Annotated in this window: 55 protein-coding genes (2 of these 55 only partly in view); 17 read left to right on the plus strand and 38 right to left on the minus strand. The window is 62.1% G+C overall.

All coding sequences use genetic code 11. From position 1 onward, the window contains the following. From RIdsm_RS25630 to cysQ, 5 genes are all read right to left on the minus strand, one after another. Positions 1–739, minus strand: partial view of a glycosyltransferase family 2 protein gene (locus RIdsm_RS25630; protein WP_057812195.1) — the 5' portion only. It extends 284 nt beyond the left edge of the window; the window shows 739 of its 1,023 coding nt (coding positions 1–739); its start codon is at positions 737–739; its stop codon lies beyond the left edge, outside the window. Positions 740–777: 38 nt separating this feature from the next. After that, positions 778–1,761: a UDP-glucose 4-epimerase GalE gene (gene galE / locus RIdsm_RS25635; protein ID WP_057812194.1), complete on the minus strand. Its 984-nt coding sequence runs from the start codon at positions 1,759–1,761 to the stop codon at positions 778–780. 16 nt (positions 1,762–1,777) lie between these two features. Then, on the minus strand, positions 1,778–2,671 hold the full coding sequence (gene galU / locus RIdsm_RS25640; protein WP_057812192.1) for a UTP--glucose-1-phosphate uridylyltransferase GalU: 894 nt from the start codon (positions 2,669–2,671) through the stop codon (positions 1,778–1,780). A gap of 164 nt (positions 2,672–2,835) precedes the next feature. Further along, a complete protein-coding gene (locus RIdsm_RS25645) occupies positions 2,836–3,636 on the minus strand; it encodes a 3-deoxy-manno-octulosonate cytidylyltransferase (RefSeq protein ID WP_057812190.1) in 801 nt (266 codons plus the stop codon). Continuing rightward, positions 3,636–4,448, minus strand: a complete 813-nt coding sequence (gene cysQ / locus RIdsm_RS25650; RefSeq protein ID WP_057812188.1) for a 3'(2'),5'-bisphosphate nucleotidase CysQ — start codon at positions 4,446–4,448, stop codon at positions 3,636–3,638. Before cysQ ends, RIdsm_RS25645 begins: the two co-directional genes overlap by 1 nt. A gap of 136 nt (positions 4,449–4,584) precedes the next feature. Between cysQ and RIdsm_RS25655 the strand changes: the two genes are divergently transcribed. Then, positions 4,585–5,406, plus strand: a complete 822-nt coding sequence (locus tag RIdsm_RS25655) for an ABC transporter permease (RefSeq protein WP_057812186.1) — start codon at positions 4,585–4,587, stop codon at positions 5,404–5,406. Then, entirely contained in the window at positions 5,406–6,008 is a 603-nt protein-coding gene (locus tag RIdsm_RS25660) for an SH3 domain-containing protein (RefSeq protein ID WP_057812183.1), read from the plus strand. Before RIdsm_RS25655 ends, RIdsm_RS25660 begins: the two co-directional genes overlap by 1 nt. Before the next feature lie 42 nt (positions 6,009–6,050). On the opposite strand, the gene RIdsm_RS30420 is transcribed toward RIdsm_RS25660, so the two are convergent. Both RIdsm_RS30420 and RIdsm_RS25670 read right to left on the minus strand, forming a co-directional pair. Further along, a complete protein-coding gene (locus RIdsm_RS30420) occupies positions 6,051–7,550 on the minus strand; it encodes a mannan-binding lectin (RefSeq protein ID WP_201455545.1) in 1,500 nt (499 codons plus the stop codon). Positions 7,551–7,681: 131 nt separating this feature from the next. Next, on the minus strand, positions 7,682–8,287 hold the full coding sequence (locus RIdsm_RS25670) for an alpha-ketoglutarate-dependent dioxygenase AlkB family protein (RefSeq protein WP_057812179.1): 606 nt from the start codon (positions 8,285–8,287) through the stop codon (positions 7,682–7,684). 216 nt (positions 8,288–8,503) lie between these two features. Between RIdsm_RS25670 and dnaK the strand changes: the two genes are divergently transcribed. Both dnaK and dnaJ read left to right on the plus strand, forming a co-directional pair. Then, positions 8,504–10,420: a molecular chaperone DnaK gene (dnaK, locus tag RIdsm_RS25675; RefSeq protein WP_057812177.1), complete on the plus strand. Its 1,917-nt coding sequence runs from the start codon at positions 8,504–8,506 to the stop codon at positions 10,418–10,420. A 65-nt stretch (positions 10,421–10,485) separates the two neighbouring features. Then, positions 10,486–11,637: a molecular chaperone DnaJ gene (dnaJ, locus tag RIdsm_RS25680; RefSeq protein WP_057812176.1), complete on the plus strand. Its 1,152-nt coding sequence runs from the start codon at positions 10,486–10,488 to the stop codon at positions 11,635–11,637. 51 nt (positions 11,638–11,688) lie between these two features. Here dnaJ and RIdsm_RS25685 read toward each other — a convergent pair whose 3' ends face one another. Then, complete coding sequence (locus RIdsm_RS25685) at positions 11,689–12,540, minus strand: DUF305 domain-containing protein (protein WP_057812174.1); 852 nt, start codon at positions 12,538–12,540, stop codon at positions 11,689–11,691. 185 nt (positions 12,541–12,725) lie between these two features. Between RIdsm_RS25685 and RIdsm_RS25690 the strand changes: the two genes are divergently transcribed. Together RIdsm_RS25690 and radC are read left to right on the plus strand one after the other, a co-directional pair. Next, positions 12,726–13,151, plus strand: coding sequence for a PACE efflux transporter (locus RIdsm_RS25690; protein WP_057812172.1), 426 nt, complete (start codon positions 12,726–12,728; stop codon positions 13,149–13,151). 35 nt (positions 13,152–13,186) lie between these two features. Further along, positions 13,187–13,951 (plus strand): RadC family protein, encoded by a 765-nt coding sequence (gene radC, locus RIdsm_RS25695; protein ID WP_057812170.1) that lies wholly within the window; start codon positions 13,187–13,189, stop codon positions 13,949–13,951. A gap of 6 nt (positions 13,952–13,957) precedes the next feature. On the opposite strand, the gene RIdsm_RS25700 is transcribed toward radC, so the two are convergent. The 3 genes from RIdsm_RS25700 to secA all read right to left on the minus strand — a co-directional run bounded on the left by RIdsm_RS25700 (position 13,958) and on the right by secA (position 19,394). Beyond that, the gene (locus tag RIdsm_RS25700) at positions 13,958–15,520 is read right to left on the minus strand and encodes a phosphate ABC transporter substrate-binding/OmpA family protein (protein ID WP_057812168.1); all 1,563 of its coding nucleotides are present in this window, start codon (positions 15,518–15,520) and stop codon (positions 13,958–13,960) included. 24 nt (positions 15,521–15,544) lie between these two features. Next, the gene (locus tag RIdsm_RS25705; RefSeq protein WP_057812166.1) at positions 15,545–16,585 is read right to left on the minus strand and encodes a hypothetical protein; all 1,041 of its coding nucleotides are present in this window, start codon (positions 16,583–16,585) and stop codon (positions 15,545–15,547) included. 106 nt (positions 16,586–16,691) lie between these two features. Then, positions 16,692–19,394 carry a preprotein translocase subunit SecA gene (gene secA, locus RIdsm_RS25710; protein ID WP_057812164.1) on the minus strand — a complete coding sequence of 901 codons (2,703 nt, stop codon included), beginning with the start codon at positions 19,392–19,394 and terminating at the stop codon, positions 16,692–16,694. A gap of 184 nt (positions 19,395–19,578) precedes the next feature. Between secA and RIdsm_RS25715 the strand changes: the two genes are divergently transcribed. Genes RIdsm_RS25715 through mutT form a run of 3 tightly spaced genes read left to right on the plus strand, consistent with a single transcriptional unit; the run spans position 19,579 to position 22,063 of the window. Further along, positions 19,579–20,436, plus strand: a complete 858-nt coding sequence (locus RIdsm_RS25715; RefSeq protein ID WP_057812162.1) for a peptidylprolyl isomerase — start codon at positions 19,579–19,581, stop codon at positions 20,434–20,436. 2 nt (positions 20,437–20,438) lie between these two features. Further along, a complete protein-coding gene (gene argJ, locus RIdsm_RS25720; protein WP_057812161.1) occupies positions 20,439–21,668 on the plus strand; it encodes a bifunctional glutamate N-acetyltransferase/amino-acid acetyltransferase ArgJ in 1,230 nt (409 codons plus the stop codon). Continuing rightward, on the plus strand, positions 21,665–22,063 hold the full coding sequence (gene mutT, locus RIdsm_RS25725; protein WP_057812159.1) for an 8-oxo-dGTP diphosphatase MutT: 399 nt from the start codon (positions 21,665–21,667) through the stop codon (positions 22,061–22,063). The genes argJ and mutT overlap by 4 nt, the downstream gene beginning before the upstream one ends. 9 nt (positions 22,064–22,072) lie before the next feature. Here mutT and RIdsm_RS25730 read toward each other — a convergent pair whose 3' ends face one another. The 8 genes from RIdsm_RS25730 to pip all read right to left on the minus strand — a co-directional run bounded on the left by RIdsm_RS25730 (position 22,073) and on the right by pip (position 32,221). Continuing rightward, a complete protein-coding gene (locus RIdsm_RS25730; protein WP_057812157.1) occupies positions 22,073–22,825 on the minus strand; it encodes a class I SAM-dependent methyltransferase in 753 nt (250 codons plus the stop codon). Between the two features lie 636 nt (positions 22,826–23,461). Next, on the minus strand, positions 23,462–25,969 hold the full coding sequence (gene infB, locus RIdsm_RS25735; RefSeq protein WP_057812155.1) for a translation initiation factor IF-2: 2,508 nt from the start codon (positions 25,967–25,969) through the stop codon (positions 23,462–23,464). After that, positions 25,966–26,598: an RNA-binding protein gene (locus RIdsm_RS25740; protein WP_057812153.1), complete on the minus strand. Its 633-nt coding sequence runs from the start codon at positions 26,596–26,598 to the stop codon at positions 25,966–25,968. The genes infB and RIdsm_RS25740 overlap by 4 nt, the downstream gene beginning before the upstream one ends. A 26-nt stretch (positions 26,599–26,624) precedes the next feature. Further along, positions 26,625–28,256 (minus strand): transcription termination factor NusA, encoded by a 1,632-nt coding sequence (gene nusA / locus RIdsm_RS25745; RefSeq protein ID WP_057812152.1) that lies wholly within the window; start codon positions 28,254–28,256, stop codon positions 26,625–26,627. A gap of 2 nt (positions 28,257–28,258) precedes the next feature. Then, positions 28,259–28,831 carry a ribosome maturation factor RimP gene (rimP, locus tag RIdsm_RS25750; protein WP_057812150.1) on the minus strand — a complete coding sequence of 191 codons (573 nt, stop codon included), beginning with the start codon at positions 28,829–28,831 and terminating at the stop codon, positions 28,259–28,261. Positions 28,832–28,976: 145 nt separating this feature from the next. Continuing rightward, positions 28,977–30,395 (minus strand): pyridoxal phosphate-dependent decarboxylase family protein, encoded by a 1,419-nt coding sequence (locus RIdsm_RS25755; protein WP_057812148.1) that lies wholly within the window; start codon positions 30,393–30,395, stop codon positions 28,977–28,979. A 121-nt stretch (positions 30,396–30,516) separates the two neighbouring features. After that, complete coding sequence (locus RIdsm_RS25760; RefSeq protein ID WP_057812146.1) at positions 30,517–31,143, minus strand: CDGSH iron-sulfur domain-containing protein; 627 nt, start codon at positions 31,141–31,143, stop codon at positions 30,517–30,519. Positions 31,144–31,249: 106 nt separating this feature from the next. Beyond that, entirely contained in the window at positions 31,250–32,221 is a 972-nt protein-coding gene (gene pip, locus RIdsm_RS25765; protein WP_057812143.1) for a prolyl aminopeptidase, read from the minus strand. Positions 32,222–32,270: 49 nt separating this feature from the next. On the opposite strand from pip, the gene ubiG reads away from it, so the two are divergent. Then, entirely contained in the window at positions 32,271–33,017 is a 747-nt protein-coding gene (ubiG, locus tag RIdsm_RS25770) for a bifunctional 2-polyprenyl-6-hydroxyphenol methylase/3-demethylubiquinol 3-O-methyltransferase UbiG (protein ID WP_057812141.1), read from the plus strand. On the opposite strand, the gene RIdsm_RS25775 is transcribed toward ubiG, so the two are convergent. The 4 genes from RIdsm_RS25775 to RIdsm_RS25790 are packed head-to-tail and all read right to left on the minus strand — an operon-like array spanning position 33,018 to position 35,313. Then, positions 33,018–33,464, minus strand: coding sequence for a MarR family winged helix-turn-helix transcriptional regulator (locus tag RIdsm_RS25775; RefSeq protein WP_057812139.1), 447 nt, complete (start codon positions 33,462–33,464; stop codon positions 33,018–33,020). Next, complete coding sequence (locus tag RIdsm_RS25780; RefSeq protein ID WP_057812137.1) at positions 33,461–34,294, minus strand: carbon-nitrogen hydrolase family protein; 834 nt, start codon at positions 34,292–34,294, stop codon at positions 33,461–33,463. Before RIdsm_RS25780 ends, RIdsm_RS25775 begins: the two co-directional genes overlap by 4 nt. After that, positions 34,291–34,548, minus strand: coding sequence for a glutaredoxin 3 (gene grxC / locus RIdsm_RS25785; RefSeq protein WP_057812135.1), 258 nt, complete (start codon positions 34,546–34,548; stop codon positions 34,291–34,293). Before grxC ends, RIdsm_RS25780 begins: the two co-directional genes overlap by 4 nt. Before the next feature lie 33 nt (positions 34,549–34,581). Beyond that, positions 34,582–35,313, minus strand: a complete 732-nt coding sequence (locus RIdsm_RS25790; RefSeq protein WP_057812133.1) for a double zinc ribbon domain-containing protein — start codon at positions 35,311–35,313, stop codon at positions 34,582–34,584. Between the two features lie 15 nt (positions 35,314–35,328). Here RIdsm_RS25790 and RIdsm_RS25795 point away from each other — a divergent pair, with 15 nt between their 5' ends. Together RIdsm_RS25795 and hemH are read left to right on the plus strand one after the other, a co-directional pair. Then, positions 35,329–36,144 carry a methyltransferase domain-containing protein gene (locus RIdsm_RS25795; protein ID WP_057812131.1) on the plus strand — a complete coding sequence of 272 codons (816 nt, stop codon included), beginning with the start codon at positions 35,329–35,331 and terminating at the stop codon, positions 36,142–36,144. Positions 36,145–36,198: 54 nt separating this feature from the next. Beyond that, a complete protein-coding gene (gene hemH, locus RIdsm_RS25800; protein WP_057812129.1) occupies positions 36,199–37,266 on the plus strand; it encodes a ferrochelatase in 1,068 nt (355 codons plus the stop codon). A gap of 16 nt (positions 37,267–37,282) precedes the next feature. Here the strand turns inward: hemH and RIdsm_RS25805 are convergent, their stop codons facing one another. After that, positions 37,283–37,858 carry a YdeI/OmpD-associated family protein gene (locus RIdsm_RS25805; protein WP_057812127.1) on the minus strand — a complete coding sequence of 192 codons (576 nt, stop codon included), beginning with the start codon at positions 37,856–37,858 and terminating at the stop codon, positions 37,283–37,285. Positions 37,859–37,985: 127 nt separating this feature from the next. Then, a complete protein-coding gene (locus RIdsm_RS25810) occupies positions 37,986–38,588 on the minus strand; it encodes a L,D-transpeptidase (protein ID WP_057812125.1) in 603 nt (200 codons plus the stop codon). A 169-nt stretch (positions 38,589–38,757) separates the two neighbouring features. On the opposite strand from RIdsm_RS25810, the gene dalA reads away from it, so the two are divergent. Continuing rightward, on the plus strand, positions 38,758–39,300 hold the full coding sequence (gene dalA, locus RIdsm_RS25815; RefSeq protein WP_057812123.1) for a divisome-associated lipoprotein DalA: 543 nt from the start codon (positions 38,758–38,760) through the stop codon (positions 39,298–39,300). Positions 39,301–39,312: 12 nt separating this feature from the next. Here dalA and RIdsm_RS25820 read toward each other — a convergent pair whose 3' ends face one another. The 6 genes from RIdsm_RS25820 to hslO form a co-directional block, all read right to left on the minus strand. Next, on the minus strand, positions 39,313–39,810 hold the full coding sequence (locus RIdsm_RS25820) for a L,D-transpeptidase family protein (RefSeq protein WP_057812121.1): 498 nt from the start codon (positions 39,808–39,810) through the stop codon (positions 39,313–39,315). Between the two features lie 78 nt (positions 39,811–39,888). Beyond that, positions 39,889–41,112 (minus strand): class I SAM-dependent RNA methyltransferase, encoded by a 1,224-nt coding sequence (locus RIdsm_RS25825; protein WP_057812119.1) that lies wholly within the window; start codon positions 41,110–41,112, stop codon positions 39,889–39,891. Between the two features lie 3 nt (positions 41,113–41,115). After that, a complete protein-coding gene (locus RIdsm_RS25830) occupies positions 41,116–42,981 on the minus strand; it encodes an ABC transporter ATP-binding protein (protein ID WP_057813248.1) in 1,866 nt (621 codons plus the stop codon). Between the two features lie 171 nt (positions 42,982–43,152). Then, positions 43,153–44,307, minus strand: a complete 1,155-nt coding sequence (locus RIdsm_RS25835) for a CCA tRNA nucleotidyltransferase (protein WP_057812117.1) — start codon at positions 44,305–44,307, stop codon at positions 43,153–43,155. After that, positions 44,304–44,906 carry a CoA pyrophosphatase gene (locus RIdsm_RS25840; RefSeq protein WP_074939925.1) on the minus strand — a complete coding sequence of 201 codons (603 nt, stop codon included), beginning with the start codon at positions 44,904–44,906 and terminating at the stop codon, positions 44,304–44,306. The genes RIdsm_RS25835 and RIdsm_RS25840 overlap by 4 nt, the downstream gene beginning before the upstream one ends. Continuing rightward, the gene (hslO, locus tag RIdsm_RS25845; RefSeq protein ID WP_057812113.1) at positions 44,896–45,891 is read right to left on the minus strand and encodes an Hsp33 family molecular chaperone HslO; all 996 of its coding nucleotides are present in this window, start codon (positions 45,889–45,891) and stop codon (positions 44,896–44,898) included. Before hslO ends, RIdsm_RS25840 begins: the two co-directional genes overlap by 11 nt. Positions 45,892–45,967: 76 nt before the next feature. Between hslO and RIdsm_RS25850 the strand changes: the two genes are divergently transcribed. Further along, complete coding sequence (locus RIdsm_RS25850; protein ID WP_057812111.1) at positions 45,968–46,411, plus strand: NUDIX domain-containing protein; 444 nt, start codon at positions 45,968–45,970, stop codon at positions 46,409–46,411. Here the strand turns inward: RIdsm_RS25850 and RIdsm_RS25855 are convergent. Continuing rightward, entirely contained in the window at positions 46,386–47,660 is a 1,275-nt protein-coding gene (locus tag RIdsm_RS25855; protein ID WP_236553160.1) for a PP2C family protein-serine/threonine phosphatase, read from the minus strand. The two genes, RIdsm_RS25850 and RIdsm_RS25855, sit on opposite strands and share 26 nt — an antisense overlap. A 164-nt stretch (positions 47,661–47,824) precedes the next feature. Between RIdsm_RS25855 and RIdsm_RS25860 the strand changes: the two genes are divergently transcribed. Beyond that, positions 47,825–48,157, plus strand: coding sequence for an Hpt domain-containing protein (locus RIdsm_RS25860; protein ID WP_057812107.1), 333 nt, complete (start codon positions 47,825–47,827; stop codon positions 48,155–48,157). Here RIdsm_RS25860 and ilvA read toward each other — a convergent pair. Beyond that, on the minus strand, positions 48,154–49,392 hold the full coding sequence (ilvA, locus tag RIdsm_RS25865) for a threonine ammonia-lyase IlvA (RefSeq protein WP_057812105.1): 1,239 nt from the start codon (positions 49,390–49,392) through the stop codon (positions 48,154–48,156). The two genes, RIdsm_RS25860 and ilvA, sit on opposite strands and share 4 nt — an antisense overlap. 142 nt (positions 49,393–49,534) lie before the next feature. Between ilvA and RIdsm_RS25870 the strand changes: the two genes are divergently transcribed. Further along, complete coding sequence (locus tag RIdsm_RS25870) at positions 49,535–50,761, plus strand: argininosuccinate synthase (RefSeq protein ID WP_057813246.1); 1,227 nt, start codon at positions 49,535–49,537, stop codon at positions 50,759–50,761. 54 nt (positions 50,762–50,815) lie between these two features. On the opposite strand, the gene RIdsm_RS25875 is transcribed toward RIdsm_RS25870, so the two are convergent. From RIdsm_RS25875 to RIdsm_RS25885, 3 genes are all read right to left on the minus strand, one after another. Next, positions 50,816–51,232, minus strand: coding sequence for a DUF7282 domain-containing protein (locus RIdsm_RS25875; protein WP_057812103.1), 417 nt, complete (start codon positions 51,230–51,232; stop codon positions 50,816–50,818). Between the two features lie 89 nt (positions 51,233–51,321). Further along, positions 51,322–52,038, minus strand: a complete 717-nt coding sequence (locus RIdsm_RS25880; protein WP_057812101.1) for a sulfotransferase-like domain-containing protein — start codon at positions 52,036–52,038, stop codon at positions 51,322–51,324. Continuing rightward, a complete protein-coding gene (locus tag RIdsm_RS25885; protein ID WP_057812100.1) occupies positions 52,038–52,946 on the minus strand; it encodes a D-amino acid aminotransferase in 909 nt (302 codons plus the stop codon). The genes RIdsm_RS25880 and RIdsm_RS25885 overlap by 1 nt, the downstream gene beginning before the upstream one ends. A gap of 178 nt (positions 52,947–53,124) precedes the next feature. Between RIdsm_RS25885 and msrA the strand changes: the two genes are divergently transcribed. Further along, positions 53,125–53,790: a peptide-methionine (S)-S-oxide reductase MsrA gene (msrA, locus tag RIdsm_RS25890; protein WP_057813244.1), complete on the plus strand. Its 666-nt coding sequence runs from the start codon at positions 53,125–53,127 to the stop codon at positions 53,788–53,790. Here msrA and RIdsm_RS25895 read toward each other — a convergent pair. Continuing rightward, complete coding sequence (locus tag RIdsm_RS25895; RefSeq protein WP_057812097.1) at positions 53,787–54,656, minus strand: ribokinase; 870 nt, start codon at positions 54,654–54,656, stop codon at positions 53,787–53,789. The two genes, msrA and RIdsm_RS25895, sit on opposite strands and share 4 nt — an antisense overlap. A 6-nt stretch (positions 54,657–54,662) precedes the next feature. Then, positions 54,663–55,558: the 3' portion of an NADP-dependent malic enzyme gene (locus RIdsm_RS25900; RefSeq protein WP_057813242.1), read on the minus strand. It continues 1,360 nt past the right edge of the window; the window shows 896 of its 2,256 coding nt (coding positions 1,361–2,256); its start codon lies off the right edge, out of view — the gene reads right to left on this strand; the stop codon is at positions 54,663–54,665.

Consider the following 55,558-nt stretch of genomic DNA (forward strand, 5'->3'; position numbering starts at 1 on the left):
AATTGATATACACGTACCGCCGGCTCCACTTCACCAGCGGAACCTTTCCCATGGTCGGCGCCTTGCGCGGCTCCTCGGCAAAGAAGCACCGCGCCCGCACGCCGCCCTGGATCCACAGGTTCTGCTGCTTCGGCTGCTTCTGGATCATGTAATTCCCCGCATCGAACCAGCACAGCGTCTCGAACGGGTCCTCGCCGGGGCGGTACTCCTGCGCCTTCACCGGCCCCTTGGGGTACATGTCCAGCATCAGCGTCCCGAACGAGCTTCGCCCCGTCCGCTCCAGCCATTCGACCAGCGCGGGCAGGGGCCGCGTGTCATGATGCGGATAGATCAAGATCTCGTCGGCATCCAGCGTCAGGCACCAATGCCCGTGCGCGTGCTTGATCATCAGCCATGTCAGCCAGTCGAGCCCGAACCGCGACAGCCGATAGCTATGCTTCGTCGACCACAGCGACACGTCGGGCTGTTCAGCAAGGTACTCCCGCGTGCCGTCATCGCTTTCGTTGTCGACGAACAGGAAGTGCTCGACCCCCAGTTTGCGGTGATGCTCAAGGAAGAACGGCAGGCGCACCGCCTCGTTCCGCACGGTCGAGGCGGTGAGAATGGCGCCCGGCTTTATCTGAGACGTACGGTCGATGACCGGGGAAAGCTGCCGGCGTTTCCGAAGCGCACGGAACAACAGCCGCCGCCGCTTCCAGCGCAGCCTGTATTTCGTCGACGCCTCCGAAAGCCAGCCCATCTTGCCCGTATCCTGCCGCCCTGGCCGCAGAATCGGCGTTATTTGTCGTAATGTCCAGTTTGGTGCCACCGCCACGCATCGGCGATCATCTCGCCCAGCGTCGAGCGGGCCGGTTCCCACCCAAGTTCGGCCTTGGCCCGTGTCGACCCCGACACCAGTTTGGTGCAATCGCCGGGCCGCCGTTCCCCCTCGGTCACCGGCACCTCGCGGCCTGTCACGTCACGGGCGTGGTCGATCACCTCGCGCACGGTGAACCCGCTGCCGGTGCCAAGGTTGAACACCCGGCTGCCGCGCTTGTCCTCAAGCCATTTCAGGCCAAGCACATGCGCACCCACAAGGTCCATGACATGCACGTAATCGCGAATGCAGGTGCCGTCGGGCGTGTCGTAATCCGTGCCGAAAATCGTCAGCGCGTCGCGCTTGCCGTCCACCGCATCCAGCACCAGCGGAATAAGGTGCGTCTCGGGCTGGTGAAACTCGCCAACCTCCGCCTCCGGGTCGGCGCCGGCCACGTTGAAATACCGGAAGATCACGCTGCGCATCCCGTATGCAGCCTCGAAATTCTCCAGCATGTCCTCGATCGCCCGCTTCGAGGCCCCATACGCATTGATCGGATGCTGCGCGCAGTCTTCGTCCAGCACCACGTTGTCCTGGTCGCCATAGGTCGCGCAGGTCGAGGAAAACACGATATCAAGGCACCCGGCATCGACCGCCGCCTGCAGCAGCGTCGCCGACCCCGACACGTTGTTGTCCCAGTAGATCCCCGGGTTGCGCATGCTCTCGCCCACCTGGCTCAGGGCGGCGAAATGCATGACTGCGCTGGGCTGGTGTTTGGCGAAAACTTCTGCCAGCCGGTCGGCATCCCGCAGGTCGCCCTGCTCGAAAGGCCCGAACTTCACCGCCTCTTTCCAGCCGGTGCACAGGTTGTCGTAGGTCACCGGCGTGTACCCGGCCGCCCTCAGGCTCTTGCAGGCGTGAGAGCCGATATACCCGGCGCCCCCGGTAACAAGGATGTTGGTCAAACCACGCCTCCGGCGGTTACTGCGCGGCCTTCTCGGCGTGCACCACTTCGTTCAGGTAGCCCCACAGGTCGTCGCGCAGGTCCGGACGCGACAGCGCGAAAGCCACCGTTGCCTGAAGGTACCCGGCCTTCGACCCGCAGTCGAAGCGCTGGCCCTCGAAACGGAAACCATAGACTTCCTCGCCGTCTTCCCGCGCATCGGCGATCGCGTCGGTCAGCTGAATCTCGCCCCCCGTGCCGGTGCGCTTCTTGTTGAGCTTGCTCAGAACCTTCGGCGTCAGGATATACCGCCCGATCACCGCAAGGTTCGACGGAGCTTCGCCCGGTGCCGGTTTCTCGACAAGACCCTTGGTCGAAACGATGCGCCCCATGTCTTCCTTGATGTCGAGCACACCATAGGCACCCGCCTTTTCCTCGGGCACCTCCATCGCCGCAACGATGTTGCTTTGCTTTTCCTCGAAGGCCTCGACCATCTGCGCAAGGCATGGCTTGTCGGCGGCGATGATGTCGTCGGGCAGGACCACGGCAAAGGGCTCATTCCCGATCAGCCGGCGGGCACACCACACGGCATGGCCCAGCCCCAGCGGCTTGGCCTGCCGCATATAGGCGATCTCGCCGCTGTCCATGTCGGTGCTCTTCAGGATTTCCAGAAGCTCCGTCTTGCCGGCCTTGCGAAGCTGCTGTTCAAGCTGTGGAGCGTTGTCGAAATAATCCTCAAGCGCGCTTTTCCCGCGAGAGGTCACGAAGATGAATTCCTTGATCCCGGCGGCGCGGGCCTCGTCGATGGCGTATTGCACCAAGGGACGATCGACCAGGGTCATGATCTCTTTCGGAACGGACTTGGTCGCCGGCAGAAACCGCGTTCCCAGCCCCGCTACCGGAAAGATCGCCTTCGATACCCTATTGCGCATGGAACTTTTCCTCACTGTGTTTTCGGGTCGTGTTTACACCAATTCGCAAAGGCACGCACGGGTCCGAAGGAAATTCATCTTTCTGAAACCACCCTTGGGCAAGAATTCTCCCACGGGTGTCCTCTATCGGTCGTAAATCGGTCAATACCCGCAGGTCGCGAGCCTCAGGCAAGGCCCATCGCTTGCATCATGTCCTCTATCCTGTCCACATCTTCGGGATTGTTCAACTCCCAGAACTGCCGGCCCCGCGCCTCGACCTCGACGCACAGCACCGTGTGCCCGTTCTCCATGAAGCGCAGCTGCTCCAGCCCTTCCAGCTGTTCCAGCGGCCCGGTCTCGAGCGCCGGATAGGCGCGCAGGGCCTCGGGGCGGTAGGCGTAGACACCGACATGGTGATAAACCGGCGTCGGCTGATCGTCGGCATAGATCGTGCCCGTGTAGGGCACGACCTCCTTCGAGAAGTAAAGCGCATGGCGGTCACGCGTGAAAACCGCCGTCGTCCCGCCCACGCGCCCCTGCGCCCGGTCTTCGAGAAAACTGCGATGCGCCTTCCCGTCGCACACCAGCACCGGCGTCGCCACGTCGGCCCCCGCGTCGGCGCGCATACCGGCAATCAGCTCTTCCACGAACCACGGCGGCGTCAGCGGCGCGTCGCCCTGCAGGTTGACGACGATATCATAACCCCCGCCCAGCGCATCCAGCGCCTCGGCACAGCGCTCCGTGCCATTCCGGCAGTCCTCCGAGGTCATCACCACCTCGGCGCCGAACCCCTCGGCGACTGCGCGGATGCGGTCGTCATCGGTGGCCACGACCACCCGGTCGGCCCCCTCGACGGCACAGGCCGCCTGCCAGCTCCGCTCGATCAGCGACCGCGCCTCGCCCGTGGCCCCGGTCAGCTCCACCAACGGCTTTCCGGGGTAACGGCTCGACGCATAGCGCGCCGGAATGACGATCAGCACACCCATCAGGCGGGCTTCAGCTCCACGCCGGGCGCATAGGCGATGAAGAACGGGTTGGCATAGCCATCCTTGCCATAAGTCAGCGGGCTGTGGTCGTCGAACCGCACCACCTTGCCGCCCGCGCCCTGCAGAACGGCATGGCCGGCGGCGGTGTCCCATTCCATCGTGCGGCCCACGCGCGGGTAAAGATCGGCCTCGCCCGTCGCCACCAGGCAGAACTTGAGCGACGACCCAGCGCTCTTGGAATCCTTCACCGCGTACTTGTTGATGTAATCGTCCGTCGCCTGGTCGCGGTGCGATTTGCTCGCGACAACTATTAGAGCTTCGTTATCAGATTTTCTTACGGTGATCGGACATTTCTGTCCTTCATCTTCAACTGTGTGCTTATCTCTACCGATAAAGATTTCTTCTTCTACAGCCTGCCCTTCAGGAAGATTATAGAAAAGTCTGCCTTTGGCCGGGGCATACACCACGCCGCGGGTCGGCACGCCATCCTCGACAAAGGCGATGTTCACGGTGAAATCGCCGCGCCGGTGAACGAATTCCTTGGTGCCGTCCAGCGGATCGACGATCAGGAACGTGTCGGCCTTTTCGCTGTGCGAGGCGGCCTGTTCCTCGGTCACCAGAACCACGTCCGGAAACGCATCCCGCAGCCCTGCCGAGATCAGCGCATCCGCCGCCTCGTCGGCCTCGGTGACCGGGCTGTCATCAGATTTCACCTTCACGTCGAAATCGTCGGAATTGTAGATTTCCATGATCTTTTCGCCCGCCTCAAGCGCTAGGCGGCGGGCGACGGGCACGAAGTCGGAATAATTCAATGGGCTGCTCCGAATAGAGTGGGTGGCCATATCACGGCCTTGTTGTCAGATCGGTCGCCGCCCCTTATGATACGATCATAACGGGTCGGCAAGAAATCCGTGCGATATTTCGAGCAGTTCAAAGGCGGCAGGACAAATGTTTCAGCAGACCAGACCGCGATCGTTCATTCAGTCCGCTTTCGTCATCTGCGAACTGATCTACCACGCCACCGTGCGCAAGGTGCGCAGCAGCCATAACAACGCCTTCCTCGCGCTTGCGATGAACATGCTTCAGGCGGTCGTGCTGGTGGCGGCGTTCTACGTGATGTTCACCATTCTGGGCCTGCGCGGCGCCAAGCTGCGCGGCGATTTCCTGCTTTACGTGATGTCGGGCATTTTCCTCTACATCACCCACGTGAAATCGGTCGGCGCGGTCGCCGGGTCGGAGAACTCGGCCTCCCCGATGATGCAGCACGCCCCGATGAACACCATCATCTCCATCGTGGCGGGCGCGCTCAGCACGCTTTACATCCAGGCGCTGTCGCTGCTGACGATCCTCTTCGTCTACCACGTGGCCTTCAAGCCCTTCGACGTGAACGAGCCGGTCCTGGCCTTCTCGATGTTCCTTCTGGCATGGTTCACCGGCTGCGCGGTGGGGCTGGTTCTGCTGGCCGTCAAGCCGTGGTTCCCGACCTTCGTGCAGGTCTTCACACAGGTCTATCAACGGGCCAACATGATCGCCTCGGGCAAGATGTTCGTCGCCAACGCCCTGCCGCCGACCATGCTGATGCTCTTCGACTGGAACCCGCTCTTCCACTGCATCGATCAGGCCCGGGGCTTCGTGTTCATCAACTATTTCCCGCGAAACTCCAGCGTGGAATACCCGATCATCGTCGCGCTGGTGCTGGTGATGATCGGCCTGATGGGCGAATTCTACACCCGTCAGCACGTATCAAGCAGCTGGGGCGCACGGCGGTGATGCGCGCCGCCCTGCTCTGCCTCCTGCTTCTGATCCCGGCCATCGCCCCGGCCCAGGGCCTGCCGGCCCTCTACGACGTGACGGACGTGGCCGACAACGACACGCTCAATCTCCGCTCCGGCCCGTCGACCAACTTCGCCATCGTCGACAAGCTGCCGCCTGATGCCACGGGCCTCGAAGTGGTCGATACCGACAGATCCGGGGAATGGGGCCTGATCAACGTGGGCGAGCAATCCGGCTGGGTCGCGCTGCGCTACATGGTCCGTCAGCCCGGTCAGCCCGAGACGGGCCTCGCCCCCAACCTCGCCTGCTCCGGGACAGAGCCGTTCTGGTCCTTCTCCCTCGCCGACAACACGGCCGAGATGAAACGGCCGGAAACCACCATTCCCTTCACCGACGTCCTGATCGTGCCATCCGAAAACCGGACCGACCGGCATGCGCTTTTCGCCGACGGGGGCGATACGGTCGTCACCGCCATGATCGGCCGCAACCAGTGCTCCGACGGCATGTCAGACCGCGCCTATGGCCTCGGCATCGACCTGCTCGTCACCGACAAGACGGCGCTCAAGGTCTATTCCGGCTGCTGCTCCATCGCCCGCTAGGCTTGGGACGACGGCCCGCCGTGACGGGCCGCCGCCATGGCATCAGTTGCCCACGCAGGTGTTGCAGCCACAGACCGAGGCCGTCCCCTGCACCAGCGTATTCCAGTTGCCGTTCCAGTTCCCCGTCCCACAAACCTGCGGGCAGACCGTCTCGGCCTGCGACTGGCCGGAAATCGGGCCGGCCTTCACATCGCACCGGTTCATCAGCCCGGGCGACGCACCGGCGCTTTTCGTCAACAGGTGAGAGGCCTTGGCAGTGTTCTGCGGCGTCGCGCTCCCGTGACAGCTGAAACACCCGGTATCGAAAAAACTCGAAGAGTTCGAATGCGGCTGCGAAAAGCTCTCCATCGAGGCGTTCGCCAGCCCGTGCGAACCTGCCATCACCGAGTCGAACGGGTCGGTCGAGCTCATGTTGAAGCGCGACATGTCGGTCCAGACAGCCCCGCCGAGGTAGTAGTTCTGCAGCACCTGCAAGTCACTCGACCCTTGCGTGGCGATCAGGCCGCCAGACCCGGCCAGCAAGGTGTTGAGATACTCGATATTGGCGATATTCGTCGCCGCCCCGCTCTGGTCCGTCGGGGTGCCAAGATACTCCACAAGGCAGATATCGTTCGCCGTGCCCTGGATGATCGTGTTGCCCTCTGAATCGTACTGCGCCGCGGGCTGGTCGTCATTCGACGGGTTCCAGCTGCATTCCGACGAACAGGCACTCAAAAGATCGGTGCCATCGGTATAGTTCTGCGCCACACAGGCGTTGCAGCTCTGCCCGACAAGGTTCCAGCCATCGGCAGGCTGCGGGCGGGTAAAGCCCTGGCCCTGGTTGACAGTGCAGTTGGGCGAGTTGTTCACATGCTCGAACGTGGCCCAGACGAACTCGGGGTGAATCGCGGTATTCACCACGATATGAAACCCGATCAGCCCGAGAAGCGTATCGCCTTCCCCTTCCAGGGAGACGGTCTGGGTATAGTAACTGCCCGCATCCGCCCCATCGGGAAGCACCTGCCACGCCGTCTTCAGCTCGACCACCTGGTTCTTGCCGGTGGGAAAGTTAGGGTTGTCGGCACCTGCATCGGGAAACTGCCCATCGGCCAGGATCCCGCATTCGTTCACCGAAAAGGTCCGGTTGTAGAAAACGATATTGCCGTTCTTGTCATAAAGCGCATTGCCGCTTGCCTGGTCGGGGATATCCGGCTGCTTCGGCAGGCTGGCGATAAACCCCCGCTCCGCATCCACCGTGGTTCCGGCCTGAACCGACGTGCAGGTATCGAGGTCGACCACCGGATGCACCGCGCGGTTCTCGAAATTGCGCATGTCACCGCTGGGCGCCGGGTTCATCAGGTAGGTGAACCACCGCCACGAATAGATATGGAAATCGCAGTTATTGGCACTCGCGCCGTTGGGCACCTCGGCCAGCGTCGTCGGGTCGGGCGAAAGCCAGTCCGACGGGGTGATCGCGCTCACATCGCAATTGTTCTGGGCGGCAGCTGGGTCAGAGAACAGCCCCGCCAGGCCGAAGGCCAGGCCGGCAAGCAAAAGTCTCATGGTGGTATTCCTCGCTAATGAAGGTTCGAATTGAAACGAACTCGCAAAGCCCCACCACAACTTTAACAAGAACTACCGTCGCAGAATTGACGTTACGTAACAAGAACTTTCGCTGTCGGTCGAGGTTTTCCCTAATCCACGACCCGCAGCGTCAGGTTGATCCGCCCGCCCTTCGGCAACAGCGTCGACGTGCCAAATCGGATCTTGTCGAGCCCATGATAGAGCAGCCTCGCCTCGCCCCCCATCACCACCACGTCACCCGACCGCAGCCACACCGATTGCGTCTTGCCGCCCCGCGTGGCGTTACCGATCCGGAACATCCCCTCGTCGCCCAGCGACACCGACAGCACCGGCCAGCCGAAATCGGCCTCGTCGCGGTCCTGGTGCATCCCCATCCGGGCCTCTTCGCCATAATAGTTCACAAGGCAGCAATCCGGCATCCGCTCCGTGCTCACCAGTGTGCGCCAGATCGCCAGAACGCTCTCCGGTATCGCGGGCCAGTCCTGCCCGTCGGGGTGCTGCCGCTCATACCGATACCCTTTCCGATCCGAATACCACCCGTATTTCCCAGCCGACGTCATCTTCACCCGCATCGGTTTGCCATAGGGTGTCATCGGCGAGAACAGCGGCGCAATTTCGGCCACGCCGCGGATATCGTCCACCACCTGCCCCTGCGCCTCGCGGTCGAGGAATCCCTCGTACACGTCTACGCCCCTGATCGTCTGTGTCGGTTGCATCGCGCCCTCCGGTCCGAATCCGCGTCCTTCCTACCGCACTTGTTCCAATTTTGCAGGTTACGCCGCGCAGCGGCGCTTGCAGGGCGCAAACGGCCTGCCTATATACGCCGAGAAGCGCAGGACGGGCCTCGCCCGGTCTGCCAGAGTATCGGGGCCGGATGCCATAAAGGGTCCGGTCATCGTGGAAATCGCCTTAAGAAGAAGGGATCGAAAAACATGTCCAAAGTGATTGGTATTGACCTCGGCACCACCAACAGCTGCGTCGCCCTCATGGATGGCAGCCAGGCTCGCGTGATCGAGAACTCCGAAGGGGCACGGACAACCCCCTCCATCGTCGCGTTCACCGAAGACGAACGCCTCGTCGGCCAGCCGGCCAAGCGCCAGGCGGTCACCAACCCCGAAAACACCATCTTCGGCGTCAAGCGCCTCATCGGCCGCCGGGTCGACGACTCGGACCTCGCCAAGGACAAGAAGAACATGCCGTTCTCCGTCGTCGATGGTGGCAACGGCGACGCATGGGTCTCTGTCCGCAACGAGAAGTATTCGCCGTCGCAAATCTCCGCCTTCATCCTCGGGAAGATGAAGGAAACCGCCGAAAGCTATCTCGGCGAAGAGGTGACGCAGGCCGTCATCACCGTTCCCGCCTATTTCAACGACGCACAGCGCCAGGCCACGAAAGATGCCGGCAAGATCGCCGGCCTCGAAGTGCTGCGGATCATCAACGAACCGACCGCCGCCGCGCTGGCCTATGGCCTCGACAAGCAAGAGACGCACACCATCGCCGTCTATGACCTTGGCGGCGGTACGTTCGACGTCACCATCCTCGAAATCGACGACGGCCTCTTCGAAGTCAAATCCACCAACGGCGACACGTTCCTCGGCGGTGAAGACTTCGACATGCGCATCGTCAACTACCTCGCCGACGAGTTCAAAAAGGAACACGGCGTCGACCTCACGCAGGACAAGATGGCGCTGCAGCGTCTGAAGGAAGCAGCCGAGAAAGCCAAGATCGAGCTGTCCTCCTCCTCGCAGACCGAGATCAACCAGCCGTTCATCTCGATGAGCTCGAGCGGCCAGCCGCTGCACATGGTCATCAAGCTGACCCGCGCCAAGCTGGAAAGCCTCGTGGGCGACCTGATCCAGGCCTCGCTGAAACCGTGCAAGGCCGCGCTGAAAGACGCCGGTCTCTCGGCCAACGAGATTGACGAGATCGTTCTGGTCGGCGGTATGACCCGCATGCCCCGCGTGGTCGAGGAAGTGACCAAGTTCTTCGGGAAAGAGCCCCACAAGGGTGTGAACCCCGACGAGGTCGTCGCCATGGGTGCCGCCATTCAGGCCGGCGTGCTTCAGGGTGACGTGAAAGACGTGGTCCTGCTCGACGTGACCCCGCTGTCGCTGGGTATCGAAACGCTGGGCGGTGTCTTCACCCGCCTGATCGACCGCAACACCACGATCCCGACCAACAAGTCTCAGATCTTCTCGACCGCCGAAGACAACCAGTCGGCCGTGACGATCCGGGTCTTCCAGGGCGAGCGTGAAATGGCCGCAGACAACAAGCTGCTCGGCCAGTTCAACCTCGAAGACATCCCGCCGGCCCCGCGCGGCATGCCCCAGATCGAGGTGACCTTCGACATCGACGCCAACGGCATCGTCTCCGTCGGCGCCAAGGACAAGGGCACCAACAAGGAGCAGAAGATCACGATCCAGGCGTCGGGCGGTCTTTCCGAGGAAGACATCAACAACATGGTCAAGGACGCCGAGGAAAACGCCGAAGCCGACAAGGCCCGCAGAGAGATGGTCGAGGCCCGCAACCAGGCCGAAAGCCTCATCCACTCGACCGAGAAGTCGATGGAAGAGCACGGCGACAAGGTCGATCCGTCCACCATCGAGGCGATCGAACTGGCCGTCGCGGCCCTGAAAGACGAGCTCGAGAAAGACGATGCCACCGCCGAAAAGATCAAGGCCGGCATCCAGAACGTCACCGAGGCCGCGATGAAGCTCGGCGAGGCCATCTACAAGGCCAGCCAGGAAGAGTCGGATGACGAGCCCGCCGCGGCCGACCGCAGCGGTTCGGACGACGACGATATCGTCGATGCCGACTTCGAGGATCTCGACGACAACAAGCGCTCGTGAGCCGAGCGACGGTTGACCGGGGGCCTGCACAGGGCCCCCGTTTGACCTTTTGAAGGAGATCCGAGATGTCCAAACGCGACTATTACGAAGTACTTGGGCTCTCAAAGGGCGCGTCGGCAGAAGAGATCAAGAAAGCCTACCGCACCAAGGCCAAGGAACTTCACCCCGACCGAAACAAGGACAACCCCAACTCCGAGAAGGCATTCAAGGAGGCGGGCGAAGCCTATGACGTCCTGAAAGACCCCGAGAAGAAGGCGGCCTACGACCGCTTCGGCCACGCCGCGTTCGATGGCGGCATGGGCGGCGGCGGGCGTCCCGGCGGCATGGGCGGCGCCGGCCAGGGCGATTTCGCCTCGGCCTTTTCCGACGTGTTCGACGACCTGTTCGGCGACTTCATGGGCGGCCAGCGCGGCGGCGGGCGACAGCGCGCCTCGCGCGGCTCCGACCTGCGCTACAACCTGCGCGTCACGCTCGAGGAAGCCTATACCGGCCTGCAAAAGACCATCAACGTGCCCAGCTCGGTCACCTGCGATGCCTGCGATGGCTCCGGGGCCGAAGGCGGCGCCGAACCCACAAGCTGTCCGACCTGCTCGGGCATGGGCAAGGTCCGCGCGCAACAGGGCTTCTTCACGGTCGAACGCACCTGCCCGACCTGTTCGGGCCTGGGCCAGATCATCAAAAACCCCTGCAAGTCCTGCCACGGCCACGGCCGGGTGGAACGCGACCGTTCGCTCAGCGTGAACATCCCCGCAGGCGTCGAAACCGGCACCCGCATCCGCCTTGCCGGCGAAGGCGAGGCCGGCATGCGCGGCGGCCCGGCGGGCGACCTCTATATCTTCATCGAGGTCTCCCCGCACGAGCTGTTCCAGCGCGAGGACAAGAACCTCTTCTGCCGCGTGCCGGTCTCGGTCAGCACCGCCGCCCTTGGCGGCGATATCGAGGTACCCACCATCGACGGCGGGCGCAGCCGGGTGAAGATCCCCGAAGGCTCGCAGACCGGCCGGCAGATGCGCCTGCGCAACAAGGGCATGCCCTCGCTTCGCGGCGGCGCCCATGGCGACATGTTCATCGAACTGGCGGTCGAAACGCCGGTGAACCTGACCTCGCGCCAGAAGGAAATCCTGCGCGAATTCGCCGGTCTCAGCGAAGACAACAACCCCGAGAGCAAGAGCTTCTTCTCCTCGGTGAAAAGCTTCTGGGACTCGATGAAAAGCTGATGATTGATCCCGGCGCGCCCTCTGACGGCGCGCCGGGATACGCCTCACGGCTTACCTCTCTCCATAACATTCGAAGAACCCGCGATAGCCAACCGTCAGGCCCGCATCGAGGGTCATGACAAGGTCGGCCGCCTGCTCCGTGGCGCCATCCACCGGCGTGACCTGCATATCCACACCATCTGCCGTGAACCCCGCGTCGGCATCGCCTTCAAGCGCCACAAGCCGGCCGTTCAGCTTCATCACCGCCGCGCCGGCGTCATCCGAAGCCAGAATAGCCGGGCTGTCGAGCGTGCGCAGGAACCGGCATTGGGCGTCGCCGTCCAGTACACCGCTGATCTCCTCGCCGGTCATCGCCTCGGCATCCAGCGTCTCGACCCGAACTTCCGAAAGCGCCTCACCGACACTCGCCACCGGCGCGGGCTCACCTCCCGACCTCGCCGGAATGGGAGCGGCATCCGCATCGTCCTCGGGATGGGCGATAAGGTATTTCATCTCGGCAATTTCCTTGTTCTGCGCCGCGATGATGCTATCGGCAAGCTTGCGCACCCGCGGGTCCGAGATATTGGCCCGACTCGACGTCATGATGGCAATCGAATGGTGTGGTATCATCGCCCGCATGAAACTCTGATCGTTCACCGTCACCTGGCTGCGCACCAGGTACAGCATCGCGGCAAACACGATCACGCTGCCAGAGAAGATGGCGATGTTCACCTTCCGGTTTGAATACATCGCCAGCATGAAGGACAGCATGATCACCGCCATCACGGCTCCCATGAGCACCGCCATATAGGCGCGCGTCTCACTGTAAAGCGCGTGCGGCCAAAGGTATGTGTTCAAATACATCAGGCCGAACATCACCACCGTCGAAGTGCCGATCATCGCGAAAAAGCGCCAGTAGGACATGGAAAACCTCCTTTCGGGTCGATCCCTCCTGCCCAACCAACGGGGTTCCAGCGCTGGAGGGTTCCGAGATTTCCGAAAACTTGATTTCCCGAACCGCGATGAATATCTCCCCATCAGGCAAGGACGACCTCGCCCGATCCAATCGATCACTGCACGGGACGACCCGGTAAAATCGGAGACGCCCCATGCGCACCACCCTCGACCGTATCCGCCAGGCCCTTGCCTTCGAGATCCTCGGCATCCTCATCGTCACCCCGCTTTTCGCGTGGCTCTTCGCCCACCCGATGGGCGATATCGGCGCGCTCGCCATCATCAGCGGCACGCTTGCGACGCTCTGGAACTACATCTTCAACCTCGGCTTCGATCACGCCCTCCTGCGCTGGCGCGGCACGGCGCGGAAATCCCTGCCCCTGCGCATCGCCCATGCCACCCTGTTCGAGCTGTCCTTCATGGCGCTGCTCCTGCCGGTCGTGGCGTGGTGGCTCGATATCTCCCTGCTCGCCGCCCTAGTGATGGATCTCTCCTTCGCGGCCTTCTACCTCGTCTATACCTTCGTCTTCACATGCGGCTATGACAGGCTCTACCCGCCCGAGGCGCCACAGCAGGCTTAACCCTTCGCTAACCATACAGGCGCATCCTGACGGGCATGTCCGACTCCAACGCCTTTTCCGACATGTCCCTCCCGCTCTTCGACAGCGATGAATGCCCTGCGCCCGTCACCCGGCTCGAGCCGAAACAACCCTCCTACCTCCGCGATCATCGCAGGCGCCTGCGTGACAGGTTCTTGTCCGGCGGCCCCGGCGCCCTGCCCGATTACGAGATGCTCGAACTTGTCCTCTTCCGCGCCATCCCGCGTCGCGACGTCAAACCCCTCGCCCGCGCCCTGCTCGACCGGTTCGGCGATTTCAACGGCGTGCTCTCCGCCCCGCCCGACCAGCTTGAAAGCACTGATGGCGTGGGCGAGGCCGTGATCTGCGAACTCAAGGTGGTCGAGGCCGCCGCGCACCGCCTCTCGCAATCCCGTATCCGCCAGAAACAGGTGCTGTCCTCGTGGGATGCTCTGCTCGATTATTGCCGCACCACCATGGCCCACCGCCCCACCGAGCAGTTCCGCGTCTTCTACCTCGACCGCAAGAACACCCTCATCGCCGACGAGGAACAGGCCGAAGGCACGGTCGACCACGTGCCCGTCTACCCGCGCGAGATCATGAAGCGCGCGCTGCTGCTCAACGCCAGCGCGCTCATCCTCGTCCACAACCACCCCTCGGGCGACCCGACGCCATCCGATGCCGATATCTCCATGACGCGCCAGATCGTGCGCGCCGCCGAGGCGCTGAACATCGTGCTGCACGATCACGTCATCATCGGAAAGTCGGAGGAGCTCAGCTTCCGCGCCGAGGGCTACCTGTAACCCGCATCAGCGCACCCAAACCTCGACCCGCCGGTTGATCTGCCGGCCCCAGGCGCTGTCGTCGCAGGCCATCGGCATCGCCTCGCCAAACGCTTCCGTCTCCAGCCCGATCCGCGACAGGTTCGCCGTCTCTGCCGCCTCGACCACGGCGTCGCGCACCGCGTCGGCCCGCCTCTGGGCAATCTTCAGATTGGCCGCCGCCGCCCCGTCGCTGTCACTGAACCCCACGAAAACCAGCCGGCGCGAGTCGTAAAGCCCAACCTCCATCGCCCGCGCGAGTTGCTGCACGTTCGACCGCGATTGCGCATCCAGCCGCACCGACCCTGTCTCGAACCGGAACGTCGTGGTCAGCCGTTTCAGCGGCGTCAGGAACGACACCATCCGCTGCAATTCCTCAAGCTGCGTCTCTTCCCCGGCCCGCGCAATCGCGTTGGCGAACCGATCCCCCTGCTGGTGGATCGCGATCTCCTCGGGCGCCTGGTCGACGAACCCGGCCCGCCGCATCACCAGCTGCGCCGACGGGTCTCGCAGATACGACAGGAACTCGCGCACCAGCTTGGGAAACCGCCGCGCCGGCAAGTACAGGAACATCGGCGAGGTCAGCGGATAATCCTCGGTCTTCACCGCCTGCCGCCCGGCCCGAAGCTCGAAACCGCACTCGCCTCGTATCGCCAGCTCCCACGCCGCGTCCGTCTCCGACCGGCTGGTCACGCCAATCGCGAACGGGTCCGCCGCCACCGACCGGGCCAGCCCCGGCCCCGCCGGGTGAAAGGTCACCGCCTCCAGAAGCTTCTCGAAGGCGGGTTTCAACAGCCGGTCCTCCGTCGCCTGCCCCAGCCCCGAACGCGGCCCGTGCACATGCACCGCGATCGGCGCGTCAGGCCCGCCCAGCGCCTGCCAGTTGTCGATCTCGCCGGTCATCACCTGCACCAGCTCGGTCAGCGAGACCGACTGCACCGGGTTCGACGGCGCCACCACCGGCACCAGCGCATCCAGCGCAATCACCCGGCTGCCATTGCGCGACGACAGGTCGCCGATCCCCACCTCGCGGCCGCGCACCACTTCCTCGCGCCGCACCTCCCGCATCGCCATCACGATATCGGCCTCATCGGCCAGCAGGTCGGCAAACCCCTCGTCGGTGTTGTTCAGCCGGAAGGTGAACTCGCCCAGCACGCGGCCATCCTGCCCCGGGTCGGTCACCCGGTAGACCGTCTCGCGGTCCGACACGACCTCGCGATCGACCTGAAAGCTGTTGCGGATGGCAAACGCCTCGATCAGCGCCGGCATCAGCACCCGGCCCACGGTCGGCGCCCCGGAAAACGTCACCCGCGCCACGAACGCCTCGAGGTCGGGGCACCCCGGCCCCTCGCACACCACGCCCGACCCATCGACCGTCAGCTCGCCGTAAACCGTATCAACACGGTAGAACTCGCCGTCGAACCCCACCAGATTACCCGATATCTCGACATCTCCGTCGCGCGATATCAGCGTGACATCCTGCGCCCGGGCTGTGGGGACGAAGGAAAAAAGAAGAAGTGCGGCGAAGATCGCCGCACGTACAATCGCCATGAAATGACTCCCGGCCGCAGCTGTTTAGTTGCGGGCGATATTCAAGTCATCAAAGAGGTTTTTCAACAGCAGATAGTCACCAACCGCGTCACATTCCGGCATGGCAAGCACCAGCTCGCGGGCATCCATCCGGGTGTTGCCCGATTTCTGCAGGATCTGCGCCTCGATATCGGTGTTGCAGTTGGCCTCCGTCACCTCGGCTTCGAGGCTGATACGGATCATGCCTTCCTTCAGCGCGGTGCCCGACGGAAAGGTATAAACCTCGGCCATCATCGGGTTGAACGCGTCGGGGTCGCCAAGCCGGGTGATGAACCCGCCCTCGCCCTTGGCCGCGCTCGCCATGTCACGGGCGGCACCAGACCACACGTGGCCCTCGTCCTCGTAAAGCGAGTCGTATTCCAGCGCGTGAATGCCAAGCCCCTCCGGCCCGCTCCACTGCACCACGGCACGGTCGTAATATTCCAGCGTGCCCACCTCGGCATCGGCCACGGCGCTTGCGCCGCTGGCAAAGGTCGCGATGAAGATCGCCGACGTGTTGAGCGCAGGCACGCTGATCTCGGCTTTGCCATTCGCATCGGTGGCATCGGCGAACATCATGCCATTGTGGTGCAGCGTGAACCGCTCGTTCGACAGACACGGCGCCGACAGCGTCAGCCTGACCATCGCCGCGGCAACGGGCTGGGCCTCGAACGCAATGTCACAGCCGAAGCTCGGCGCAGGCTCTTCCTGCGGCAGCTCGGTGATCGGCTCATCCTCAAGCGCAGCCAGCGTCACCGGGGCATCCGGCAGAAGCTCGGGCTGCGGCGCGGCCGACGGCGGCACCGGAATGGCGGCGGTGAGGGCAATCTCCTCAAGCTGAACCTCGTCCTCTCCCTCGAAGGCCGCCTTGCGCGCCTCTTCGACAAGCGGAACCACGTCCTGCATCGCGTTGACCGACGCCACCTGAACATTGCTGGCCTGGGCCGCCTTGTCCGGAGACTGCATGTAGTGCTGCATGAAAAACCCGGTTCCCGCGGCACAGATCAACGTCCCGAGGACCGTTATGATACGTCTGGCACTGATCATGGCATTCTCCCACACCGAAAAGATCAGGGGGAGTTCTAGAAAGAGAAAAAGGCCGCCGTGAGGCAGCCTTATGATTTGATTATGCTCTGGTTATGGCGCTGACAGCTCAGGAAAACTGGCCGTGACAGTGCTTGAACTTCTTGCCCGATCCACAGGGGCAGGGCTGGTTCCGGCCCGGGTTGCCCCAGGTTTCGGGGTTGTTTTCATCGAACCCCTCGGGCGAAGACGTCTCCTGAACGATCTGCCCTTCCTTCTGGGTCTCGGCAGCGGCGGCCATCTGGGCGCGCTGCTGCTCCATCTCCTGCATCATCGACTGCTGCTCTTCCTCGGTCATCGGCCGGATCTGCGACAGCTTCTGCGTCACGTCCTGCCGCAGGCTGTCGAGCATCGTCTCGAACAACTGGAACGCCTCGGTCTTGTACTCGTTGAGCGGGTCGCGCTGCGCATAACCGCGGAAGCCCACGACGCTGCGCAGGTGTTCCAGCGTCAGCAAGTGCTCGCGCCATTTCTGGTCGATGGTCTGCAACAGGATCTGCTTTTCGATGCTGCGCATGTTCTCGGGGCCGAACGCAGCGGCCTTCTGCGCCATCATCTCGTCGGCGGCCTTTTCCAGCCGCTCGGCGATATCCTCGTCGTCGACACCTTCCTCGTCGGCCCATTCCACCACGGGCAGGTCAAGGTTCAGCTTCTCGCGCACGGCGGCGTCGAACCCTTCCATGTCCCACTGGTCGGCATAGGTCTTGGGCGGCATGTACTGATCGATCATCTCGTCGATCACCTCGCCGCGCATGTCCTGAACGATCTCGCTCAGGTCCGAAGCCTTCATGATGTCGAGCCGCTGCTTGAAGATCACCTTCCGCTGCTCGTTCATCACGTCGTCGAATTTCAGAAGCTGCTTGCGGATGTCGAAGTTGCGCCCCTCGACCTTGGCCTGCGCCCGCTCCAGCGACTTGTTCACCCACGGGTGAATGATGGCCTCGCCTTCCTTCATGCCAAGACCCGACAGCACCTTCTCAAGCCGTTCCGACCCGAAGATCCGCATCAGGTCGTCGTCGAGGCTCAGGAAGAACGCCGAACGCCCCGGGTCGCCCTGCCGGCCCGACCGGCCGCGCAACTGGTTGTCGATCCGCCGGCTCTCGTGCCGCTCGGTGCCCAGAACGAACAGGCCCCCGGCTTCCTTCACGGCCTTCTCGTCGGCCTCGTGCTCGGCCTCGATCCGCTGGCGAATCTCCTCGGGGTCTTTCTCGGGCTCGGCGGCGATGGCCTCCATCACCTTGAAATCGACATTGCCGCCCAGCTTGATGTCGGTGCCGCGGCCGGCCATGTTCGTGGCGATCGTCACGGCGCCCAGCTTGCCGGCATCGGCGACGATCTGCGCCTCTTTCTCGTGCTGGCGCGCGTTCAGAACGTTATGCGGCACCTTGGCATTGGTCAGAAGCTGGCTCAGAACCTCCGATTTCTCGATCGAGGTCGTGCCCACCAGAACCGGCTGCTTCTTCTCGTGCGCCTTCTGGATCGCTTCGATGATCGCGTTGTATTTCTCTTCCTGCGTCCGATAAACCGCATCGTCCTGGTCGATCCGGGCGATGGGCAGGTTGGTCGGCACTTCCACCACGCCCAGCCCGTAGATCTGCGCGAATTCCTCGGCCTCGGTCGCCGCCGTCCCGGTCATGCCCGCAAGCTTGTCGTAGAGGCGGAAGTAGTTCTGGAAGGTCACCTGGGCCAGCGTCACGTTCTCGGGCTGGATCTTGCAGCCCTCCTTCGCCTCGATCGCCTGGTGCAGACCCTCCGAAAGGCGCCGCCCGGGCATCATCCGCCCGGTGAACTCGTCGATCAGCACAACCTCGCTGTCGCGCACGATATAGTCCTTGTCCTTCTGGAACAGCTTGTGCGCCCGAAGGCCCTGGTTGACGTGGTGCACGATGGTCGTGCTCTCGGGGTCATACAGCGAATGCCCCTCCTCGATCAGCCCGTTCTCGCGCAGCGTCTCCTCGATGAACTCGTTGCCTTCCTCGGTGAAGGTCACGTTCTTGGTCTTCTCGTCGATCGTATAGTGCTCTTCCGTCAGCAACGGGATCAGCTTGTCGATGGTGACGTAAAGCTCGCTCCGGTCCTGCGCCGGGCCCGAAATGATCAGCGGCGTCCGCGCCTCGTCGATCAGGATGCTGTCCACCTCGTCGACGATGGCAAAGTGATGCCCGCGCTGGCTCATCTCCCGAAGCGACGATTTCATGTTGTCGCGCAGATAGTCGAAGCCTAGCTCGTTGTTGGTGGCGTAGATCACGTCACAGGCATAGGCCTGCTTCTTCTCGCCATCGGGCTGCTGCGGATAAACGACGCCCGTGGTCATGCCCAGCGCGCCGTAAACCTTGCCCATCCACTCGGCATCCCGCTTGGCCAGGTAATCGTTGACGGTCACGATATGCACGCTGCCACCGGTCAGCGCATTCATATAGGCCGGGAAGGTCGCAACAAGCGTCTTGCCCTCACCCGTCTTCATCTCGGAAATATTGCCCTGGTGCAGGAAGATCCCGCCCATCAGCTGCACATCGAACGCCCGCAGCCCCAGCGCCCGGCGCGCGGCCTCGCGACAGTTGGCAAAGGCTTCCGGCAGGATATTGTCGAGGCTCTCGCCCCCGGCCACCCGCTCCTTGAGGTCCGCTGTCCGGTCAATCAGCCCCTGGTCGCTCAGCGCCTCGAACTCCGGTTCCAGCGCGTTGATCTTGTCGACAAGCGGGCGTGTCGCCTTTACCTTCCGGTCGTTTGCTGTCCCGAAGATTTTCTTGGCGACAGTGTTGATACCCAGCATAGCGTGTCCGTTCCGGTGTTTCGCAAGTTCGTGAAAGGCAATTGCTTGCCCCTGCCTCTATGCCCCCCTAGAACGGGGCCAGCGGGCGGTCCTGCCTTGATCATAAGGCGATGTAAGGGGCCGCCGAACGAGTGTCAACGTAACAGGGCGCCGCGCCCTGATCCCGACCAGAAAAGGACAGCCCATGCCCGCAACCTTCCGCCCCATCCTCGCGGCCGCCTTCGCAGCCGCGATGGCCCTCAGCCCCGCCGCCAAGGCCCAGGAAACCGCCGACCCGAGCGAAGTGCTCGCCACCGTCAACGGCACCGAGATCACCCTTGGCCACGTCATCGCCGTCCGCGCCGATCTGCCGCGGCAATATGATCAATTCCCGCCCGCCCTTCTGTTCGAGGGCATCATCGATCAGCTGATCCAGCAGACGCTCCTCCAACAGTCCTTCGAGGGCGAGCTCTCCCTGCAAAGCCAAATTCTCCTCGAAAACGAAGAGCGCGCGGTCACCGCAGGCGAGGTCATTTCCGAGGTCATGGCCGGCGGCCTCGACGAGGACGCGCTGAAAGCGGCCTATGAAGAGCAATACCCCGACGAGGCCGGCGAAACCGAATATCGCGCCTCGCACATCCTCGTCGAGACCGAGGAAGAAGCCCAGGATCTCGTGACCCAGCTGGAAGACGGCGCCGATTTCGCCGCGCTCGCGCGCGAACACTCCACCGGCCCCTCCGCCCCCTCCGGCGGCGATCTCGGCTGGTTCGGCGAAGGCGACATGGTGCAACCCTTCTTCGAGGCCGTCGCGGCGCTCGAACCCGGCGGGGTCTCCGGCCCGGTCGAAACCCAGTTCGGCTGGCACGTGGTGACCTTGGCCGAAACCCGCGAAAAGGAACGCCCCGAGTTCGAAACCGTCCGCGACGAACTGGCCAGCCAGGCCCGCGAACAGATGCTCACGGCCCATGTCGAGAAACTCTCGGAAGATGCGCAGATTGACCGCGCCGATATTTCCGGCATCAATCCCGAGGCGATCAACGACACCAGCCTCCTGGAGAACTGACCATGGGCGCAACCCCTCCTCTTTCCCCGCTGGCCCCCGAAGCGTTCCCGACGCTTCCCGAGATCGGCGGGGTCAGCTTTGCCACGGCAGAGGCCGGAGTGCGCTATTCCGGGCGGCGCGACGTGATGCTCGCGCTGCTCGCACCGGGCACGGCCATGGCCGGGGTTTTCACCCGGTCGGCCACCCGCTCGGCGGCAGTGCTCGACTGCCAGAAGAAGATCCGTTTCCAGTCAGAGGCCGGCGCGGCGATCGTCGTCAACTCCGGCAACGCCAACGCCTTCACCGGCCGCAACGGCGAAGAGGCGGTCACCGCCGTTACCTCCGCCGTCGCCAAGACCCTCGACGTCCCCGAGGCGCGGGTCTTCTCCTCCTCCACCGGCGTGATCGGCGAACCGCTGCCCCATGGCCGCATTGCCGCCAAGCTTGAAGAGCTGAAGGGCAATCTCGACCCTACCGGCATCGAGAACGCCGCCCGCGCCATCATGACCACCGATACCTTCCCCAAGGGCTCGGGCACGCAGGTGGAAATCGACGGCCAACCCGTGCGCATCGCCGGCATCGCCAAGGGCTCCGGTATGATCGCCCCCGACATGGCAACGATGCTGGTCTACATCTTCACCGATGCCGCCATCGAACAGCCAATCCTGCAATCCATGGTCTCGGCCCTGAACCAGACCACCTTCAACTGCATCACCGTCGATAGCGACACCTCCACCTCCGACACGCTGCTTGTCGCCGCCACCGGCGCCTCTGGCATCCGCGTGACGGAAAACAGCATCACCTTCATGGAAGGGCTGCGGCGTGTCATGCTCGACCTTGCCCACCAGGTCGTGCGCGACGGCGAAGGCGCCACGAAGTTCGTCACCGTCTCGGTCACCGGTGCCTCCAGCGATGCCGACGCCCGCACCCACGGGCTCGCCATCGCCAACTCGCCGCTGGTGAAAACCGCCATCGCCGGCGAAGACCCGAACTGGGGCCGCGTCGTCATGGCCGTCGGCAAATCCGGCGCGCCCGCAGACCGCGACACGCTCAGCATCTGGTTCGGCGATATCCTCGTCGCCAAGGATGGCTGGGTGAACCCCGACTACTCGGAAGACGCGGCAGCGGCCTACATGAAGAACCCCGAGCTCGAGATTCACGTCGATCTCGGCCTCGGTGGCGGCCGCGCGGTGGTCTGGACCTGCGACCTCACCCACGGCTACATCGACATCAACGCCGATTACCGCTCATGAAGACCATCTTAGTCTCGGCGGTCGCCCTCATCGACGTCGACGGCCGCATCCTTCTGACACAACGCCCCGAGGGAAAATCCATGGCCGGCCTCTGGGAATTTCCGGGTGGCAAGATCGAACCCGGCGAAACCCCCGAGGCCGCCCTGATTCGCGAATTGCACGAGGAGCTGGGCATCGAAACCTGGCAAAGCTGCCTCGCGCCCCTCACCTTCGCCAGCCACAGCTATGACGATTTCCACCTTCTCATGCCCCTCTTCGCCTGCCGCAAATGGGAAGGCACACCACAAGGCCGCGAGGGCCAGACCCTCAAATGGGCCCGCGTGAACGAGCTGCGCAACTACCCGATGCCCCCCGCCGACATCCCCCTGATCGCCATGCTCCGCGACTGGCTCTGACCACCGCCCTCAGACCGGCCTCAGCAGATAGGCGCACTGGTTCTCGACATTCTCCGCGAACCCGGAAACCCCGAACCCGGCCTCGTCGATCATGTTCTCGAAATAGGCCTTGTTGAACTGAACCTTCAGAAGGTTGTCGCCATCGGCTCGCCCGTCCGGTCTGTCGGTCCAGGCCTCGGCGTTCTGCGCGACATTCACCGTCAGGTACACCCGCCCGTCCCCCGCGATGATGTTGCGCACCTCGTGCAGAGTCTGCACCGCCTCCGCCGTGCGCATATGGGTAAAGACCGACCGGATCATCACGAAATCCGCATCGTGATGCGCCGGGTCGATCTGGCCATGAATCGTCGCCCGGCCCGACGGGTTGTACCGGTCATTCTGCACATCGACATGCTGGAAGTGAAAATTTCCCCGGCCGGAAAGGTTGTCGCGGCACCAGCGAATATGCTTCGCCTGAACGTCCACACCCGTGAACTTCCTCGGCAGCATCCCCTCAAGCGCCAGCCCGTGCAGAAACCGCGCCGTCCCGCACCCCAGGTCGAGGATATCCGCCTCCGCCAACCCGTCAAAGCCACGCTTGTATTTCGACAGGCTGTCGACCTCCAGCATCGCCAAGACCGCCCGAACAAGGAACACCGCGTGCCGGCAATAAACCTCGTCTTCCTTCTCAGACGCATGGTTCATCCGAAGCTTCGGCGGCGGCAGCGGCAAGCCCCCGGCCTCGCCACCGGTTTTCCGCCCGTAACCAAGGAACGAGGCCATCGCGTCCACACCCGATCAAGAAATCATCGGCTTCAGGATGTAGTGAACTCTTTCAGCGAAGGCAATTCCGCCCTCCGCCCCGGGACGGCATCCGGCACCGCCCTGATTCGCGAAAAGTAAGGAGAATACGTGGCCGACATTCCGAAAGGTTGCCGTGCTTCGCTGCCAACAGCGACACCATTCTGTCACCAACCGACGGCTGACAGGCCGGGACCGCGCACCACACCTTTGAAGACACCCCCTTCAAATGGACGCGCTTCAATGACTTACGCCACGCCGCGTTCCGATGTCCCCACCGGCCGCAATACCCGGTGAACGGCTTTCATCACATAAACCCGTCGCGGCATGACATTTTTGCGAAACTGTCTTCTTTCGCCGGATAATTGTGCTATTTTGCAACCACTATTTCTTGGGGGAATATAATGCTCAGAACCATATCCATAGGGACCAGCATCCTGGCCCAGGGGTTGTACGTCGCATCATTGCCCGACGGTCGCATCACGGTCAGCGTGGGCGGCAAGACCCTTAGCGGGCGGCCTGTTTCCAAGGCGGCCTGACAAAGACCTCACGATCCTAGAATACAAAGGGGCGGGAAAATGATCCCGCCCCTTTCGATTCCGTACTCTGCCGAAGGCATCAGTCGAGGTTACGCTCGACCTCTTCCCGCTCGAAGATCTCGATCACGTCGTTCGGGCGGATGTCGTCGTAGTTCTCGAACGCCATCCCGCATTCCTGACCCGACTGCACTTCCGACACCTCGTCCTTGAAGCGCTTCAGCGTCTTCAGCGTGCCCTCGTGGATCACGACGTCATCCCGCAGCAGGCGCACCCCGGCAGACCGGCGGGCGATCCCCTCGGTCACAAGACAGCCAGCCACCTTGCCGACGCCCGAAACCTTGAAGACTTCCTTGATCTGCGCATAACCGATGAAGTTCTCGCGGATCTCGGCGCCCAGCAGGCCGCTCGCGGCCGCCTTAACGTCATCCACGAGGTCGTAGATCACGCTGTAATAGCGAATTTCCACGCCCTTCTGGTTGGCACTGTTCCGCGCCGGCGCATTGGCCCGCACGTTGAAGCCGATCACCGGCGCGCCAGACGCCTCGGCAAGGCCGATATCCGACTCGGTGATCGCGCCGACACCCGCATGAAGCACGCGCACGCGCACCTCTTCGTTGCCGATCTTCTCCATCGCCTGAACGATCGCCTCGGTCGAACCCTGCACGTCGGCTTTCACCAGGATCGGCAGTTCCTTGACGTTCTCGTTCTCCTTGGCCTGCGCCAGAAGCTGTTCCAGCGTGGTCCCGGCCCCGGCGGCGGCGCGTTTCTCCTTCGCCGCCTTCTGACGGTACTCGGCGATCTCGCGCGCCTGGCCTTCCGACTGAACCACGTTAAGAACGTCGCCCGCCTCGGGCGTGCCGTTCAGGCCCAGCACCTCGACCGGCACCGACGGCCCGGCTTCCTTGACCCGCTCGCCGCGGTCGTTGATCAGCGCACGCACCTTGCCGTACTGCTCGCCCACGACGAAGATATCGCCCTGGCGCAGCGTCCCGCGCTGCACGAGAACCGTCGCAACCGGGCCGCGGCCCACGTCAAGCTGCGCCTCGATCACGGCCCCCTCGGCGGCCCGGTTCGGGTTCGCCTTGAGCTCGAGGATCTCGGCCTGAAGCGCGATCGCTTCCAGAAGGTCGTCCAGACCCTGCTTGGAAATCGCCGACACTTCCACGTCCTGCACGTCGCCCGACATCGCCTCGACGACCACCTCGTGCTGCAGCAGCTCGGTGCGCACCTTGTCCGGGTTCGCCTCGGGCTTGTCGCACTTGTTGATCGCCACGATCATCGGCACGCCGGCCGCCTTGGCGTGGTTGATGGCCTCCACCGTCTGCGGCATCACCGAATCGTCGGCAGCCACGACCAGCACCACGATATCCGTCACCTGCGCACCACGGGCCCGCATAGAGGTAAACGCGGCGTGACCCGGCGTATCGAGGAAGCTCAGCACAGAGCCGCTTTCCGTCGTCACCTGGTAGGCGCCGATATGCTGGGTGATGCCCCCGGCCTCGCCGGAAACAACCTTGGCATCGCGGATCGCATCGAGAAGCGAGGTCTTGCCGTGGTCGACGTGGCCCATCACGGTGATGACCGGCGGCCGCGGCTGAAGATCTTCTTCCTTGTCCTCGACGCTGTCGATCACGTCTTCCACGTCCGAATCCGACACCCGCACGACGCGGTGACCGAATTCCTCGATGATCAGCTCGGCGGTATCGGCGTCGACGGTCTGGTTCTGCGTCACCATCATGCCGTTGTTCATCAGCGCCTTGATCACGTCGCCGACGCGTTCGGCCATACGGTTGGCCAGCTCCGACACCACGATGGCCTCGGGCAGCTGCACGTCGCGAACGACCTTTTCACGCTCCTGCGCGCCGCCCATGGCCTTCTGCCGGGCGCGCTCCTGCTTGCGCTTCATCGCGGCCAGAGATTTCTGACGCCCGCCTTCGCCGCCCGAAAGCGCCTGGTTCAGGGTCAGTTTGCCCGACCGGCGGCCATCGTCGCGGCCTTTGCCACGGCCCTTGCCCTTCTGGTCACGGTCGTTGTTCTTGCCATCGTCGCGGCGCGGCGGGGCGGCCTTGGCAGGCGCGCGCGTCTGCTGCTGCGCGGCATCTTCCGGGGCCGGCTGCGCGGCGGCCTCGGCGGCACGCTTCGCGGCGTCCGCCTCTTCCTGGCGCTTGCGCTCTTCTTCCTCGGCCTTCGCCTTGGCCTTTTCCTCGGCCTCGCGCTGTTCGCGCTCCTTGGCCTCGGCCTCTTCGCGCCGGCGCTGTTTCTCTTCCTCGCGGGCCTTCTCCTCGGCCTCACGCTGGGCGGCCTCTTCGACCTCGCGTTCCTTGGCCGCCTGCAGCGCCTTCATCCGGCGCTCCATTTCGGCATCGGAAATCCCGGCGGGCCGTCTGGTGCCGTCAGCCGATGTCTGCGAGGAGCCAGGCGCAGAACGACCGGGCGCGCCGCCGGGTTTCGCCGGCTTCACGACACGCTTGCGCTTGGTTTCCACCACGACGTTCTTGGTGCGGCCATGGCTGAAGCTCTGCTTCACGTTCCCCGACCGGGGACCGCCACGCACACCCAGAGTTTTCTTCCCGTCGTTGTCGCTCATCTGGTCTTTCTTCCTTTCCGATGGCTTTCTTCGCCACCCGAGACGCGCAGGCCTTTCAGCCTTGCCGCTTCCTCTACAACACGTAGCGGCAAACCGCCATCCCCCAGTGCGGCATGGATCACGGTTTGTCGCCCGAAGGCCCGGCCCAGCTCGTCAGCCGTAAGCCAGCCTATGAAATCGCCGCCATAAGGCGTGCTCAGCTTCGATTTCCCCCGCTCAGACCCGTCGCTGGCCTGGATCAGAACACTGGCCTCTTCCTTCTGAAGCCAGTCCTTGACCTTCTCGTATCCGCACACCGCCTCGCCGCCCTTCCGGGCCAGGCTGATCAGGTTCGTCACCCGCAGCGAAAGCTGCGCCTCGACGAAATCCGCCAAACCCTCCGGCACCTGCACCGGTTGCTTGGCGGCGCGGGCGAACAGGTTCTTGGCGGCCGCCTTCTCAAGCGCCGCCCGGTCCGCACTCACCCAGATGCCCCGGCCCGGCAGCTTGCCAAGCAGATCGGGCACGATCTGGTTGTCCGGCCCCGTCACGAACCGGATCATTCCTTCGACCGGCCGCACCTCGCCCGTGGCAATGCACTTGCGTTCGGGACCTTCCGACCGGTCCTTGGGCTGCCCACCGCGACCCATGAGACGCTACCGCGAGGCCTGAAGGATCAGGCCTCGCCCTCCTCTTCGACTTCCGCGGTCTCTTCGAGACCTTCTTCGTCTTCCTCGTCGTCTTCAAGATCGGCGGGGTCGACCCAGCCCAGCGAAATCCGGGCGGTCATGACAAGGTGCTGCGCTTCCTCGAGCGAGACATCGAAAGGTTCGAGAAGGCCGTCATCCTTGACGCGCTCACCGTCGACCGTCGTCCAGCCGCCGGCCAATTCCCAGTCGGCGCAGGTGGCGAAGTCTTCCAGCGTTTTCACGCCATCCTCGGCAAGTGCCCTCACCATCTGGGGTGTCAGGCCTTCAAAGTCAATAAGGCTGTCCTCGGCGCCAAGCTCGCGGGCCTTCTCCAGAGCCTCGCGCGCCTGGGCTTCCAGAACATCGCGCGCCCGGGCCTGAAGCTCGTTGGCGGTGTCCTCGTCGACGCCGTCGATCACCAGCAGCTCGTCCAGCTCGACATAGGCCACCTCTTCGAGGTTGGTGAAGCCTTCCGACACCAGAAGCTGGGCAAAGAACTCGTCAAGATCAAGCGCGGTCATGAACAGGTTGGTGCGCTCCTCGAATTCCTTCTGACGGCGCTCGCTGTCCTCGGCCTCGGTCATGATGTCGATGTCGAGACCCGTCAGCTGGCTCGCCAGCCGCACGTTCTGACCACGACGACCGATCGCCAGCGACAGCTGATCCTCGGGAACGACAACCTCGATCCGCTCGGCTTCCTCGTCGAGAACCACCTTGCTCACCTCTGCCGGCTGCAACGCGTTCACAAGGAAGGTCGGCTGGTCCTCGTTCCACGGGATGATGTCGATCTTCTCACCCTGCAGCTCGTTCACCACCGCCTGAACCCGGCTGCCGCGCATACCGACACAGGCGCCGACAGGGTCGATCGAGTTGTCATAGGAAATCACGGCGATCTTCGCACGGCTGCCCGGGTCACGCGCCACGGCCTTGATGTCGATGATGCCGTCATAGATCTCCGGCACCTCCATCTTGAACAGCTCGGCCATGAATTCCGGCGCCGTCCGGCTCAGGAAAATCTGCGGGCCCCGCGCCTCGCGCCGCACATCCTTGATGTAGCAGCGGATGCGGTCCCCATTGCGATAGCTCTCGCGCCCGATCTTCTCGTTCCGGCGCAGAATCGCCTCGCCCCGGCCCACATCGACGATGACGTTGCCGTATTCCTCGCGCTTGACCACGCCGTTGATGATGGTGCCCGCCCGATCCTTGAACTCGTCATACTGACGGTCCCGCTCGGCCTCGCGCACCTTCTGCAGGATCACCTGCTTCGCGCTTTGCGCCGCGATCCGGCCCATGTCCACCGGCGGCACTTCCTCGACGAAGGTATCCCCCACCTTCGGATCCTCGAGATACTGCTTCGCCTGTTCGACGGTCATCTCGGCCTGGTAATTCTCAAGCTCGTCATCCTCGACCACCGTGCGCACGCGGGTGAACGTGGCCCGCCCCGTCTTGCGGTCGATGCTCACGCGGATATCCATCTCGGCGCCGTACCGGCTCTTGGCTGCACGGGCGAGGCTTTCTTCCATCGCCTCGACCACAAGGCCGGGGTCGATCATCTTCTCGCGCGCCACGGCCTCGGCGGTTTGCAACAGCTCAAGCTGGTTTGCAGAGGTAATTGCCATTCTTATTTCTCCTCCGACCCGTCGGTCTCGATATCGTCAAATTGTTCTTCGTTGAGCACGCCCGCATCCTTGCGCGCCTTCAACATGTCGCGGATCAGCTCGTCGGTCAGCACCAGCTTGGCATCCGCCAGCCAGTCGAACTGCAGCCCCACGGTGCCCTCGTCGAGATTGATCAGCACCTCGCCGCCCTCGACCCCGGCCAGCACGCCCTTGAACCGTTTCCGGCCCTCGATAAGCTCATGCGTCTCGATCTTCGCCTCGTACCCCTCGAACTCCTCGAAGTCCTTGAGCCGTGTCAAAGGCCGGTCGATCCCGGGACTCGACACTTCCAGCGTATAGGCATCGGTGATCGGGTCCTCGACATCCAGCACGGCACTCACCGCGTTCGAAATATCGGCGCAATCATCCACCTCGATCCCGCCATCGGGTTTCTCGGCCATGATCTGAAGCGTCGCGGTCTTCCCGCCCATCAGCCGCACGCGCACAAGCTCATACCCCATGTCCTCGATGACGGGGGTGATGATCTCGGCCATCCTGCGGTCGATGGCGGATTTGGCGATCAGGGTGTTGCTCATCGGTCCTTCAAACACAAAAAAACGGGCGCGCGGCCCGTCGTAGCTATCCGGTGGAGCCTCCGGTTTGGACCCGGCGGCGCCGCTGTTGATGGGGGATATACGCCCACCGGGGTGAGTCTGCAAGGGGCTTGGTCAAAGAATGGTCTTATCCCGCCGCACGCGCCTCCCGTTCCACCGCCGCCACGGCCAGCCTGACGTCATCTTCCGTCGTCCGATGATTGACGATCGCCGCCCGAAGACACGACCGCCCGTTCAGTGTCGTGGTCGAAAACACCGCCTCGCCTGAAAGCTGCAGCGCGGTGGCAATCGCCGACGGGTCGCCCTGCGTTACATGGAAACAGCACACGTTCGCCTGAACCGGCTGCGCCATCTCCAACACCTCCGACGCCTCCACCAGCTCCGCCATCAGCGCCGCCTGCCGGCAATTGTCGCTGATTGTCGCAGAAAGCGCCGGCACCCCCGCCGCCTTGATCCCGGCCCAGACCTTCAGCGCCCGGAACCCCCGGCTCAACTCCAGCCCGTAATCCGTGAACCACGTCTCGCCCCCGCCAAGCCCCGCAACCTGCCCTTCCAGATAAGCGGGCCGGGTCGAAAACGTCCTCCGGTGCAGATCGCCGTCGCGCATCAGCACCATGCCGCAATCATAAGGGACCCCGATCCACTTGTGGAAATCGGCGGCAATGCTGTCGGCCCGGTCCACCCCCTTGACCAGATCACACCAGGGGTCCTCGGCCAGAACCGCCCAGAACCCGAACGCGCCGTCCACGTGAAACCACAACCCTTCACGGCGGCACAGCCCGGCAATCGCATCCAGCCTGTCGAAGTTTCCGGTATTCACAGACCCGGCCGTGCCCACCACGGCCATCGGCACGATCCGGTCGGCACGATCCTCGGCAATCGCCGCCTCCAGCGCCTCCATATCCATGGCGCCATCGGGGCCCAGCGGAATGTGCCGCACGGCCCCGCTGCCATGCCCCATCACTTCCATCGCCTTCTCGAAACAGGAATGCGCGCCCTGCGCCGCATAGACTCTGATCCGGCCCAATCCGGCGATTCCATCCTTCCGAACGGCATCGCCGAACAGCTTCATCCTCGCCGCGCTCATCGCCAGAATGGTCGCCTGGCTTGTGCCGGTGGTCAGCACGCCCGACGCCCCCTCCGGCAACCCAGCCTGTCGGCGCGACCAGTCGATCACGGCCTGTTCCACCGCCATCGCCCCATGATCGCGCCCGCCGAGATTGGCGTTCATCGTCGCCGCCACCATCTCGGCCGCCACGCCCATCGGCTGGCCCGTGCCATGCACCCAGCCGAAGAACCGCGGATGCGTGTTGCCCGTCGCATAGGGCATCACCTCGCCGCGCATGATCGCGAAAACCTCCGCCTCGCTCAGCCCCGGCTCATCGGGGCCCAGCGCGACCGTCTCGGCAATATCGTCCGGCTTCGGTATCCACGGCAGATCCCGTGCCTGCTCCACCCGTTCGAGACAGGCATCCGCCAGCTCGTGAAACGCGCGCCGAAAAGCCTCCGGGTCGGCGGGATCGATGCGGTATCCGGGCTTGGTCATGGGGGCGCTCACGTCTCTTGCCCCGCCAGACGCGGCCGGGCTTCCTAGGCCGACAGCCTGCAACGGAAGGCCTGAGGTCGCAATAGCGCGGGCCGGGCAGTCGTCTCCCGCGCCAGTGGCGTTACTCCGCCGTCCACCCTTCGTCGTGATGCGTCCCGTCGCAATAGGGCTTGTTCCCCGACATGCCGCACCGGCACAACACGTATTTCTTCGACGACATGCCCTCCGCCTGCGCACCTGCCGGCGAGGTCACGTCCTGCACCCAATAGGGCCCGTCCTTCTCGATGGTAATGTCGCACCGTTCCGTCAGTCGATGCTCGCGCCCGCCATCCGCACGCTTCAGCGCCAGCGCGCCCGAGGGGCATGCGGCGACAACCTCTTCCACCTCGGCCCGCGTGCCCTTGTCCGGCTGAATCCATGGTTTCTGCTCGGGGTCGAACACATGCCCGGCCAGACGCCCGCACTCGGCCGCATGGGCACAGATGCGCGGGTTGAAGGTCACAGTCACCTCTTCGCCCTCATAGGTCAGAATCTTGTCCTTGCCCGACGGCTCACCGCTGTCGCTCTTGAAACCGACCTTCTCGTGGCTGCCGTCACAGAACGGCTTGTTCCCGGAATGGCCGCAACGACACAGGGCCATCGTGGCCTTCACCTCGATGTCTTCCCCGTCGGGGCCTTTCATATTGCGAATGTGCTTGGCGACGAAGGGCCCGTTCTCGCGCGCTTCGATGGCTGGTTTGTCCGACATGATGTACCTCCTGTTGCAACAAGAAGGTAGGTCGCGCATCGGTTCCGCCCACCGACGTAATACCGACAAAATACCGACGTTATACCGACGTTGGAAAATCGGGGGGTCAGTCGCGTCCCAGCGCCTGCATCACGCGCACCAGCTCGGCGCTGATCCCCGGCTCCGACAACGCATGCCCGGCCAGCGGAATCATCCTCAGATCGGCTTTTTCCCAGTCTCTCGCCAGCCTGAACGCCGATTCCGGCGGGCAGATCATGTCGTATCTGCCCTGCACGATCGTGCCGGGGATGTGCGATATTTTGGGAATGTTATCAAATATTTGCCCGTCGGTCTCCAGGAAGCCGGCATTGGTGAAATAGTGGTTCTCCAGCCGCGCAAAGGCCCGCGCATAATCCGGCGGGCTCTCCCCACCCACACCGCTCGACCCGACGGTTGCCAGCGCATTCTCCCATGACGCCCAGGCCTTGCCGTATCTCGCCTCTTCGGCCCGGTCCCCCGAAAACAGCCTCCGATGGTACGCGGCGATCATATCCCCCCGCTCATCCTCGGGTATAAGCCGTTGAAACTGTTCCCATGTTTCCGGCCAGAAACGCCCGGCACCACCCCCATAGAACCAGTCCAGCTCGGCCTGGGTCATGGTGAACACCCCCCTTAAAACAAGGTGCACCGCCCGATCCGGATGCGCTTGCGCATAGATCAGCGCCAGCGTCGCGCCCCAACTTCCGCCGAAGACGATCCACCGCTCGATGCCCAGCGCCCCGCGGATTTTTTCAATGTCATCAACCAGATGCCACGTCGTGTTTGCCTCCACGCTGGCATGAGGCTTCGACCGGCCACAACCGCGCTGATCGAACAGCACGATCCGAAACACCTTCGGATCGAAATACCGCCGCATCGCCGGGCTGCACCCACCCCCGGGCCCGCCATGCAGCACCACCACAGGCTTCCCCTCGGGGTTGCCCGACTGCTCCACATAAATCGTGTGCCCGTCGCCCACATCCATCATCCGCCGGTCGAACGGCTCGACTGGCGGGTACAAATACTGGACTGCGCTCTTTTGGCCTGAGAATTTATCCATGACCGTCCTATATACGAGGGCGTGACCAAAAGAGCATATGGAGAGCAGAATGCAAGCCGCTCAGACCACGATTGACGCCGGTGAAGTCGCAAAATTCGAGGCAATGGCCGCAGAATGGTGGGATCCGAACGGAAAATTCAAACCACTGCACATGCTCAACCCTTGCAGGCTTGACTATATCACTAGCCAGATCGCGGCGGAATTCGACCGCGACCTGAACGCGACGTCACCCTTCGAAGGCCTGCGAATCCTCGACATCGGCTGCGGCGGCGGGCTTTTGAGCGAGCCGATGGCGCGACTTGGGGCCGAGGTTGTCGGCGCCGACGCCGCCGAGCGCAACATCCCGGTGGCACAGATTCATGCCGAGCAGTCGGGACTTTCCATCGATTACCGCCACACGACAGCCGAAGCGCTGGCCGGCGCTGGCGAGCAGTTCGACGCGGTGCTGAACATGGAAGTGGTCGAGCATGTATCCGATCCGCTGGCCTATCTCACGGCCTGTCAGCAGCTTCTGAAACCTGGCGGCATTCACATCTGCTCCACCATCAACCGCAATCCGAAAAGCTTCGCGATGGCCATTGTCGGGGCCGAGTACGTGATGCGCTGGCTGCCCAAGGGCACGCACGAATGGTCGAAATTCATCACGCCCGACGAGCTTTATAAACTGATTGAACAGGCCGGCCTCTCACCGGTCGATCGCAAGGGGTTCGTGTTCAACCCGGTGACCTGGTCATGGTCATTGTCAGATCGGGATCTGAGCGTGAACTACGTTACCGCCAGCCTGAAACCCGCCTGATCAGCTACCCGACTCCATCTTCGTCCGCAGTTCGCGGAGAACCGGCAGGGTGGCCCGCACCTTGTCCTCGCCAAGTTCATCGACCAGCTCGGAAATCAGCGGGGAAATAGCTGAAATCGCCGCATCGCGCGCTTGCCGGCCGGCGGGGCTGATTGTCACCATCTTGCGGCGGGCATCGTCCCAGTCGGGGCGGATATGCACGTAACCGGCCCATTCCAGTTTACCCAGGGTGTTGGTCATCGCGCCCCTTGTCACGTGGAACGACGTGGCCAATTGCGCAGGGCTTCTTTCGCCACCGATACGGGCAAGGTGATTCAAAACGGAAAAATGCGAGATTTCCATGCCCTTCGGCAGCACCCGGCTCAACTTGTTCCGGATGAGCTGTTCATTGGTCAGGATTTCGCTGAAGAGCGTCACCGCAAGGGGGTTGCCGGGTTTTTCTGTCATTCAGGGTCGTCGAACCGATTGGCCTGCCGCAGGGAAGGGATGCGGCGCCTCGCTTCTTCCACGTCTTTCATATCCAGATCAATGCATATCACACCCGGCTCTTCCCCGGCATCCGCCAGAATGTCACCCCATGGGCCGATTGCCATGGAATGCCCATAGGTTTGGCGTTGTTTGCCGCGCGTGGCCGGGTGAGTGCCGGTCTGTGCCGGAGCAAGGACGTAGGACCCCGTTTCAATGGCCCGGGCGCGCAGAAGGGTTTCCCAATGCGCGGCGCCAGTGACCGCCGAAAACGCGGACGGCACTGTCAGGATCTGGGCGCCTTCTTGGGCCAGTTGTCGGTAGAGGTGGGGAAAACGGATGTCGTAGCATACGGTCAGCCCGATCGTGCCAAACGGGGTCTCGGCCATGACCGCGGTTTCCCCCGGCCGATAGCCGTCGGATTCGCGGTAGACCTCGGTTTCCGAAACCTGCACATTGAACATGTGGATCTTGTCGTACCGCGCTGCAATCGATCCGTCGGGTGCGATCAGAAATGACCGATTGGCGAAACGGCCATCCGCATCGTCGGTTTTCAGGGCGATGGACCCGATCAGACACCAGACCCGGGCCGTCTTTGCCTTTTCGCGCAGCGCGGCAAGGGTCTCATCCTCGGCCTCAGGCCTGAGCACCTCTTTCTGCCGGGTCCGGCTGGTCGAAAGGCAATTCGTAACCTCGGGCGTCAGGATGAACCCTGCGCCGAGGCGCACCGCCTCGTCAAACCGCGCGCCGACGTCGGAGATGTTTGCGGCGGGATCATCCCCGCTGGTCAACTGAAGAAGCGCCGCCTTCATGCGGCCAGCAGCGGATCCAGCTTCCCGGCGCGGTCTAGCGCGTAAAGCTCGTCGCAGCCGCCGACATGCGTATCACCGACAAATATCTGCGGGACGGTGCGGCCGCCGCTGGCCCGTTCTATCATCTCGGCCTTGCGCTTGGGGTTCGCCAACACATCGATCTCCGAAAAGCTGACGCCTTTCTCGGTAAGCAGCCGTTTGGCGGCGTGACAGAAGCCGCAGAGCGGCGAGGTATAGATTTCAACCGGTTTCATGACGATTTCCTGACATTTGCATTTCAGGAGAACTTAGGTGTGCTTGGCCACGCGCGCCAGTACCAGAATGCGCACATCCTCTGCGCCCGCAGCGTAACAGGCCATTGTGGCCGCGGCCATAGTCGCGCCAGAGGTCATGACATCATCGACCAGGAGGATCGTTCGCCCCTGTGCAAGATCGGTGCGCGACGGCTTCACCGAAATCGTGCCCGAGAGCGTGCGGAACCGCTCGTCGAAACCCTGCCCCTCAAGCGGAAGGGTGCGGATGTTGCGCTGCAAGAAGTCCGGGCAATGATCGACCTCCAGCTGGCGGGCCAGTGCATTGGTCAGCAGGGCCGACTGGTTGTAGCGTCGGCGAAGCATCCTCGTCCAATGCAGGGGGACGGGGGCTATCAGGGTATCCGGTGTAAGGAGGGGCCGTGCTGCCTTGGCCAGCCAAAGGGTTGCGGGCCGCACGATTTCATGCCGGTCGCCGTGCTTGAGCGCCAGAACCAGCTTGCGCCCATTCTCGTGATAGAGCATGGCGGCGCGACCCTCGCTCCACGGTCGAGCGATCCTGAGACAATCGTCGCAGGTAACCTTGTCGCCTTCCTCTTCTCCGGGAAGGGGTATGCCGCACAAATGACAGGACAAACCGGAGATGAAGGGCGTGTCCCTCCAGCACGGGCCACACAGGCCGAATTCGCTTTCCACTTGTGTCCCGCACAGGATACAGCGGGGCGGATAAATCAGCTGTAAGGCTGTTTGAAAAGAAACAGACGTCATCTTACCTTCTGAGCCATGACCACCCCGCTTACCGATCGTGCGGCCCTGATCCGCAACCGTGCCCGCGCGACGACCTCGCCGGTCACTTTCCTGCATGATGCGGCTCGCGGTGAAATCGAAGATCGGCTGGCATTGGTTAATAAATCCTTTCACAATCCAGCCCTCATACGCGGATTCGCCGCTTATTGGGACAATTTTTTGCCCGAAGCCCGCATCGTTGATGACACGGAGGTCTTGCCGCTCGCGCAGGGCTCCCACGACCTGGTGCTTCACGCCATGTGCCTGCATTGGGCAGACGACCCTGTTGGCCAACTGATCCAGGCGCGGCGAGCGCTTCGGCCTGATGGGCTTTTCCTGGGCGTCATGCTCGGGGGCGAGACCCTGCATGAACTTCGCACGGCATTGGCGCAGGCTGAGTCAGACCTTTTCGGCGGTCTGTCTCCGCGGGTGGCCCCGATGGCCGAGATCCGCGATCTGGGTGCTTTGCTGCAACGAGCCGGTTATGCCCTTCCAGTGGCAGACAGCGTGCGGTTGACGGCGAGCTATGCGACGCCGCTGCACCTGATGCAGGAGTTGCGCTTCATGGGGGAAGGCAATGCCCTTCACGCGCGGCGACGGTCAACAAGCGCAAAGGCACTGTTTGCACGGGCCAGCGAGATCTACGTAGAGAATTTCGGTGGCGAAGACGGTCGTGTGCCGGCGACCTTCGAATTGATCGTGCTGACCGGCTGGGCGCCCGACGAGAGCCAGCAGCAGCCGCTTCGCCCGGGGTCGGCCTCGCGAAGGCTGGCCGACGCGCTCGGCACCGAGGAAAGCAAGCTGAAAGATTGACGGCACGGCTGAACCCGTTATCTCCACGGCTGACAAGAAGAGAGACAGTGACCCATGCCAGACGCCAGCCGCCCCGCAGCCCGGCCCGAAAACGCCCCGGCTGACCACCCCGCGATCACCAAGGCGAAAACCGGTGTCCTGCTGGCCAATCTCGGCACGCCGGATCACTACAGCTATTGGCCGATGCGCCGCTATCTGAACGAATTCCTGTCAGACCGCCGGGTGATCGATTACAGCCCGTGGAAGTGGCAGCCGCTTCTGCAGCTGATCATTCTGTCGAAGCGGCCTTTCACCAGCGGCGAGGCCTACAAGTCGATCTGGAACGAAGAAAAGGGCGAAAGCCCCCTGATGACCATCACGCGCGATCAGACGACCAAGCTGTCAAAGTCGCTTGCCGATCGTTACGGCGATCAGGTCATGGTCGATTTCTGCATGCGTTACGGCAACCCGTCGACCAAATCGAAAGTGCGCGCCCTGACCGAGGCCGGGTGTACCCGCATCCTCTTTTTTCCGCTCTATCCCCATTATGCAGGGGCAACGTCCGCAACGGCGAACGACCAGTTCTTCCGCGCCTTGATGGAGGAAACGTGGCAACCCACCGCGCGCGTGGTCGAGCCGTATTTCGAGCATCCTCTCTACATCGAGGCACTCGCTAAGTCCGTTGAACGGGCCTATGGCGGCGTCGAGGCAAAACCCGAGATTCTCGTCGTGTCGTATCACGGGATGCCCAAACGCTACCTCATGCAGGGCGACCCGTACCATTGCCAGTGCCAGAAAACGACGCGCCTATTGCGGGAACGGCTGGGGTGGGACGAGACGCAGATCACCACAACTTTCCAGTCTGTCTTCGGCCCCGAGGAATGGCTCCGGCCCTACACCGTGGAAGAAGTCGCTCGGCTGGCCAGCGAAGAGGGAAAGAAACGGATCGCGGTCATTGCACCGGCATTTTCGGCCGACTGCATCGAGACACTGGAAGAGATCAACGAGGAAATCCGGGAAAGTTTCGAAGAAGCGGGGGGCGAGGAGTTTACCTACATTCCCTGCCTCAACGACGACGATGCCCATATCGAGGCGCTGAGCGAAGTGATCGGTGAAAACCTGAAGGGCTGGGTCGAAGGCTGAGGAATAGTTGCGGGCCTTACCTGTCGTTCATGCCCAGTCCATCCATGATCCGGACGTAGTGTTTTTCGATCCGTGCCATTCGGGTCTTTGATTGTTTCGCATCTGAGATGTGTAGGATGTAGCCCCGCTGACGCCCCGGTGTGAGCGCTTCGAAGGCGGCCTTGAAGGCTCCATCTTCCGCCATCTTGTCTTTCAGTTCATCGGGATAGACCATTTCCCGCTTTGCCTTGAAGTCGACCTTCTGACCGGACTTGTGGACCGCGATGGCGCTCTCGATGATCGCGCGAACGACCTCTTCCTGATCGTCGATCTCGGCGATGCTGCGAAACCTCATCTGGCGCGCGGCCTGGGAATTCTTGCCGGGCGCAACAAGCACTCCGTGAGGATCATCGACAAGCGCTCCCCTCATGAACCCGAGCCCGCAATAGTCTTTCATCTCGTGCAGGACCACGACATTCCCGCCGTCATAGGTGTAGCACGGCTGTCGCCATTTCAGTTCCTCCTTCAGAGGAAAGCTGAGCAGGATCTCCCGCAAACGGGTCAGTTCATCAGGGAATCGCTCGGCTTTCCGAAACCAGGGATCGAGTCGCATGTCGGCGCATCCGTCAGAGAAATCGGCACGAGACTAGAAGGTGCGTGATTTTGCCGCAAGGTTCACCAGATACGGAAAGGGGCAGCGCAACGCGCCGCCCCATCGATCGAGACCGCCTGCTTTCGCGTCAGATCAGGAGGACCTGCGTCCCGACATTGGTCAGCCCGAAGAGCTCCTGGATATGCTCGTTGTAAAGCCCGATGCACCCGTTCGAAGAACGCCGTCCGATCTTCCGGGTGTCGTGCGTGCCGTGGATGCGATAGTAGGTCCAGCTCAGGTAAAGCGCGTGAGTGCCGAGCGGGTTGTCCGGCCCGGGCCCCACATAGCTCGGCCAGTCAGGGTTACGTTCCAGCATGGAGGGTGTCGGGCGCCATTCCGGGCCGACAACCTTGCGAACAATGCTCGTCCGGCCGCGACGGGTAAGTTCTTCTGTCATTGGAACGCTGGTCGGGTACAGCTTGTAAACCGACTGATCCTCCGACCAGAAATGCAGCGCCCGCGAGCGCGTATCGACGAGAACCGCACCGTTGTTCAGGTTCGAAAAATAGGGCTGCCAGTGTAGCGCCCGGAAGCTCGAGATGTTGCGACGCGTTGTCTCGGAGATGTCGTTTTCCATCTCGACGGTGGAAGACCCGTTGATATCCTGCGCCAGAGCAGGAGCGCCAATCGCCGCTGCCGTACCTGCCACAAAAGCGCGTCTGCTAACGCGACCAGGGAATTTTTTCGCCATTGCTTCGCTCCGTGAATCCCGGCTCTTTTCGGGCGGGATCATAGTGCGCGAATGCCTCAGTCGCAATTCAAACACGCGATCAGCGGCAAAGCGGCGCCCAAGTGTGTTTGAACTACCGCGAGCCGCGGGCTAAACGGATGAAAATCGACTCTAGAGGTGGCTGGGCTACATGGCGCGTATCATCGGACTTCTGTTTTCGGCACTTTTGGTGCTTTCGGCATGCAGCAACACGATGACAGGCCCGCCTGCGGGGACCGACGGAAGTTCATCGACCCGGATTCATCGCATCCGCCCCAATGAGACCTCGACGATCCAGTACCGCATGCTCGATTCGGTCAATTCGTTGCGCCAGGCATCCGGCGCCGCGCCGCTGACACTCGACTCGCGTCTCAACGCGGCTGCGGCCACCCATTCGCGCGATATGTCGCTGCAGAACCGCCCGTGGCATTTCGGGTCTGACGGATCTTCGCCGATCGACCGTGCACGCCGCGTTGGCTATGACGGAACAGTCGTCGGCGAGAACATCTCGGAAACCTACGAGGACGAGCTGGAAACACTGGCGGCCTGGATGCAGGACGAAAACACCCGTCGGATCATCTTGTCTAAGGAAGCCACCGAAATGGGGTTCGCTTGGGAACAGGAAACCAACGGCAAGATCTGGTGGACCATGGTAACCGGCCGCAGCGGGCGCGCGGCCGATCCCTCTTCCTGATATCGGCGCCAATTACGGCGTAACGACGATCGGCGTCCCGTTGTTGACCATCGCGTAGACCCACTCCATGTGGCGGTTCTTCAGCGAGATGCAGCCCTCTGTCCAATCCTTGCGATTGTCGCGCGGATTGCCGTTCGGCCGCCCGTGGATGAAGATGTCGCCACCGGGTGACTTCTTGTTGGCAGCGGCAAAAGCCCGGTCGCTCGGATTGGGGTAGGAGAGTCCGATCGAAAGGTGGAACTTGCTGTTCGGGTTGCGCCGGTCGATGTAGTAGAAGCCTTCCGGCGTCTTGCCGTCACCTTCGAACTGCTTGTGCCCTTGCGGAGCAAAGCCGAGCTCGACCGGATACGTTTTCAGCACCTTGTTGTGATGCATGAGGAACAGGCGCCGCTCATCCTTCTGCACGATGACTTGCGTGACCTCCGGCCCATTGTATTTCTTGAACTTCGATCCGCAGCCTGCCAGCCCAATTGCCAGCAGGATAACGGTAATCAGTTTTATCGCCTTCATGGCCTATCTCGATTTCCTTGCCCTGGTGCGCGCATTTTACAGAAACTCGCGGGGTTGAGCCAAGGAAAATACGCGACCTTACGAGGCGTCGCGCCGGAATTCCGCAACAAGCTCGACATGCACAGACCAACGGAACTGATCGATCACGCGCAGGTGGGTCAACTTGTAGCCATGTCGCACCAGAGTGGCAGCATCCCGTGCAAAGGTGACCGGGTTGCACGAGACATGGGCGACCACTGGGATGTCCGATTGGGCGATCTGCGCGATCTGGGCTTCTGCGCCGGCACGAGGCGGATCGATAATAGCGGCGCCGAAACCGGAAAGCTCGTCGGCCTGGAGCGGTTGACGGAAGAGGTCGCGGGTTTCAGACGTGACTTTCTTCAGACCCTGGGCATGGCGCCAAGCAGTATCGAGCGCGCTCGTCATCGCCCGGTCGCCCTCGACCGCGTGGACCGCAGCCTTGCGCGCAACAGGCAGAGCGAACGTACCGCAGCCAGCGAACAGGTCGATAACGGAGGTGGCGCCCTTGACGATGTCGAGAACATCGGTCCGTAGCGCCTCTTCACCATCCTTCGTCGCCTGCATGAAGGCGCCGGCCGGCGGGGTGACCGGGATACCGTCAAATCGCTGCTCGGGCGGCAGGCGCGTGGCGATTGTCTCGCCATCCCAGCTAAGCCTTGCAAGGTCATGTGTCTGGCATAGTTCGGCAAGTGCCATCCGCAGGGGTCCGTCGAGCGGCTTGCCTTCGGTTACGGCGATGTCGAGCCCCGGTTCAGCCAAGGTCGCCGCCACGCGCAGTGGTGTCTTGCGGCTGGCTCCGGCCACGGCCAGCGCTTCTGCCAAGGGAAGCGCTGCCATCAAGCGGGGATGCAGCAAGTGGCAATCTGGAATTTCGATGATCGCGTCGGATTGCCTTCCGTAAAAGCCCGCCATAGCCCCTTTCTTGGTGCGCCGCGCTGCGAAAGTGGCCCGACGCCGGGTGTTGGGCGGCGAGGTGTGGATCGGAAGGAATTCAGTGTCGAGCCCCTGCGCCTGCAAAGCGGTTCTGACGATATCTGTCTTCCAGTCCGCCAGGGCCACGTCGGCCATATGCTGCATCTGGCAACCGCCACAGGATTTGAAATGACGGCAGGGTGGTGACACGCGGTCTGACGACGGTTTTACGATGCGAATGTCCCTCAGCCGCTCGCCCTCGGCTGTGCCGGTCACCACTTCACCCGGCAATGCCCCGGCCACGAAAACCGGGCCATCGGCAACCCCGTCACCAAGGTGGCCCAGCCGTCTGATCGTGTATTCCGTCAATCGCTACTCCGCCGCGGTCTCGCTGTCAGTATCGCCATCTATATCAGCATTGAGGAAGCCACCCGATTGACGTTGCCAGAAGCGGGCATAAAGACCGCCTTTTGCCAAAAGCTCGGAATGGGTCCCTTCTTCGAATATGCGACCCTGTTCCAGCACGATAATGCGATCCATCTGGGCGATGGTCGACAGGCGGTGTGCGATGGCGATCACTGTTTTGCCTTCCATCATCCCGTAGAGCGTCTGTTGGATCGCAGCTTCCACTTCACTGTCGAGGGCGCTGGTCGCTTCGTCCAGCAACAGGATGGGTGCGTCTTTCAGGATGACCCGTGCCAGCGTGATCCGCTGCCTTTGCCCGCCCGAGAGCTTTACGCCCCGCTCGCCAACATGGGCGTCGTAGCCTGTGCGCCCTTGCGGGTCCTGCAGGTCGAGGATGAAATCGTGCGCCTCGGCCTTGCGGGCGGCATCCAGCATCTCTTCCTCGCTTGCGTCGGGCTTGCCGTAAAGGATGTTGTCGCGCACCGAACGGTGCAGCAATGCGCTGTCCTGCTGTACCATGCCGACATGGTCGCGCAGGCTATCCTGCTGAACGCGGGTTATGTCCTGCCCATCGATCAGGATACGGCCGTCTTCCGCGTCGTAGAACCTCAAAAGCAGCTTTACGAGGGTCGATTTCCCGGCACCCGAGCGGCCGATCAGGCCAATCTTTTCGCCCGGTTCGATCGTCAGAGACACTCGGTCGAGCCCGCCCGCGCCGCGACCGTAATGATGCGAAACGCCCTGGATCTCGACGCGGCCCTCGGTCATCTTCAGCGGCTTGGCCTCCGGATCGTCAACAAGGTCGATGGGTTGGGCGATCGTTTCCATGCCTTCTGCGACCACGCCGAGCTGCCGGAAGAAGGTGGTCAGCGCCCACATAATCCAGCCGGTCATCGCATTGAGCCGCAAGGTCAGCGCTGTCGCCGCCGCAACCGCACCGACGGTCGCGCCGCCTTGCATCCAGAGCAGCATGGCCCAGCCCACAACGCCCACGATCAGCAGACCGTTCAGGATCACAAGAGCCACGTCCATGATGGTGTAGATCCGCATTTCAGCACGGAAGGTGGTGCGGGTGTTCTCGATGGCTTCCTTGGCATACTCCAGCTCGCGCTGATGGTGCGCAAAGAGCTTGACCGAGTGGATGTTGGTGTAGGCATCAACCACGCGGCCTGTCACCTGCGACCTCGCATCAGACGCCGCCTTCGACGCCGGCCCCACGCGCTGCATGACCCAACGAACGAGGATGCCGTAGAGTACCAGCCAGATGACCATCGGGATCGCAAGGCGCGGATCGGCATCCGACAGCATCAATGCCGCGCCGACCACATAGGCCAATGCAAAGGTGATGGCGTCGAACACCTGAAAAACCGCTTCGCCTGCTGCTGGCGGGGTTTGCATGATGCGGTTGGCGATGCGGCCCGCGAAATCGTTCTCGAACCAGCCGACTGACTGCCGCAGCACGTGCTTGTGCGAGCGCCAACGGATCAACGTACCGAAATTCGGGATGATCGTGTTGTTGAGCAACAGCACGTCGATCGCCTGAACCAGAGGTCGCAAAATCAGGATGAACAGGGCGACCACGATCAGCTCAAGCCCGTATTGCTGCCAGACGGCTTCCGGCTCTCCCGAAAGCCGATCGACCAGTTGGCCCATGTAGTAGATCAGCCAGAGTTCGATCGTCGCCACGAGAACCGAGAAGATGGCCGTCACCCAGAACACCCGGCGAAACGGCCGCATGTAGTCGCGCATGAAGGGCCAGAGCCGCGTCGGAGGTGTGTCTGTTTCCGTATACTCACAATACGGATCGACGAGATTCTCGAAAAACTTGAACATGAACGGCATCCTGATGAGGGGGCGCAAAAGCAACGCGGCTGCCACCGCGTTCGGTATCACATAGAGCGGATTATGGGCTTAGCTCAGCCAGATCCCGCGATACATTTGCATCCCTCCTTCGTCAGTCCCGTGAAGATGGCCCAAGTTTGATCAGATTGTCAATTGAAGTCTCTATGACAAGCCAGTCCCGAGCAGGTCCTCGCGGCGAAGCGTGAAGCCCGAGGCAAGCCATTCCCGTTCCAACTCGGCAAGTTTGTCGCCCAAAGCCGGGCCCTGAAAAGCCGGCATGAGATCGGAGGCAGACACTGGAAACTCGGCGACAGATCCCGTTGCGACAGCGTCAAACTCTTGCTGAGACACATGCCGGTTCTCTACCGCCGCCTTCAGCAGAAGGACATCGACTGCAGTCCTTTCGCCCATGCGATAGCCAAGCTCGCCGGGGTCGGCAATACGTCCCATACCTTCCAGAATTTGCGACAACTGCTTTGCCTGAGCGCGGCTCAGGCGAAGATTTTCGGTTTGGTTTTCGCCTCCCAATGCCGCCAGCCTGCGCAACGGATCGGCCGGCACGCGGTGTGCCCCCTCAAGATGAACGAGCGGACCGATCAAGCCGTCATCCGCTCCGGGAAGGACATGCCTCAAAACGCCGGAGTTGCGCATCGAAGCAATCGTTTCAGCAGGCTCGGGTGCCGTGAGAAGTTTCAGGAACTCGGCTCCGATACGCTCTTTCGAAAGGCTTTCGATCCCGTCGGAAAGCGCAGCGCAGGCCGCAAGGCCATCCGGGTCGAGGCCACCCCTGCCATACCAAGCGTGAAAGCGAAAAAACCGCAGGATGCGCAGGTAGTCCTCTCGGATGCGTTGCTCTGCGTCGTCGATAAATCTGATAAGCCCCGCCTTCAGATCTGGCAGACCGTTGAGCGGATCAATCAAGTCTCCATCGGATCGCGCATAGATAGCATTCATGGTAAAATCGCGGCGCCGTGCATCTTCGACCACATCGGTCGAGAACGCGACGGTGGCGCGGCGGCCATCGGTTTCCACGTCTTTTCGGAACGTCGTCACTTCGTGCGGCAGGCCACCCGCCACGACGGTAACTGTACCATGCTCTATGCCGGTGGGCACCGCCTTCAGGCCCGCGACCTCTGCCAGATCGACAACCGTATCCGGCAGGGCATCCGTGGCGATATCGATATCCCGCACGGGCACACCTAGCAGGTCGTCACGGACACAACCGCCGACGAACAACGCCTGGAAACCAGCCTCTTCCAACAACCGGCACACCGATTGAGTGGGGGCCTGGTAAAGCCATTCGCCACGAACCTTCATTGGTCTTCCAGTGCGTCAGCCAACGACCGAAGGATGCGCGCTGTCGCTCCCCAGATGTAATAGGGGCCGAATGGCACCGTGAAATAGTGCCGCCGGCTCCCGCGCCAGCGCCGGGATTGCACGCTGAAGTTGGACGGGGTCAGTACATGGTCGAGAGGAACGTCGAACACCTCTTCGACCTCTCCCACCTCCGCTACCGGGTCGAATGGTTCTTTTACAAGCGCAATGACAGGCGTCACGTGAAACCCGGTAACGGTTTCATGGGCCGGCATGAGGCCCAGAACCTCGACATTGCCGGGAGCGAGGCCGATTTCCTCGTGTGCTTCCCGCAATGCGGCGGCGGTGATGTCAGCGTCGCCCGGATCCTGCTTGCCGCCAGGAAAAGCGATCTGACCAGGATGATGCTTCAGGGCGGAAGATCGTTTCGTCAGAAAGAGACGCGCCTCCTCTCCCTGGGGCAGAACCGCCACGAGAACCCCGGCCGGGCGCAGCTTGCGCCCTTCCGGCAAAACCGTGTCCGGGTTCAGGTCGTAATCTGACGAAGGTGCCCGCGCCCGGTCAATGGCCGCGCGCAAACGGCTTGCGGCATCACTGGTCATTATCTGGCGGTTCAGACGCGTCGAAACCCAGGGTCGCTGGGTCAAGCCGATAATGGGAGCCGCAGAATTGGCAGTCTGCGGTGACGACCCCTTCCTCGGTTGTCATCGTCTCGATATCACGAGCCGAGTAGATCGAGAGGCTTTGCCGCACGCGGTCTTCCGAGCAGGTGCAGCCAAAACGAACCGGTTGAAACTCGTAGGCGCGCGGGGCTTCCTCGTGAAACAGGCGCACCAGCAGATCGGCCGGCGCGACCGACGGTCCGATCAGTTCCAACGCCTCGACCGTATCGAGCAGGATGTTCACCCGGTTCCAGTTCTCTTCGCCATCCTCGCCGACCACATCCTCGGCCGTCAGCAAACCATCCTCACCAGTGCCGCCGCCGGAGATGCCGGGCGAGGCCTTGGGCATGTGCTGAACCATGATGCCACCGGCACGCCAGTGTTCCGCTTCTCCGCGCTCCGTCGATTTGCCGAAACTCAAGGCAAAGCGGGTCGGTAATTGCTCGGACTGTGCAAAGTATGCCTCGGCGCAGGCGCTCAGGCTGCCGCCGGCAATCGGCGTAATCCCCTGGTAAGGGTCCGAGCCGGGACCCTGGTCGATGACCACGGAAAAGTAGCCTTTGCCGAGCTGGTCGAACGGTCTCTCGTCGGTTACCCGATCGCGATCGAAGCTGGCATAGGCCCTGATGCGGGCCACCTCTCCCTCGTCCTGCGGTGCGTAGTAATCCGTAGCGATCATCCGAACCGGTCCATCTGTCTGGACCTGAAGCGAGAGCTTCCAGCGCAACTTGATGGTCTGACCGATCAGAGCGGTCAGCAAGGCCATTTCCGCCACCAGTGCCTCGACCGCCGGCGGATAGTCGTGCTGACGAAGAATCCCGTCGAGCACGCCATCGAGACGCGCAAGGCGGCCGCGCATATCGGAAGCGTCAAGCTGGAACGGCAGGATCGTATCGTCCCACGCGATTTTTTGTCCAAGTGTCATGGAGTTCCCTTAAGCCGCAGAAATTGGCATACCGCGACTATATATGAACCGCCAGTGATGATCCAAGAGAGGGTGCATGATCCCCAGATTCGGCCCGACGCCACGTCGTGACATTGCCTATTCGCACCGGATGGGGGCCTACGCCATCCTCCCAAGGCAGGGACAGCTGCTGCTGACCCACCAAGAGGAGCCCGAGCCCGAGCTGCAATTGCCGGGCGGCGGCATCGACCCCGGCGAATCGCCTTTGCGGGCGCTGCATCGCGAAGTCTTCGAAGAAACCGGATGGATTATCGGCGCGCCTCGGCGGCTGGGGGCGTTCCGGCGTTTCGTCTACATGCCGGAATACGACCTTTGGGCCGAGAAACTCTGCCTGATCTACGTTGCCCAGCCGGTGCGCCCGCATGGCCCGCCGGCCGAAGCCGGGCACACCGCGATTTGGGCCAGCCCGGACTTCGCTGCCGAAGCGCTTGGTAACTCGGGCGACAGACATTTCGTCAGGACATACCTGACCGACCTCTGAATTCGAGAAGAACGGCCGATACATCGTCCTCGAACCGGGTGCTTCCGGTGAAGTCCGTCATTCGGCAAACGAGAGTTTCCAGGCAGACCAGCCCGCGAAGGTCTCTGGCCTCCTCCATTGCCGCGGACAGGCCAACCTCGCTCAGCATCCGGCCGTCTGGTCTGCGGCTTTCGGTGATACCGTCGGAATGGATAAGAAAGCGGTCACCAGGAGCAAGGCGGACCGTCTCGCTCCGATAGCTGGCCCGGTTCAGCAAGCCGACCGGAAAGCCGCCATCGCCCACGATCTCAACCGCGCCGCTGGCCCGTTGAACGATCGGAGACGGGTGACCCGCCTGTACGAAGGTGATGTCGCCGGTGACGATGTTGGCAATGGCCAGCAAAAAGGTGAAATAGTGCTCGGTTTCTATCTCCCCGAGGATCAATTCGTTCAGGATCGCGACCGTTTCTCTAGGACAGCGGGCAAGGAAATCACCACCCTGCCCGGCAACTATCGCGATGTTCTGCTCCGGCGTGTGAGCCGAAAGATATCCTGCCAGTCGCGCCGTCATCAGGGCAGAACTTATCCCGTGCCCTGACACATCTATCCCGTAAATGCCGATCTCGGACATGTTGATCGGGAACGTGCCCACGAGATCGCCGCCAACATGACCACAGGAATGCAGCATCAGCGAGACCTCTGCCCCGCCGAAATCGCGTTGCCTGTCGCGCACCAGGGATTGCTGAAGCCGGCGGGCTTCGATCAGGTCCCCATTGATGGAGTCATGGATCGATTGAAGCTCGTCGAGCGTCGTGCGGATCATCCGGTTCTTCTCGGTCAGTTCCCGCTCCATCCGGACGACGCGTTCCGCCGCCGTGATCCGCGCCCGCAGTTCACCGGAGTTTACCGGCTTGGTGAGAAAATCATCGGCCCCGGCGTCAAAGCCCCGTGCCATATCCTGTTTGTCGCTCTTCGACGTCAAGAGGATGAAGTAACCGTAGCCGTCACGGTGCATCTTTCGGAATTCCTCGCAGAATTCCAGCCCGCTCAACCCAGGCATCATCCAGTCGCTGAGCACCAGATCGGGAGGGTCCTCATGACATAACTGCAAAGCCTTATGACCGGAGCTGGCTTCGCGCACGTCATACCCCGCGGTCAACATCATCCGCGACAATGTCGTTCGCAACGACTTGCTGTCATCGACGACGAGTACCTTGCGAACGGCCTTCGCTCGATGCACCAGGTTCGGTTTGAGGTCTGTTTCCTGCACCACGCGCGAAATTGCCTTTTGTCACCCCGGACATCGCCTTAGCGCCAGTAGCTTAACGGTGTGTGAAACGTCGCAATTACCTCGAATCGAAATGAGCGCGTCAATAATTGCTTAAGACCTGATGCATAGCCTCACGGGCGTATGTAAGCAGTCGGGAAAGTTAGATGATCGATTGGAACCGGGTAGCTGAATTGCGCGAGGAAGTCGGGCTCGAGAACTTTGACGAGGTCGTCGATCTTTTTCTTTTCGAAGTGGAAGACGAACTCTCCCGATTACGAGACAGTCCGAACATCAGCACTCTCGCGGCTCGGTTTCACTTCCTGAAGGGCAGCGCGATGAATCTCGGGTTCGCGGCCTTTTCGGAACTCTGTCAATCCGGGGAAACTGCTGCCGGGAAAGGCCATGAAGGCAGGATCGACATAGAAGCGGTTGTAGCCTGCTATGACATTTCCAAGCACGAGTTCACCTGCGGGCTTCACCGGTTTGCCGCGGCCTAGATCAAAAACTCGGCCAACACCTCATCATTGGTGATGTCGCGGAATGCAAAGCCCACCGCTTCCATCTTGGTCTCGATCTGGCCAAAGTTTCCGGGATCGCTTGCCTCGATCCCGATCAGGACCGAACCGAAATTGCGCGCCGACTTCTTCAGATACTCGAACCGCGAGATATCGTCGTTGGGTCCGAGGATATTCAGGAAATCCCTGAGGGCGCCCGGCCGCTGCGGCATGCGAAGGATATAATACTTCTTGATGCCGGACGACCGCAGCGCCCGTTCACGCACCTCGGGCAACCGCTCGAAGTCGAAGTTCCCCCCCGATGTGACACACACCACGCGCTTGCCTCGGATTTCATGCCTCAGGTCTTTCAGCGCATCCACGGCGAGGGCACCGGCCGGCTCCAACACGATACCCTCCACGTTCAGCATTTCCAGGATGGTGGTACAAAGACGATCCTCGCTCACCGTCATGGCGCGTTCCACATCGAGATCACGCAATAGCGCAAAGGTCTTTTCGCCGATCTGCGCCACCGCGGCACCATCCGCAAAGGTTTCGACCTGATTGAGTCGAACCGGGTGCCCCGCCTGCAGCGCAGCGCCAAGGCAGGCGCCTCCCGCGGGTTCGACAAGCGCATAATCACAGCTTGCGCCAAGATAGCTGCGTACTCCGGACGACAGACCGCCGCCGCCGACGGGCATGACGATCAGGTCAGGCGCGCCACCAAGCTGTCGTTCAATCTCGACACCTACCGAGGCCTGCCCTTCGATCACGTCCTCGTCATCGAACGGCGAGAGGAAGTGCCCGCCGACCTCGGCGCAGTGGGCCTTGGCGGCTGACAGCGTGTCATCGAAATAGTCGCCGGTGAGTTCCACGGTCACGAATTCGCCACCAAAACTCTTGGTTTTCATGATTTTCTGCTGCGGTGTCGTAACGGGCATGAAAACCATGCCTTTCACCCCGAAATGCCGGCACATGAACGCCACACCCTGCGCATGGTTGCCGGCGCTCGCGCAGACGAATGAAGCGGTGTCCGGTTTTCTCTCCAACACCTTCCGCATGGCGTTGAAAGCCCCGCGAAGTTTGTAGGACCGCACTGGCGTCAAGTCTTCCCGCTTGAGAAGTATCTCGGCATCGTAGCGGTCGGAGAGGTGATCGTTCCGTTGCAACGGCGTCGGTTCGAACACGTCGCGCATGGCGGCTTCGGCGGAGCGGGCAAGGGTGCGGAAATCGGTCATGCCGGTTTCACTGTCGCAATCCCCGCACGCTGGCAAGGGGGCCGGGCAAAGAATACTTGGGCATACGATCATGCAGATCAGCTTGCTCAGCGCCGCAAAAGCCGATAATCGCCTCGCGCAAGACCGTGCAAAGGGGAAAATGATGTCCGCGCCGAAGAAAGTCGTTCTGGCCTATTCCGGGGGGCTTGATACCTCGATCATCCTTAAATGGCTGCAAACCGAGTATGGCTGTGAGGTCGTGACTTTTACCGCCGACCTCGGCCAGGGCGAAGAACTCGACCCGGCACGGAAGAAAGCCGAGCTTCTGGGGATCAAGCCCGAGAACATCTATATCGAGGATATCCGCGAGGAATTCGTGCGTGACTTCGTTTTCCCGATGTTCCGCGCCAACGCGCTTTATGAAGGGCTATACCTGCTCGGTACCTCCATTGCGCGTCCGCTGATTTCCAAGCGGCTGGTCGAGATCGCCGAGGAAACCGGCGCCGACGCCGTGGCCCACGGTGCGACCGGCAAGGGCAACGACCAGGTGCGCTTCGAACTGGCAGCCTATGCGTTGAATCCCGAGATCAAGGTGATCGCGCCCTGGCGGATCTGGGATTTGACCAGCCGCACCAAGCTGATTGACTTCGCCGAACAGAACCAGATTCCGATTGCCAAAGACAAGCGCGGCGAGGCGCCGTTCTCTGTCGATGCGAACCTTCTGCACACTTCCTCCGAAGGCAAGGTGCTGGAAGACCCCGCTGAAATGGCGCCAGATTACGTCTACCAGCGCACGACCCACCCAGAGGATGCCCCGAACGAGGCCGAATTCATCGAGGTCGGGTTCGAGAAGGGTGATGCCGTCAGCATCAATGGCGAGACGCTGTCGCCTGCGGCCTTGCTGACCAAGCTGAACGAACTGGGCGGCAAGCACGGCATCGGCCGGCTCGACCTTGTCGAAGGCCGCTTCGTGGGCATGAAATCACGCGGGATCTATGAAACACCCGGTGGCACGATCCTGTTGCAGGCACATCGCGGAATCGAGCAGATCACGCTCGACCGTGGCGCGGCGCACCTGAAAGACGAACTGATGCCCCGTTATGCCGAGCTGATCTATAACGGTTTCTGGTACAGCCCAGAGCGTGAGATGCTGCAAGCCGCAATCGACCGGAGCCAGGAACATGTGACCGGCACCGTTCGGTTGAAGCTGTACAAGGGGTCGGTCAACGTGGTTGGCCGCTGGTCGGATCATTCACTTTATTCCGAGGCGCACGTAACCTTCGAGGAAGATGCCGGCGCTTACGATCAGAAAGATGCGGCCGGTTTCATCCAGCTCAATGCACTTCGGCTCAAGCTTCTGGCCGCGCGCGACCGGCGCCTGAAACGCTGAAAAAGGAAAGGGCGGCGGGATTTCCCACCGCCCTCTCTTTCGGGATGGTTACGTTTACTGCGCGGTGATCACCGTCATGACCAGTTCGCCATCGGGCTTGATCGGCCCATCTTCCTTGGCACCCAGCGTATATTCGAAGATACCGGTCTCCATACCGCCGTCTTCGGCGTGAACCATCAACATCAGCATGTCGCCGGCTGCCACGTCTTCTGTCAGAATAGCGGCCACGTCCATCGTTTCGCCTTCACGGATCGGGGCATGGCCGACGACCGGGCCGGGTTTCATCTCGGCATCGGTGCGGTGAACGACAAGCCAGCCATTTTTCGGCGCGGCGATCATTTCGGCACTGACAACGCCGTTCGAGACGTCTTGGTCGGACGCTTTGACCATCGGCTTCATGCCGTGGTCGTCCGCCAGTGCGGTGCCGGCGGCCAGGATGGTGACTGCGGTAAGGCTCATCAGGGTCTTCATCGGAAATCTCCATTCTGTTGAATTCGGCGCTTTGTGTGTGCGCTCGGGTACAGACACGACTCCCGATGAAATAAGTTTCATCCTCTTAATCAGGCGAGCGCTACCTCGCTCAAAGGCTGGTAATAGGGCATCGCCGCCTTGGCCAAGGCCGCCTGCTCTTCGGTGAGATCGGGCAAGTCGCCCTCTGCGGGGGCAAAGCCGGTAGATCGATGCACGGCACTGTACCAATGCGGGGCCCAGACGCCGTCATCCGGGTGCCCACCTTCAGGCCATGAGAGCATTGACGGATCCCACGAGAGGCCGATGGCATTGCAGAGCTTGCGCAGCATCCCTTCCGGGTCTCGCCGAATATCGGCAGAATCCAGAACAACGGGGTTCTTCCCCTGACCTTTCAGTTGTTCATAGAGATCGAGCTGCTGGATAAACCCGATATCGGAGAGAGTCGGGTTCTCGTATTTCGCCGAGAAGCTGGCTGCGACCCGGGCCGGATGGCGAATAAGGAAAACGTTGGTCATAGCCGCAATCCAATTTCGCGGAATCCCTGCGATCATGTGCTGCGTCATGTGCTTTTGATAGAAATGAGGCTTCCCTCCGGGAATCGGGCCGAGGAGCTGCGCGATCACATCCCTAGGGTCAGAGGGTTGCGAGGCGATGATCTCATCACGCATCGGATGGTCCAGGCCAGTCTGCGTCAGGTAGCTGGAATAGAAAGGCTCATCCACCACGGCGAAGTCAGCACGCGCCCCGAAGGCGTACATCATCGCCGTCGACAGGTTGCGCGGCCCAGACCACATCGCGATCCGCATCAGGCTGTTTCCCGCTCAATCAGAGCCTTGTACAGCCCTTGAATCGTCTTGGTGACGGGCCCAGGCTGGTCATTCCCTATCAATCGTCCATCGATCTCGCTCACCGGCGTTTGCGCACCAAAGGTGCCGGTCAGGAACGCCTCGTCGGCGCCATAGGTATCCACGAGGGAGTAGTTGCGTTCGTAAACCGGAATCTGGTTCGCGCGACAAAGATCTATCACCTTCTGCCGGGTGATGCCGTTCATGCAATAGTCGCCCGTGCTGGTCCAGACCTCGCCCTTGCGAACGATAAAGAAGTTACAGGCGTTGGTGGTGTTCACGAAGCCATGCACATCGAGCATCAGCCCCTCGTCAGCACCCGCTTTCTCGGCAGCGATGCAGGCAAGAATGCAGTTGAGCTTGGAATGCGAATTGAGTTTCGGGTCCTGCGTCATCGGCAGGCCACGCATATGAGGGACCGTCGCAAGGCGTATCGGTCGCCCGAACTGGGGCTTGGAATGTTCCATGATGATCGTCACGGTCGGTCCCTGTTTCGACAGCGAGGGGTGCTGGAAAGGCCGGCTTTTGACGCCCCGCGTCACCATCAGGCGGGCATGGGCATCTGACGTCATTTCGTTCGCTCGTTGCGTCTCTAATACGGCTTGAAACACCTCGGCTCGGGTCATGCCGATATCGAGATCTATCGCCTTGGCCGCTTCGAACAACCGATCAAGATGCTCGTCGATAAACGCCCACGTCCCGTTGTAGAGCCGCAGCCCCTCCCAAACCCCGTCGCCCAGCATGAAACCGCTGTCGTACACGCTCACCAGCGCCTCGGCCTTGGGCACGATCTTTCCGTTCAACCAGATCCGAATGCTTTCGTTCCGCGCATCTTCCTCGGCCTGGTGGGTGGTTTGATGGTCTGTCATCTGGGCCCCGAATTGTTACAGGCGATCCCTGCGCCGCCAGGTTGCGACACGTTATTGAGGGCGGAATCCGGTGCCAAGGGTAAATTCGGCTCACCACTGCGTGACTTGACCACGCGGCATATTGGTGAGACCGGCGCAGACTGTCACAGTGGCCTCGTCCAATATGGAGGTCACGTTCATGATCATGCAGTTCAAGGAAGTCAAAGCCGTTCTGCTTGCCGGGCTCATCGTTGTGGGTGTCGGGGTGCAGTGCACCAAGGCCCGAGCGGCCGGGACCGAAATATTGACCGTTGCCGGCGGCTGTTTCTGGTGCGTCGAAGCCGACTTCGAAAGCGTCCGAGGCGTGAAAGAGGTTGTCTCAGGTTACACCGGCGGAACGACGAAAAACCCAACCTACAAGGAAGTCACCCGCGGCGGCACAGGCCATTACGAGGCGGTGCAGATCTATTATGACCCGGGCCAGGTGTCGGAAGAACAGCTTCTTCACATGTTTTTCCGCTCAGTCGACCCCACCGATGCCGGTGGCCAGTTCTGTGACCGTGGCGCCAGCTATCGGACGGCGATTTTCGTGAAAGATGCCGCCGAGCGCCAGGCGGCAGAGGCCGCCAAGGCAAACGCAGGTCAGGAGCTTGGGCGAAACATAGTGACTCCGATCCTCCAAGCATCGCCCTTCTACAAGGCCGAGGATTATCACCAAGATTACTATAAAGGGTCTAAGCTGGTGTTCACCCGCGCAGGTCCGAAAAAGCAATCGACCGCTTACAAGTTCTATCGCGAAGGCTGTAACCGCGACAAACGTATTCGGCAGCTTTGGGGCGCCGACGCACCGTTCACCGGCAGCTAGGCGAGGAAGGCCTCGACTTCGACGAGGGTCGGTATTGCATCTGCCGTCCCGGGTCGCGTCACGGAGATCGCCGCAGCGGCTGCGGCACGCCGCAGGGCACCTTGTGGGCTCATTCCCTGCGACAGACCAGCCACGGCGTAGCCGGCAAACGTATCGCCTGCCCCTGTTGTATCCACCGGGTCTACCGAAAAGGCCGGAATAGAGACTGTTTGCAGTAAGCGTGTGTCATGCCAATCGGCTCCCTTGGCGCCTTTCGTGATCAGCACATTCGCCACAGGCAAATGCAAGACCGGTTTTCCAAGTGCCTTGGTCAATTGCCCCGCCTCGACCTCGTTCATTATGAGAAGGCTCAGATGCGGCAGTAAACGCGCGACGGCATCGGCGTCGAACGGCGCTGCCGAATAAGCAACACACATCCCGATACCATTTGCCATCTCGGCGGCTTCCAGTTGGTGCGAGGTCTCATTCTGCAGCAAGAGCCAGTCGCCCGGGCTGGCCTCTGCAAAGGCAGCTTTGATCTGCTCGGGGCATTGATCGTGATTGGCGCCGGGGTAGATAACGATCTGGTTTTCGCCGGCGCTGTCGATCATCACGATGGCATGGGCGGTCGGCAGGTCGCTGATCCGGATACCGGCTACATCGGCCCCTGCCGCGGCCAGTTGATCGACAAGCCATCGGCCATCGCTTCCGACTGATCCTATGTGGCGCACCCTGGCGCCCGCTCTCGCCACGGCAACGGATTGGTTTGCACCTTTCCCGCCGAGCCCCGAAGACATCGCCGTTGCGGCCAAAGTTTCACCCGGGCCCGGCAAACGCGGCATCCTGTAAAAGAAATCCGCGTTGATCGACCCCAGGTTATAGATCATCGGTGTTTATCCCACCTTGCACGCCGCCAGGACTGCCATGTTGAGAATATCACTGGCCGTCGACGTCGAAGAGCAAATCTGAATCGATTTGTCGATACCCGCAAGGATCGGTCCGATCACGGTCGCTCCGGCCATTTCCTGCATAAGCTTGGTGGATATCGACGCCGAATGCCGGGCCGGTACGACGAGGATGTTCGCCGGGCCGGTCAGGCGTTGGAACGGATAGTAATCCTGGGCAGCCTTGTTCAGGGCCACGTCGACCGTCATCTCGCCCTCGAACTCGAAATCGACCCCGCGCGCTTCAAGGACCATGGGCGCCCGGTGCATCTTCTCGGCCCGCTCTGACCTGGGATACCCGAAGGTGGAAAACGACACGAACGCCACGCGCGGCTCGATCCCAAGGCCGCGCGCCACATCGGCTGCCCGTTCGGCAATGTTCGCAAGGTCTTCCTCGTCCGGCCATTCATGCACCAGCGTATCGGTGATCATGACGATCCGACCTTTGTGCAAGAGCGTCGTCACACCGACGGCCCCATGTTCAGCGTCAGCGTCGAAAACGTGATTGATCCGGTCGAGGACATGGGCCGACTTGCGCGTCGCTCCTGTCACGAGACCGTCGCCATGACCGTGGGCCAACATCAGGGCCGAGAACACATGCCTGTCACGTGCCGCGAGGCGGTGAATGTCTTGCTGGTCGAAACCACGCCGCTGCAGTTTGCCGTAGAGGAAGGATTTGTATTCCTCGAGGTGCTCGGTCTTGGCGGCGTTGGTGATTTCGATCTCGTCGAAGGCATCGCCAAGACCGGCAGCCTCGAGCTTTTGTTTCACGTCTTCGTCGCGACCAACCACAACCGCATGTCCAAAGCCCGTGCGGGTGTACTGCACCGCGGCGCGAAGCACGC

The sequence above is a fragment of the Roseovarius indicus genome (assembly GCF_008728195.1).
Taxonomy (GTDB): Bacteria; Pseudomonadota; Alphaproteobacteria; order Rhodobacterales; family Rhodobacteraceae; genus Roseovarius; species Roseovarius indicus.

What these genes read in the sequence shown, in the direction of transcription:
- RIdsm_RS25895 (WP_057812097.1), bottom strand. Translation starts at nt 54,656, where the DNA reads ATGATCTATAACCTGGGGTCGATCAACGCGGATTTCTTTTACAGGATG.
- RIdsm_RS25795 (WP_057812131.1), top strand. Translation starts at nt 35,329, where the DNA reads ATGACCACCCCGCTTACCGATCGTGCGGCCCTGATCCGCAACCGTGCC.
- msrA (WP_057813244.1), top strand. Translation starts at nt 53,125, where the DNA reads ATGATCATGCAGTTCAAGGAAGTCAAAGCCGTTCTGCTTGCCGGGCTC.
- RIdsm_RS25685 (WP_057812174.1), bottom strand. Translation starts at nt 12,540, where the DNA reads ATGTCCTACTGGCGCTTTTTCGCGATGATCGGCACTTCGACGGTGGTG.
- RIdsm_RS25870 (WP_057813246.1), top strand. Translation starts at nt 49,535, where the DNA reads ATGTCCGCGCCGAAGAAAGTCGTTCTGGCCTATTCCGGGGGGCTTGAT.
- RIdsm_RS25850 (WP_057812111.1), top strand. Translation starts at nt 45,968, where the DNA reads ATGATCCCCAGATTCGGCCCGACGCCACGTCGTGACATTGCCTATTCG.
- RIdsm_RS25835 (WP_057812117.1), bottom strand. Translation starts at nt 44,307, where the DNA reads ATGAAGGTTCGTGGCGAATGGCTTTACCAGGCCCCCACTCAATCGGTG.
- nusA (WP_057812152.1), bottom strand. Translation starts at nt 28,256, where the DNA reads ATGGCAATTACCTCTGCAAACCAGCTTGAGCTGTTGCAAACCGCCGAG.
- RIdsm_RS25860 (WP_057812107.1), top strand. Translation starts at nt 47,825, where the DNA reads ATGATCGATTGGAACCGGGTAGCTGAATTGCGCGAGGAAGTCGGGCTC.
- RIdsm_RS25805 (WP_057812127.1), bottom strand. Translation starts at nt 37,858, where the DNA reads ATGCGACTCGATCCCTGGTTTCGGAAAGCCGAGCGATTCCCTGATGAA.
- RIdsm_RS25730 (WP_057812157.1), bottom strand. Translation starts at nt 22,825, where the DNA reads ATGGCCTCGTTCCTTGGTTACGGGCGGAAAACCGGTGGCGAGGCCGGG.
- RIdsm_RS25880 (WP_057812101.1), bottom strand. Translation starts at nt 52,038, where the DNA reads ATGCGGATCGCGATGTGGTCTGGGCCGCGCAACCTGTCGACGGCGATG.
- RIdsm_RS25775 (WP_057812139.1), bottom strand. Translation starts at nt 33,464, where the DNA reads ATGACAGAAAAACCCGGCAACCCCCTTGCGGTGACGCTCTTCAGCGAA.
- pip (WP_057812143.1), bottom strand. Translation starts at nt 32,221, where the DNA reads ATGGATAAATTCTCAGGCCAAAAGAGCGCAGTCCAGTATTTGTACCCG.
- dalA (WP_057812123.1), top strand. Translation starts at nt 38,758, where the DNA reads ATGGCGCGTATCATCGGACTTCTGTTTTCGGCACTTTTGGTGCTTTCG.
- RIdsm_RS25700 (WP_057812168.1), bottom strand. Translation starts at nt 15,520, where the DNA reads ATGGCGATTGTACGTGCGGCGATCTTCGCCGCACTTCTTCTTTTTTCC.
- RIdsm_RS25740 (WP_057812153.1), bottom strand. Translation starts at nt 26,598, where the DNA reads ATGGGTCGCGGTGGGCAGCCCAAGGACCGGTCGGAAGGTCCCGAACGC.
- grxC (WP_057812135.1), bottom strand. Translation starts at nt 34,548, where the DNA reads ATGAAACCGGTTGAAATCTATACCTCGCCGCTCTGCGGCTTCTGTCAC.
- dnaJ (WP_057812176.1), top strand. Translation starts at nt 10,486, where the DNA reads ATGTCCAAACGCGACTATTACGAAGTACTTGGGCTCTCAAAGGGCGCG.
- RIdsm_RS25875 (WP_057812103.1), bottom strand. Translation starts at nt 51,232, where the DNA reads ATGAAGACCCTGATGAGCCTTACCGCAGTCACCATCCTGGCCGCCGGC.
- RIdsm_RS25790 (WP_057812133.1), bottom strand. Translation starts at nt 35,313, where the DNA reads ATGACGTCTGTTTCTTTTCAAACAGCCTTACAGCTGATTTATCCGCCC.
- RIdsm_RS25820 (WP_057812121.1), bottom strand. Translation starts at nt 39,810, where the DNA reads ATGAAGGCGATAAAACTGATTACCGTTATCCTGCTGGCAATTGGGCTG.
- RIdsm_RS25645 (WP_057812190.1), bottom strand. Translation starts at nt 3,636, where the DNA reads ATGGGTGTGCTGATCGTCATTCCGGCGCGCTATGCGTCGAGCCGTTAC.
- RIdsm_RS25660 (WP_057812183.1), top strand. Translation starts at nt 5,406, where the DNA reads ATGCGCGCCGCCCTGCTCTGCCTCCTGCTTCTGATCCCGGCCATCGCC.
- ilvA (WP_057812105.1), bottom strand. Translation starts at nt 49,392, where the DNA reads ATGACCGATTTCCGCACCCTTGCCCGCTCCGCCGAAGCCGCCATGCGC.
- hemH (WP_057812129.1), top strand. Translation starts at nt 36,199, where the DNA reads ATGCCAGACGCCAGCCGCCCCGCAGCCCGGCCCGAAAACGCCCCGGCT.
- RIdsm_RS25655 (WP_057812186.1), top strand. Translation starts at nt 4,585, where the DNA reads ATGTTTCAGCAGACCAGACCGCGATCGTTCATTCAGTCCGCTTTCGTC.
- RIdsm_RS30420 (WP_201455545.1), bottom strand. Translation starts at nt 7,550, where the DNA reads ATGAGACTTTTGCTTGCCGGCCTGGCCTTCGGCCTGGCGGGGCTGTTC.
- RIdsm_RS25840 (WP_074939925.1), bottom strand. Translation starts at nt 44,906, where the DNA reads ATGACCAGTGATGCCGCAAGCCGTTTGCGCGCGGCCATTGACCGGGCG.
- rimP (WP_057812150.1), bottom strand. Translation starts at nt 28,831, where the DNA reads ATGAGCAACACCCTGATCGCCAAATCCGCCATCGACCGCAGGATGGCC.
- RIdsm_RS25755 (WP_057812148.1), bottom strand. Translation starts at nt 30,395, where the DNA reads ATGACCAAGCCCGGATACCGCATCGATCCCGCCGACCCGGAGGCTTTT.
- radC (WP_057812170.1), top strand. Translation starts at nt 13,187, where the DNA reads ATGTCCGACTCCAACGCCTTTTCCGACATGTCCCTCCCGCTCTTCGAC.
- ubiG (WP_057812141.1), top strand. Translation starts at nt 32,271, where the DNA reads ATGCAAGCCGCTCAGACCACGATTGACGCCGGTGAAGTCGCAAAATTC.
- RIdsm_RS25780 (WP_057812137.1), bottom strand. Translation starts at nt 34,294, where the DNA reads ATGAAGGCGGCGCTTCTTCAGTTGACCAGCGGGGATGATCCCGCCGCA.
- RIdsm_RS25705 (WP_057812166.1), bottom strand. Translation starts at nt 16,585, where the DNA reads ATGATCAGTGCCAGACGTATCATAACGGTCCTCGGGACGTTGATCTGT.
- dnaK (WP_057812177.1), top strand. Translation starts at nt 8,504, where the DNA reads ATGTCCAAAGTGATTGGTATTGACCTCGGCACCACCAACAGCTGCGTC.
- RIdsm_RS25670 (WP_057812179.1), bottom strand. Translation starts at nt 8,287, where the DNA reads ATGCAACCGACACAGACGATCAGGGGCGTAGACGTGTACGAGGGATTC.
- RIdsm_RS25690 (WP_057812172.1), top strand. Translation starts at nt 12,726, where the DNA reads ATGCGCACCACCCTCGACCGTATCCGCCAGGCCCTTGCCTTCGAGATC.
- argJ (WP_057812161.1), top strand. Translation starts at nt 20,439, where the DNA reads ATGGGCGCAACCCCTCCTCTTTCCCCGCTGGCCCCCGAAGCGTTCCCG.
- RIdsm_RS25885 (WP_057812100.1), bottom strand. Translation starts at nt 52,946, where the DNA reads ATGACAGACCATCAAACCACCCACCAGGCCGAGGAAGATGCGCGGAAC.
- secA (WP_057812164.1), bottom strand. Translation starts at nt 19,394, where the DNA reads ATGCTGGGTATCAACACTGTCGCCAAGAAAATCTTCGGGACAGCAAAC.
- RIdsm_RS25715 (WP_057812162.1), top strand. Translation starts at nt 19,579, where the DNA reads ATGCCCGCAACCTTCCGCCCCATCCTCGCGGCCGCCTTCGCAGCCGCG.
- hslO (WP_057812113.1), bottom strand. Translation starts at nt 45,891, where the DNA reads ATGACACTTGGACAAAAAATCGCGTGGGACGATACGATCCTGCCGTTC.
- RIdsm_RS25830 (WP_057813248.1), bottom strand. Translation starts at nt 42,981, where the DNA reads ATGTTCAAGTTTTTCGAGAATCTCGTCGATCCGTATTGTGAGTATACG.
- galU (WP_057812192.1), bottom strand. Translation starts at nt 2,671, where the DNA reads ATGCGCAATAGGGTATCGAAGGCGATCTTTCCGGTAGCGGGGCTGGGA.
- RIdsm_RS25810 (WP_057812125.1), bottom strand. Translation starts at nt 38,588, where the DNA reads ATGGCGAAAAAATTCCCTGGTCGCGTTAGCAGACGCGCTTTTGTGGCA.
- mutT (WP_057812159.1), top strand. Translation starts at nt 21,665, where the DNA reads ATGAAGACCATCTTAGTCTCGGCGGTCGCCCTCATCGACGTCGACGGC.
- RIdsm_RS25760 (WP_057812146.1), bottom strand. Translation starts at nt 31,143, where the DNA reads ATGTCGGACAAACCAGCCATCGAAGCGCGCGAGAACGGGCCCTTCGTC.
- infB (WP_057812155.1), bottom strand. Translation starts at nt 25,969, where the DNA reads ATGAGCGACAACGACGGGAAGAAAACTCTGGGTGTGCGTGGCGGTCCC.